Source organism: Pseudomonas sp. GW456-E7 (genome assembly GCF_059424105.1).
Map to the genome: position 1 here is coordinate 1 of NZ_JBWKZB010000052.1, position 43,455 is coordinate 43,455.

The window sequence follows — 43,455 nt, forward strand, 5'->3', positions numbered from 1 at the left end:
CGAATGCGGTGTGTCAGTCACCTTTTATGTCGACTGACACACCGCATTCGCGAGCAAGCCCGCTCCCACAGGTTTAGACAGCGGCAGGGCGCAGGGAGTAGGTTTTCAACTGATCGGCGAAGTCGCGCAGGGATTGAATCCCGCTGGCTTCGGCTTCGTGCACCCAGTCCTTGATGGCCGCCAGCATGTCGTGGCCATTTGAGCTGGTCTTGACCCAGATCTGCTGCAGGGCCAGGCGTTTCTCGTAGATTACCTTCAGTGCCTGACTGTGCTCGAGCATGTTCTGGATGCGTACATGGTGTTTGTCATCCAGCAGGCTGGTCTCTCGCGAAAGCAAGCGTTTGGCCCGGTGGAACTGGTGGCGGACCGAGTGATCGACCTTTTCCAACTCTTGCTTGACCAGCGGGCCGATCACCAATTTGCGGTACTGGGCCATGATCTGGAAGCGGTTGTTGAGGATCGCCATGGCGGTGTCCATGTCCAGGTTGCCCTTGCCTTCGACGCGATGGGCAATCGGCGCAACCCGTTGAACCTTGGCCAGGCGCAGGAAGCTGAAGACTTTGATCCACGCCCAGCCCAGGTCGAATTCCCACTTCTTCACCGACAGTTTTGCCGAATTAGGGTAGGTGTGATGGTTGTTATGCAGTTCTTCGCCGCCAATCAGGATGCCCCAAGGCACCAGGTTGGTGGCCGCATCGCGGCATTCGAAGTTGCGGTAGCCGATGGCATGGCCCAGGCCATTGACCACGCCGGCGGCCCACACAGGGATCCACATCATCTGGATGGCCCAGATGGTGATGCCGATGGTGCCGAACAGCATCAGGTCGATAGCGGCCATGATCGCCACGCCCAACAGCGGGAAGCGGCTGTAGAGGTTGCGCTCGATCCAGTCTTCGGGGCAGTTCTTGCCGTAGATGCGCAGCGTCTCGGGGTTTTCCGCTTCGGCGCGGTACAGCTCGGCGCCTTTGCGCAGCACCGTGGACAGCCCCTTGATGACCGGGCTGTGCGGGTCATCGACGGTTTCGCATTTGGCGTGATGCTTGCGGTGGATGGCCGTCCACTCGCGGGTGTTCTGCGCCGTGGTCAGCCACAGCCAGAAACGGAAGAAATGCTTGAGGCCCCCATTCAGCTCCAGGGAGCGATGGGCCGAGTAACGATGCAGATAGACCGTGACGGCGATGATCGTGACGTGGGTCATCAGCAGGGTGACTGCCACCAGTGACCAGGCCGACAAGCCAAGTAAACCTTCGTACCACATAGGCTGTAGGGCCCTCGATAAAGAAAAAAACAGCCGTTGCATTATCACTAAGCCCACACAGAAAACCAGTCGCCCTTTCAGATAAGAGTGGCTGGATGTGTCTTTAAACTATAATTCCAACCTTTTTGTATGGACATGGATCGCCGGATGCCTGCCACCTATCGCGATGCCTTGCGTGCAGCGCTGCTTTATCTGTTGCTTTCCGTCGTTTGGCTGCTAGTCAGTGGCTATTTATTGAACAGTTTATTCGATAGCTCCGCCGAGCGACTGCGATGGCAACTGATCAACGGTTACGTTTGGGTGCTATTCAGCGCCGGACTGATCCTCATTGCCCGGGTGCGGCTTCTGCGGGGTATCGACGCCAAACTGCGTGAGCGCGATGCCGACCGCATGCGCTTGCGACAGGCGGCGGCAGTGTTCGACTGCACGCGCGAAGGGGTGCTGGTCACCAATCGGGAAGGCGCGATCGTCCATGTGAACCGGGCCTTTATGGAGATCACCGGTTATGCCCTTGAGGAGGTGCTGGGGCAGCGGCCCAATATGTTCAAGTCGGGGCGCCATCCAGCGCAATTCTATCAAGCGATGTTCGCCACGCTTGCAAGCGCCGGGGAGTGGAGCGGGGAAATCTGGAACCGACGCAAAAGCGGCGAGATTTACCCGCAATGGCAGACAATCCGCCTGATTCATGATGACGACGGCCAGCCGAGCCAGTATGTGGCGGTGTTTTCCGATATCAGCGCAATCAAGAACTCCGAACACGAGTTGATGCACCTGGCGCACCACGACCCGCTGACCGACCTGCCGAACCGTCTGCTGTTCACCGACCGCGCCGAACAGGCCCTGGCCTCGGCACAGGTGCACAAGCGTGGTTGCGCGCTGCTGATGATCGATCTCGATCACTTCAAGATGATCAACGACAGCCTTGGGCATACCATCGGCGATCAGTTGCTCAAGGCGGTGGCCGGGCGCCTGGCCGCCATGTTCGGCCCGGGCATCACGCTGGCGCGCTTGGGTGGGGATGAGTTCGCGGTACTCGCCGAAAGCTGTCCGCAACTGGTTCAGGCCGCTGCGTTGGCCCAGCGGATTATCGATGGCCTCAAAGAGCCGTTCCTCATAGATGGGCACCAGTTGTTCATCAACACCAGCATCGGCATCAGCCTGTTCCCCAGCGATGCCTTGAGCGTCGAGCAACTGCTGCGTAATGCCGACTCTGCGCTGTTCAAGGCCAAAAGCACGGGGCGCAATGACTATGCCCTGTACACCGAAGAGCTGACGGCCCACGTGCAGCAACGGGTCGAGATCGCTTTCGAATTGCGCCGCGCCCTGGACCAGCAGGAACTGCAGGTTTATTACCAGCCGGTTCACGACCTGAAGACCAGCCGCCTGATGGGTGTCGAGGCGCTGGTGCGTTGGCAGCACCCGCAGCGGGGGCTGGTGTCACCGGCGGAATTCATTCCAGTCGCCGAACGAACCGGTCTGATCGCCGAAATCGATGCCTGGGTCATGGCACAGGCGTGCCGGCAGATGTGTCAGTGGCAGCAGGACGGGGTGGTGCTGTCGTTTGTGGCGGTCAACGTTTCATCGCGCCTGTTCGCCCGTCGCGAGCTGTATCAGCAGGTGGCGCAGGTACTGCGCGAAACCGGGCTGGAACCGGACTGTCTGGAACTGGAAGTGACCGAAAGCGCGGTGATGGACGATCCGGAAGTCGCGCTGGAGCAGATGCATCGCCTGCGCGAGTTGGGTGTGCGCCTGGCCATCGATGACTTCGGCACGGGTTACTCATCGCTGTTGCGGCTCAAGCGCCTGCCGGTGCAAAAACTGAAAATCGACCAGGGCTTCGTCGCCGGATTGCCGTGGGACGAGGATGATGCGGCGATCTCGCGGGTGATCATCGCTCTGGCCCAAAGCATGGGCATGCAGGTTCATGCCGAAGGGATCGAGCAGGTCGAACAGGCGGCTTTCCTCCTCGAGCAGGGCTGTGATCTGGGGCAGGGCTACTGGTTTGGGCGGCCGGTGCCGGCGGTGCGGCTGGATTGGACATGTGCGCCGGTGATCGGATAGGTGCCCAGTTCAGTTGATGCCCAAACCCTGTGGGAGCGAGCTTGCTCGCGATAGCGGAATATCAGCCGACATTTCTGGCGACTGACACTCCCTCATCGCGAGCAAGCCCGCTCCCACAGGTTTTTGGTGCGCTTGAAAGAGGGTGATTCGCCTCAAGCCCTTGTCCCTTCAATTAATGTTTTCTGGTTATATAAACATTCTTAAATAGTCTTTTTAAGAATATCCAGACCTCACTAGTATTGCTCCCAAGCCGCAAGCAGTGCCGACACTGCGAGGCAATCTCTCAGTTGAAGGAGCAGCAATATGAGCGCATCCCTGCGTAGCGTCGACGGTCAAGACGAAGCCACCATCCTGCGTGAAATCCAGAGCGCCCTGCGCGACCTGCGGTTTGGTGCCGTGGAAATCACTGTGCACAACGCGCAGGTGGTGCAGATCGAACGCAAAGAAAAATTCCGTTTGCAGCAGCCAGGCAACAAACCGGGCTGAAGTGGATCGCAGCCCCCTGTAGGAGCTGCCGAAGGCTGCGATCTTTGAACCGGCAACGCGATTCCAGAAGTCCATAAAAAAAGCCAACAAACCAAGAATTCCAGGAGCTTTCACCATGTCGTCGATTCGTCATTTCGCTTTGGCCGCCCTGGCCAGCGCCCTTTTTGCCGGTTCCGCAGTTGCCAAGGACTACGAGCTGCTCAACGTGTCGTACGACCCGACCCGCGAGCTGTACCAGGACTACAACGCCGAATTCGTCAAGTTCTGGCAAAAGGAACATGCCGGCGACACCGTGAAAATCCAGCAATCCCATGGTGGCTCGGGCAAGCAAGGCCGGGCGGTGATCGATGGCCTGCGCGCCGACGTGGTGACCCTGGCCCTGGCCGGTGACATCGACGAAATCGCCAAGCTCGGCAAGACCCTGCCGGCTGACTGGCAAAAGCGCCTGCCGGATGCAAGCACGCCTTACACCTCGACCATCGTGTTCCTGGTGCGCAAGGGCAACCCTAAAGGCATCAAGGACTGGGGTGACCTGGTCAAGAATGACGTTTCGGTGATCACGCCGAACCCGAAAACCTCCGGCGGTGCGCGCTGGAACTTCCTCGCGGCCTGGGCCTATGGCCTCAAAGCCAATGGCGGCGACGAAGCCAAGGCCAAGGAATACGTGCAAACCCTGTTCAAGCACGTGCCCGTGCTGGACACCGGCGCCCGTGGCTCGACCATTACCTTCGTCAACAACGGTCAGGGCGACGTGTTGCTGGCCTGGGAAAACGAAGCCTTCCTGGCCCTGAAAGAAGAGGGCGGCGCCGACAAGTTCGACATCGTCGTGCCTTCGCTGTCGATCCTCGCCGAGCCACCGGTGGCGGTGGTCGACAAGAATGCCGAGAAAAAGGGCAACGAGCAGATCGCCGAAGCCTACCTCAAGCATCTGTACAGCCCGGCCGGCCAGGAAATCGCGGCGAAGAATTTCTATCGCCCGCGTGACAAGGACGTGGCCGCCAAGTACGCCCAGCAGTTCCCGAAACTGGAACTGGTGAGCATCGACAAGGACTTCGGCGGCTGGAAAACCGCACAGCCGAAATTCTTCAATGACGGTGGGGTGTTCGACCAGATCTACCAGGCGCAGTAATCTTAAATTGCCACTACGAGCCCCAATGCAAGTCAGCTAAGGTGCTTAACATGTGGGAGCGGGCTTGCTCGCGAAGACGGTGTATCAGGCGGCATTAACGTTGACTGACACACTGCTTTCGCGAGCAAGCCCGCTCCCACATGAGTGGGTTTAGCAGATCGCTTTTTAACCAAGGACTTTTATGTCGCGTCGTATCTCCCCCGTCATACCCGGCTTCGGGCTGACGCTGGGCTACACCTTGGTGTACCTCAGCCTGATTGTGCTCATACCACTGGCGGCGATGTTCGTGCATGCCGCTCAACTCACCTGGGATCAGTTCTGGGCAATCATCTCGGCGCCACGGGTGCTGGCGGCGCTGAAGCTCAGCTTCGGCACTGCCCTGTGTGCGGCAATCATCAACGGCATCATCGGCACGCTGCTGGCCTGGGTATTGGTGCGCTATACCTTCCCTGGACGAAAAGTGATCGATGCAATGATCGACTTGCCGTTCGCATTGCCCACGGCGGTGGCCGGTATTGCACTGACAGCGCTGTACACCCCTACCGGCCTGGTCGGTCAGTTTGCAGCGGATCTGGGTTTCAAGATCGCCTACACCCCCCTGGGCATCACCCTTGCCCTCACTTTTGTGACACTTCCATTCGTAGTACGTACCGTACAGCCAGTATTGGCAGATATTCCTCGTGAAGTCGAAGAAGCGGCGGCGTGCCTGGGTGCAAAACCGTTGCAGGTTTTCCGCCATATCCTGCTGCCGGCACTGCTGCCGGCATGGCTGACCGGTTTCGCTTTGGCCTTTGCCCGCGGGGTCGGCGAGTACGGTTCGGTGATTTTCATCGCCGGTAACATGCCGATGAAAACCGAGATTCTGCCGCTGCTGATCATGGTCAAACTCGACCAATACGATTACACCGGCGCTACCTCCATTGGTGTACTGATGCTGGTGGTTTCCTTCGTCCTGTTGCTGCTGATCAACTTGTTGCAGCGACGCATCGAAACCCCATAAGGAGGCGCACCCATGTCCCAATCGTCTATTGCTGCCGCTTCCTCGAACGCTGCCCGCCGTGGCAGCGCGACTTCGCGGCGAATCCTGATCGGCCTTGGCTGGCTGATTTTTGCGCTGTTCCTGCTGCTGCCGCTGTTCATCGTGGTGTCCCAGGGACTGAAGCTCGGCCTCGGTGCGTTCTTCACCGCGATCTTTGAGCCGGACGCGCTGTCGGCACTGAAACTCACGGTCATCGCCGTACTGATTTCGGTGCCGTTGAACCTGGTGTTCGGCGTCAGCGCCGCCTGGTGCGTGAGCAAGTACTCGTTCCGTGGCAAGAGCATGCTGGTGACGCTGATCGACCTGCCGTTCTCGGTGTCGCCGGTGATCGCCGGTCTGGTCTATGTGCTGATGTTCGGCGCCCAGGGCCTGTTTGGCCCATGGCTGCAGGATCACGACATCCAGATCGTCTTCGCCCTGCCGGGCATCGTGTTGGCGACGATTTTCGTCACCGTGCCGTTCGTGGCCCGTGAACTGATCCCGCTGATGCAGGAACAAGGCACTCAGGAAGAGGAAGCCGCGCGCCTGCTCGGCGCCAACGGCTGGCAGATGTTCTGGCACGTCACCGTACCCAACATCAAATGGGGCCTGATCTACGGCGTGGTGTTGTGCACCGCCCGGGCCATGGGGGAATTCGGTGCGGTGTCGGTGGTGTCCGGGCACATTCGCGGGGTGACCAACACCCTGCCGTTGCACGTCGAGATCCTCTACAACGAATACAACCACGTGGCCGCGTTCGCCGTGGCGAGCCTGTTGCTGATCCTGGCGCTCTTCATCCTGCTGCTCAAGCAGTGGAGCGAAAACCGTATTAACCGCCTGCGCGCCAGCGCCGCGGAGGAATAATTCATGTCGATCGAAGTGCGTAACGTCAGCAAGAATTTCAACGCGTTCAAGGCGCTGGACAACATCAGCCTGGACATCCAGAGCGGCGAACTCGTCGCGTTGCTCGGCCCGTCGGGCTGCGGCAAGACCACGCTGCTGCGGATCATCGCCGGCCTGGAAACCCCGGACAAGGGCAACATCGTGTTCCACGGTGAAGACGTTTCCGGCCACGACGTGCGTGATCGCAACGTCGGTTTCGTGTTCCAGCACTACGCCCTGTTCCGCCACATGACGGTGTTCGACAACGTCGCGTTCGGCCTGCGCATGAAGCCGAAAAACCAGCGCCCGAGTGAAAGCCAGATCGCAACCAAGGTTCACGAACTGTTGAACATGGTGCAACTGGACTGGTTGTCGGATCGCTATCCGGAGCAACTCTCCGGCGGCCAGCGCCAGCGCCAGCGCATTGCCTTGGCCCGGGCGCTGGCGGTGGAGCCGAAAGTGCTGCTGCTCGACGAGCCTTTCGGCGCCCTCGACGCCAAGGTTCGCAAGGAGCTGCGCCGCTGGCTGGCGCGTCTGCACGAAGACATCAACCTGACCTCGGTGTTCGTGACCCACGACCAGGAAGAAGCGATGGAAGTCGCCGACCGTATCGTGGTGATGAACAAGGGTGTGATCGAGCAGATCGGCTCACCGGGTGACGTCTACGAAAACCCGGCCAGTGACTTCGTCTATCACTTCCTCGGTGATTCGAACCGCCTGCACCTGGGCGAAGACAACCACGTGCTGTTCCGCCCGCACGAAGTGTCGCTGTCGCGCCATGAACTGGAAGATCACCACGCGGCCGAAGTGCGCGATATTCGTCCGCTGGGCGCGACAACGCGGGTGACGCTGAAGGTCGAAGGGCAGAGCGATCTGATCGAGGCCGAAGTGGTCAAGGATCACGACAGCCTGATCGGATTGGCGAAGGGCGAGACGCTGTTCTTCAAGCCGAAGGTCTGGCAGAAGGTTGCCAACATCTAAAGCAAAAGCATCGCGAGCAAGCTCGCTCCCACAGGGATTTGGGTTGGCCACAACTATTGTGTTCGACCCTGATCCACTGTGGGAGCGAGCTTGCTCGCGATTGCTATCTAGACAGCTGCACGCTTCGGATTGACCCGCACTTCACCCGCCCGCGCCTCAATCTGCTCTTTGAGCTCATGCCGCATCCCCAGCATGAACGCCAGTTCCGCCACCACGAACAACGGCCCGACAATCAACCCGGTCACGTCGTCGACAAAGGCCGGTTTGCGCCCTTCGTAGTGATGGCCGACAAACTGGATCGCCCAACCGATCACGAACATCGTCACGCCGCTGCCCAGCCAGACCAGCGTGCTTTGCTGTGCCAGCGCATGACCGGCCCACACGCACAGCCCGAGCAAGACGGTCATCAACACGCCCAGGCGCAATTCCAGGCGCAGATAAAACCACGCCGATGCCAGCGACACGAGCACCGCCGGTGACAGCCACACGCCACCCAGCGACCACTCCGGCCGGGACAGCAACACCGCGACGGCGACCACGATCAGCGGAATACCGATAAAGTGCGATGCAATATTGCGCGGGTCACGGTGGTAGGCGGCGTATTGACTGAGGTGGTCGACGAGGCTTTTCATTGTTGTTCTCCTGTGGGGTGATTGATCATGCCCCGGGGTCACTTCCCGCTCTGTCAGCCAGGCGACAATCTCTAGGAGTTTTCATGGATATGCAGGTCTGGCGCCCACGCCTGATGAGCGGTCAGTGGTTCAGCCATTTGCCTGTTTCCCTACAGGATAGCCTGCTGTCGGCGGCCAGGCTGCGGCGCCTGTCGCCGGGCCAGCGGCTGTTCAAGCGCGGCGATCCGCCCTGCGGCCTGTACGCGGTGCTTGAAGGCGCGGTACGCGTCGGTGCCGTGAGCGAGCAGGGCAAGGAAGCCTTGCTGAGCCTGGTGGAGCCGCCGCACTGGTTCGGCGAGATCTGCCTGTTCGATGGCCAGCCACGCACCCACGATGCCTACGGCGTGGGCCAGTGCACACTGCTGCATATTCCCCAGAACACCGTTCTGGCGTTGCTCGACGAGCATCCGCAGCACTGGCGGCAACTGGCATTGTTGATGAGCCAGAAACTGCGCATGACCTTCATCAACCTTGAACAATTGAGCCTGTTGCCAGCCCCGGCGCGGCTGGCGCACCGCTTGCTGATGATCGCCGAAGGCTATGGCGAGACCGCCCCGCCGCGGCGCGTCCTGCAACTGCCCCAGGAGCAGCTTGCCGCCATGTTGTCGCTGTCGCGCCAGACCACCAACCAGATCCTCAAGGAGTTGCAGGGGCAGGGGGTTATCGGGCTGAGTTACGGCGAAATCGAAATCCTCGATGCCGAGCGGTTGCGGGAACTGGCGACAATCTGACGGTGAACACTGAATCATTGTGGGAGCGGGCTTGCTCGCGAAGGCGCCAGGTCAGGTATATCAATTTCAACTGACACACCGCTTTCGCGAGCAAGCCCGCTCCCACAGTGGACCTGTATAAAATCACAAGGTTGTGGTCACCGAAAAACCTGTGGGAGCGGGCTTGCCCGCGATGGGGCCAGACCAGCCAACTCACCTTCCGGATCAATCAGCGCAACCCATCCCGAAACTGCCCCGGCGTCATCCCGGTCCAGCGCTTGAATGCGCGACTGAAGCTGCTGGTATCGGCAAACCCGAGCAGATAACTGATTTCGCTCAGCGACACCTGCGGGTCCCGCAGGTGCAGCAGCGCGAGGTTTTCGCGGCTTTCGTTGAGCAGCGTATCGAACCGGCAGCCCTCATCCGCCAGGTGCCGTTGCAGGCTGCGCAGGCTCAGGTGCAGGGCCTTGGCGATGTGTTCGGCGCTGGGTTCGCCTTCGGGCAGTTGTTCTTCAATGGCGTCGCGGACCTTGCGCTCCCACGTCAGCGGCTTGAGTTGCGCCAGGGTGCGCTTGAGCACGGTTTCGTTGTGTTCGGCCAATTCCGGGTTGGCGTCATCCAGGTGGCTGTCGAAGTCGATGAGGGCGAACTCCAGCCGATCCTCGTCGGCGCCGAAGTGCACGGGCGAGCGAAAGACTTTATGCCATTGGTGCGCGTCTGCCGGCTCCGGGCGGCGCAGGTAGGTCGCCAGTGGTGCGTATTCACGGCCCAGGCGATTGCGGCAGGTGCGCACGTAAATCGCCATGAACGCATCGATGGCTTCGAAGGCCGGGGCCGGGTTGCCGGCAGGGATTTTCAGACGGAAATGGTAGCGATCCTCGGCGCGGGTCAGTTCCAGTTCGAGGGCATCGCTGACCACCTGGTGATAGCGCACGATGCGCTCGAACACTTCCCGCAGACTGCCGCTGGCCACCAGCGCATAACCCAGCGCATGGAAGGTGGTCGGGCTGACGAAGCGCGAAACCCGTAAACCGATCGCCGGGTCACCGCTGGCCTGCACTGCCAGATTCCACAGGTGTGTGGTGCCCGACAGGGGATAACGCGCGTTCGGGTCGTCCATCAGTTGCGGGTCGAGCCCCGATTGCTGGCACAGGGCGGTGCTGTCAATGCCCAGGGCATCGAGCTGCTTGCGCAGGGCGCGGGTCCAGCTGGCGAGGGAGGTCGGTTCAGTCATGCTGATTGGCGCTTCCAGTCAACAGGTTGGCGTTCACGGCTACCGCATTGCGAGGTTCCGCAAGGCAGGATGCAACCATCAATAACCAGAGGATGGAAGCATGGACCGTACTTCTGCAAGCCCCCAACGACTGAATGCAGCCCAACGTTCAGCCCATATCCGTGAAGTGGTGCTGGCCAGAGGTGTCGAATTGCGTGAGAAATACCCGATTCTCAAGCATCAGGACGCCCTCGGCGCAGGCATTCTGACCTTCGCCATCGCCGGTATGGTCGGTTCGGCGGCGCTCTACATGAGCGGGCACATGGCCTGGTGGGCGTGCCTGTTGCTCAACGCTTTTTTCGCTTCGCTGACCCATGAGCTGGAACACGATCTGATCCACAGCATGTACTTCCGCAAGCAGAAGGTGCCGCACAACCTGATGATGGGATTGGTGTGGCTGGCGCGGCCGAGCACCATCAACCCCTGGATTCGCCGCCATCTGCACCTCAATCACCACAAGGTGTCGGGCTCTGAGACCGACACGGAAGAGCGCGCCATCACCAATGGCGAACCCTGGGGTTTTGCGCGGCTGTTGATGATCGGCGACAACATCATGTCCTCGGTCATCCGCATGCTGCGCGCCAAAACCTGGGCAATGAAGTTCAGCATCATCAAACGCACGCTAAAGGTCTATGCACCGCTGGCGCTGATGCACTGGGGCGCGTGGTACGTGTTTCTCGGTTTCCATGCAGCGAATGGTGTTGCGCACCTGATGGGGGCACCGATCGAGTGGTCGGCGACGACGTTGTGGGTGATGCAGGTGATCGACATCGCGGCCGTCGTGATCATCGGCCCGAACGTGTTGCGCACCTTCTGCCTGCACTTCATCAGCTCGAACATGCATTACTACGGTGACGTGGAGCCGGGCAACGTGATGCAGCAGTGCCAGGTGCTCAATGCCCCGTGGCTGTGGCCGCTGCAGGCGTTCTGCTTCAACTTCGGCAGCAGCCACGGGATCCATCACTTTGTGGTGAAGGAGCCGTTCTACATCCGCCAGTTGACCGTGCCGGTGGGGCACAAGGTGATGCGCGAGATGGGGGTGCGGTTCAATGATTTCGGTACGTTTGCGCGGGCTAACCGGTTTGAGCGCAGGGAAGAAGTGGCTGCGGAAAAGGTGCGTACGGCTCAAGTCTAGTCGTCGTTTGAAAGGGCCTCTTCGCGGGCAAGCCCGCTCCCACAGGTTTCTGCGATGAACGCAAAATTTGCGTTCGGCACAAATCACTGTGGGAGCGGGCTTGCTCGCGAAAGCGTTGTATCAGGCAGCATCAATCCGGCTGAAACGGCCATTCACTCAAGATCACCCCAGTCTCATCCACATACTTCTCGTACCTGGCTCGATGCTTATTAGAATTTTTTTAGCTTTAAAACACTAATTTCAGCGGCGGCGGTGGTGGAGCAAACGATTATTTTGAGTGATAAGAGGTTCAGCTTCTATAAGGAATTAATGGCGAACGCGATAACAGTATGCGGCATCGCATTTTTGCCTTTCGATCAGAATTGTTTTCATAAAGCCTTTAATAGAAAATCCTGAGCCGTGGATGCCAGTAATTTTGAATCTTCCACCAGGACCTATGATTGTTTTAATAGGGTCTCCTGTTTTTTGCACTGTAATTTCTGCAGAGCCATCGTTGAGTACCTCAAAATCTGGAATTGTAAGGTTTTGCTGTGTGGAATAATGGTCACTTGTAGTGCTTTCGATCTTAGAGTCGGAAAATAAAAAGCACAGATTTTTGGAACATCCAGACCTTGAAATTGAAAAAAATTGGAATTCGGTGTGTGGTGCAGCATTGAAAATTCCACCCGCGGTTGGAAAAAATGGGATAGACATACTTTGCCCGGGTTGTAATGTAGTATCCGGATGGTTATAAATCCGAGCCGTGATTGCACGGCTTGGTGATTCATTTTTGAATTCGGAACTTTCAGAAAGTGGTTTTGTATCCTCTGCAGCATAAATTATGGGTGATAAAAGGATGGATAATAAGGTTGTCAAGGTTGCAACTTTCATAATATTTGCTCGCAGTGGTTAGTTAGCTACTCCTGTATTTAATGTCGCTTTGTTTGGTTTATCTACTGACAGAAATGACAGGTTTTCCGGAATGCTCATTGTATTTTCGAAGTGCTATTTATTTTTTGATACCATTTCCGAATATGGCCACTGAGACGACTCGTCTTACAGGCAATATCAATCCGGCTGAAACGGCAACTCACTCAAGATCACCCCAGTCTCATCCACATACCGCTGCCAATGCTCGATCAAGGCACTGAGCCGCTGCGGCTGGCTCGACGCCAGGTCATGAATCTCCCCCGGATCACTGCCCAGGTCATACAGCTGCCAGGTCGCCGGTCCAACGGGCCCGGGGATGTACACCGCCTTCCACTGCCCCTGGCGAATCGCCCGCCGACCGAACAATTCCCACCCGGTCACGGTGTGCTCGTCATGCACGTGCGCCGTCTCGCCCGACAGGAACCCCAGCCACGACTTCCCGCGAACTGGCGCCACGGGTTTGCCGTGCCATTGCTTGCCCGGATGGCGCACACCGGCCAGGTCGAGAATGGTCGGCGTGATGTCCATCACCGTGCCGAACCCATGGCTGATCTGGCCCTTGAGCGGCAGCTGCGGGTAATGCACCAGCGCCGGCACGCGAATCCCGCCTTCGGTGGTGAAGGCCTTGAACAGTCGCGACGGCGCGGTCGCCACTTGCGCCCAGTTCGGCCCGTACCAGACGTAGGAGTTGGCGCGGCCGATGTTGTCCAGGCTGTTGTCGTAGTGCTGGTTGAGATAGGTCAGCAACTGCGGGCCGAATTTCGGAAAGGCCTCCAGCAACGCCCCTTCGGCGCCGTTATCGGACATGAACAGGATGAAGGTGTTGTCCAGTTGTCCCTGCTGGCGCAAGTAATCGACGACACGCCCGATGTTCCAGTCCATGCGCTCGACCATCGCCGCATAAACCTCCATGGCCCGCGCGGAAATCTGCCGCTGTTCATCACTCAACGCATCCCACTGTGCGCTCAGCTGGATCAGGGGATGCGGCTCGACATCGGCCTCGATCAATCCCAGCTTCTTGAGTTTTTCCAGGCGTTCCAGGCGCAACACTTCAGGGCCGGCGTCATAGCGCCCGCGGTATTTTTCCACCACCTCGGCCGGTGCCTGCAGCGGCCAGTGCGGTGCGGAAAACGGCAGATAGGCGAAGAACGGTCGGGTCTGGTCGCGCTCCTTGAGGTATTGCAGCAGCTTGTCACCGAAGGCGTCGGAGGAATAAAAATCCTTCGGCAGTTCATCGATGAATTGGTCGTCTTCGATGTACAGCGCCGGGGTGGATTTCAGCAGCCGTGGCGTCGTTTCATCGTAGGTCGGCTCGAAGCCGTAATGGTTGGCCGCGCCGGGCAACAGCGAAAACGAACGCTCGAAACCCCGGGCGTGGGGTGCCAATTCGGCGGTCAGGCCCAGGTGCCATTTGCCGCTCATCAACGTCTGGTAACCCGCCTCGCGCAGCAGCTCGGGCAGGGCGACCACGCGGTCGTTCAAGTGCCCTTCGTAGCCTGGCTTACCGATCAGGTCCGGGGTCAGGGCTTCGGCCATGGTGCCGATGCCGGCGATGTGGTGATCGGTACCGGTGAGCAGCATCGAACGGGTCGGCGAGCAGGTCGGTGCGGTGTGGAAATCGGTCAGGCGCAGGCCATTGTTGGCCAGGGCATCGAGGTTCGGTGTATTGATTTCACCACCGAAGGCGCCGAGGTCGGAGAAGCCCAGGTCATCGGCCAGGATCACTAAAAAGTTGGGACGTTGCGGCATCAAGCATTTCCTTTTTCAGTAGGCAATGAAGGACAGCGGCAGATCGCGGACCTGCACCGGCACGGGGGGCTGGTAGTGACCGTCGCTGGTGAGTTCGTGAAGCAGTTCTTCGCGCAATTGGTGGAAGTCGAAACTGCTGCGCTGGCGCGGATGGGGCAGGGCAATGTCGACCACTTGCTTGATCCGCCCCGGACGCGGCTCCATCACCACCACGCGGTCGGCGAGGAAGATCGCTTCCTCGACATCGTGGGTGACCAGCACTGTGGTGATTTTTGCCCGCGCGCGGATCGCCAGCAGTTCGTCCTGCATCTGCTGGCGGGTCAGTGCGTCGAGAGCACCGAAGGGCTCGTCCAGCAACAGAATCCGTGGGCTGGCCACCAGGCCGCGGGCGATGGCCACGCGCTGCGCCATGCCGCCGGAGAGCTGGTGCGGATAGGCCCGGGCGAAGTCGCCGAGGCCCACCAGCTCGATGAAGTCATGGATACGCCGGTGCTTTTGCGCGGCGCTCAATGGCTCGTTGACCAGGCCCAGGCCGATGTTGTCGGCCACGCTCAGCCACGGGAACAAACGGTGTTCCTGAAAGACGATGCCGCGCTCGCCACCGATGCCGCTGACGGCTTTTCCGTCCACGGTGATTTGCCCGCGAAATTGCGTATCCAGGCCCACCAACAGCCGCAGTAAAGTGGATTTGCCGCAACCGCTGGAGCCGACGATGGCGACGAATTCGCCCTCGGCGATGTCCAGGTTGAATTCGCGAATGGCCTCCAGTTCGAAGCCGTCGACGTCGAAGGTCTTGCCCACGTGATTGAAGCTGACAATCGGTGCGTTCATGCGTGTCTCCAGCGAGTGGCGCGGATTTCCAGGCGTTGGCCAATGAGGTTGAGCAGGGCGCCGGTCAGGCCCACCAGCAGCATGCCGGCCATGATCAGGTCCATGCGCAGCAGTTGCTGGGCGCCGATCATCTGGCTGCCGATGCCGCCGTTGGACGGCATGAAATATTCGGCGCCTATGGTGCCGAGCCAGGCGTAGATCAGGCTCAGCCTGAGCCCTGCGAAAATCCCTGGCGCCGCTCCCGGCAATATCAGCCGGCGCAGACGCTGGGGCAGGTTCAGGCGCAACACCTGCGCGGCCTCGTTGAGTTGTGGCGAGAGATTGGCGACGCTGCGTTGGGTGGCGATGAACAGCGGGAAAAACGCGGCGAGGGCGACGAACACCCACTTGGCCAATTCCCCCAGGCCGAACCACGCGGTGAGCAGCGGCACCCAGGCGAAAATGGCGATCTGGCGGAGGGCGGCGAGGGTCGGGCCGAGCACGCGTTCACTGCTGCGCGACAGTCCCAGCAGCAGGCCCAGGGCAAAGCCGAGCCCGCCACCGAGCAGTAACCCGCCAAGGGTTCGGCCCAGACTCAGGGCCATGCCGCCAATCAGCGTGCCGTCGAGCAGGCCATGCCAGGTGGTGTGCAGGACGGCCAGCGGGCTGACCAGAATGTTCGGGTCAATCCACTGCTGATCCGAGCTCAGTTGCCACAACGCCAGCAGCGCCAGTGGCAGCAGCCACGGTTGCAGCCGTTGCCAGCCTTGATAACGCGGCCCGCGACGGATTTCGGCGGTGGCCGGGTGCGGCCAGTGCACCAGCTTCCTGTCCAGCAGGCCGATGCCGCGGTCCATCGCCACGCCGATCAAGCCGATCACCACAATGCACACGAAGACGATGTCGAGCATGAACAACTGGCGTGCCCAGACCATCAGGTAGCCGATGCCTTCGCTGGACGCGAGCAGTTCGACAGCGAGCAGCGAGGTCCATCCGGCGGCCAGCGCAAGGCGCACACCGGCCATGAAGGCCGGCAGTGCGGCAGGCAGCACAAGACGGCGGATCAACAGGTGCCTGGGCAGGCGCAACACGGCGGCGGCTTCGCGCAGCCTGGGTTGCGCGTCGCGCACGCCGACCAGTGTGTGCAGGGTCACCGGCACCACGATGGCCTTGATCAGCACCACCAGTTTCAGCACTTCACCGATGCCGAAAAACACCATGAACAAGGGAATCCAGGCCAGGGTCGGGACTTGCGCCAACCCGGCGAAGGTGGGAAACACCAGGCGCTCCAGTCGACGGCTGAAACCCAGCGCTGCACCCAAAACAGCACCAGCGCTGATCCCGGCCAGCAGCCCCCAGAACAAACGTTGCAGGCTGATCCACAAATGGCTCCACAGCTCGCCTTGGGACAATTCCACCGCGCTGGTCCAGACCAGCGATGGCGCCGGCAGGATTTGCTCACTCATCCAGTGATTGCGGCTGGCGAGCCACCAGAGTGCAAAAAGGCTGAAGGGCAGCAGCCAGGGCAAGAGCCGCTGGCTCAGTGTCGGCCAATGCCGTCGACCATCAAGCCGGGGTGAGGCCAGCGGCAGGCTCAGAAGGGAAACACGGGCCATGGGTGACCTCCGTTGTCGGGTTGCAATGCAAGCCTGTTTTTTGTGGGAGCGAGCTTGCTCGCGATGAGGGTGTGTCAGGCGACTTATGTGCTGGATGACATACCGCTATCGCGAGCAAGCTCGCTCCCACAGGGGGTTAAGATGTATGCGAAATTGATCTATAAAAATTCAAATCAATGCTATTGAGAGATAAGCGAGACCATTTAAGGCCTCGATCAGCCGCCGCATCCAATGCATTCGAAGAATATTTTCGATGCTGCCAAGGCATACCCGGCGGAGAGGTCCGCCGGTGTTGATATAGATCCATATGATCTAAAAATGTGAATTTATAGTATTTAAATGTTGGTTCTGATTCGGCCTACCTTCGGCTCCTCAACGCCCGTTGCCCCAAGGAGCCGCACCCATGAACCTTCCCTTCAAACGTGTCATCAGCCTGTTCGCCGCACCGGCCCTGGCGGGTCTGCTGGCCTTCACGGCCAACGCCGGTGAGCTCAAGGAAATCCGCATTGCCGTGCCGGACCTGAGTGCCGGTACCCAGCACAGCGGTGGCGGTGTAGTGGATGTGTTGCGCGATCAACAGATCTTCGAAAAGGCCTTTGCCGATCAAGGCATCAAGATTCAGTGGAGCTTCTTCAAGGGCGCAGGCCCGGTGATCAACGAAGCGTTCGCCAACGGTCAGGTGGACCTGGCCTACCTCGGCGACCTGGCAGCGATCATCGGCAAGTCCAATGGTCTGGATACGCGATTGCTCAGCGCCTCGGCGCGCGGGGTCAAGCACTACCTCGGCGTGGTACCGGGTTCGGGGATCAAGACCCTGCAAGACCTCAAGGGCAAACGCGTGGCGATCTTCCGTGGCACGGCCAGCCAGTTGTCCTTCGATGCGGCGCTGGCCAGTCAGGGGTTGAGCGAGAAGGATGTGAAAGTCATCAACCTCGACTTCAACGCGGCGGTGGCGGCGCTGGCGGCGAAGCAGATCGATGCCTCGTGGGGTGGTTCCGGGCTTACCGCATTACAGGCCAAGGGATTGGCCGAGCTGCCTCTGACCACCAAGGACCTTGGCGGCGCCGGTAGTGTGCAGGCCGTGTTGGTGGGGACCGGGAAGTTCGTCGACGAGCACCCCGAGGCGGTCGCCACACTGCTCAAGGCTCAACAGCAAGCGGTGGCGTGGCTGACCCAGGATAGCAACAAGGACGCTTACGTTCAGTTGGTGTCGGGGCTGGCGAGTTACCCACCGGTGATTCTCAGCCAGGATCTGAAGGATCAGAAATTGAGCGAGGTATTCCCTTCGACACTTGATCCGGTGTTCCTTGGCAAATTGCAGGATGCGGTGGACCTGGCGTCGCAGCAGAAGCTGATTCGCAAGCCGTTCAAGGTGACGGATTGGGTGGCGCCGGAGTTGGCTGCGGCAAAACTTTGAATTTTCAGTGAGCTCACTGGCCCCATCGCGAGCAAGCTCGCTCCCACACTGGATTTTTGTCGTACACAAATTTTGTGCCCGATAGAGATCCCCTGTGGGAGCGAGCTTGCTCGCGATAGGGCCATCAAACCGCAACGCTGATCTGCTGCCTGTCCACCGCCACCAACGTCTCGATCATCGCCCGCGCCGCTGGCGACAACCGGAACCCGGTGCGGCTGACAATCCCGCACCGCGCATTCATGCTCTCGATGTTCTGCGGCAAATTACGCCAGTGCAGCAGCACCAGCGAACCCTGGGCAATGTCCTCGATGAACGCCTCTTGCGTGCCCACGCCGATGGCATTCGATTGCAGCACCACCTTCACCAGCGCCGGAAAATGTTCGGTCTCGAGGGTCGGCGAAAAATCTACCCGCCCACTGAGGTTCGCCAGCAGTTTGCGAATGCCTGGCGGGATCTTCGTGGTCGCCAGCGGGTAATCGAACATGTCGTTGGTCGACAGGCTCTCCTTGGCCAGCAGCGGATGTCCGGGGCGGCAGAAAAACACACCGCGCTTGGGCGTCAGCGCCTGGGTCTGGAAGTTCGGGTCGGACTCGAAATGGCGGATGTCGGCGATGAAGAATTCGATCTCCTCACGGCTCAGGGCGCGGCTGAGTTTTTCCCAGTTATCCACCTCGAAACAGGTGCGCACTTTCGGGTGCGCATTGATGAATTGCGCCACCGCATCCGGCACCAGTTTTACCGCCGGCGCCGGGCCACAACCGAAGCGCAGTTCCCCGGCATCGAGCTTGGTCATCTGCGTCACTTCCGAGCTGAGCAGCGCCGCACCCTGCACCAGGCTACGGGCATGTTGCAGCACCACCAGGCCTTCGGGGGTGGGGCGCAAATCCTTGTTGCCACGGTCCACCAGGACGCAGCCGAACTCGTGCTCCAGCCCCTGAATGCTGCGGCTGAAGGCCGGTTGGGTAATGCCCATGGCCTCGGCCGCGCGCACGAAACTGCGGTGTTCGTCGAGGGCGATGAAGTAACGCAACTGGCGAAGATCCATATGCTTTCCCGGCATCCTAAAAATAGCTCGAAGGCATTTGCGACGAGGGTTGACTGAGGTTTTAAATGCAACCTCTTATTCCGTCAACGAAGCATGTTGATATCTATTAGATCTAAATAGAATATAGATAGAGCAGTGTTTCGCGGCCGGTTCAACCGCAAGCAGTCTGATGAGGGTCTACCCATGAGCAATGCCGCTTTCGCAGTACAACCCGCTGTTCACGCGCTTGAAATCCATCCGGTGGCCGGTCGCATTGGTGCCGAAATCCGTGGCGTACAGCTTTCCGGCGAGCTGGATGCCGCCACCGTTGAAGCCATTCAACAGGCGCTGCTGCAATACAAAGTGATCTTCTTCCGCGAGCAGACCCAACTCGACGATCAGCGCCAGGAGGCGTTCGCCCACCTGCTCGGCGAACCGGTGGCGCACCCGACCGTGCCGGTGCGTGAAGGCACGCGTTTTCTGCTGGAACTGGACGGTGCCGAGGGCCAGCGTGCGAGCTCCTGGCACACCGACGTGACCTTCGTCGAGGCCTACCCCAAAGCCTCGATCCTGCGCTCGGTGGTGGCCCCGGCTTTCGGTGGCGACACCCTGTGGGCCAACACCGCCACCGCCTACAACGGGCTGTCGGCGGAGCTGCGTGAGCTGGCCGACAAACTGGTCGCCGTGCACAGCAACGAATACGACTACGCCGGGACCCGGCCGGACGTTTCGGCGGAGAAGCTGGAACGCTATCGCAAGGTCTTCACCTCGACGGTCTACGAGACCGAACACCCGGTGGTGCGCGTGCACCCGATCAGCGGCGAGAAGAGCCTGTTGCTGGGGCATTTCGTCAAACGCATCAAGGGCTATTCCCAGGCCGATTCGGCGCACCTGTTCGGGTTGCTGCAAAGCCATGTGATCCGCCAGGAAAACATCGTGCGCTGGCGCTGGAAGGCCGGTGACGTGGCGATCTGGGACAACCGCTCCACCCAGCATTACGCGGTGGATGACTACGGGACCCAGGACCGGATCGTGCGTCGTGTGACGCTCAAGGGTGAAGTGCCGGTGGGTGTGAACGGGCAGGTTAGCCAGACGGTGAAAGGGCCGGATATCGACGGCGTCTGAGCCGACGCTATCGCGAGCAAGCTCGCTCCCACAGGGGGTCTTCGGTGTTCACAGGATCAGTGTGGGAGCGAGCTTGCTCGCGATGGCGGCCTGGCAAGCAATAAAGCATTTCTTCTGATCGGGAACCCCGCCTTATGAGTCCGTTGCACTTTGCTCAAACCTCCTCACCCCAACGGCTCAAACGCCTGCCCCTGGCTCTGCTACTGGCAGGCAGTGCCAGCTGGACCCAAGGCTATGCGGCCGAAAGCGCCACCCCTGAAACCACCCTGGCAAAAACCGCCACGGCCGACAATACCCAACTGGCAACCGTGACGGTCACGACTCGCCGCCGCGAAGAAAGCTCGCAGGACGTACCAACCCCGATGAGCGTGGTCAGCGGCCAGACCCTGGAAGCCCAGCGGGTCTATCGCATCCAGGATTTGCAGCAACTGGTGCCCAGCGTCAACGTCGCCTACATGCATGCGCGCCAGTCCAGCGTGTCGATTCGTGGCCTGGGCAACAACCCGGCCAGCGACGGCCTGGAAGGCAGTGTCGGCCTGTACCTCGATAACGTATACCTCGGCCGGCCAGGCATGGCTGTATTCGACCTGATGGACATCGAGCAGCTCGAAGTGCTGCGCGGTCCGCAAGGCACCTTGTTCGGCAAGAACACCACCGCCGGCGTGATCAACATCAGCACCCGCGCGCCAACTTTCACCCCGGAACGCAGCATCGAGTCTTCGGTGGGCGAGGATGGCTACTTCCAGACCAAGGGCACGATTTCCGGCCCGTTGAATGACCAGCTCGCCGGGCGCTTTTCTGCGTATCGCACCCGCAGCGACGGCGATATCAAGAATGAGTTCGACGGCCACGATTTGAACGGCGGCTCGCGCGATGGCTTCCGTGGCCAGTTGCTGTTCAAGCCGAACGAATCGTTCAACCTGCGCTGGATCGGCGACTACAACGAAGAAGATTCCAGCGCCGGCACCCGCGTATTGTTCAGCACCGGGCCGACCATCAATGGCACCAACCTTTACCAGACCCGGGCCAATGCCGCAGGCGCGACACTGGTCGACGGCACCCACCGCAAGGTCAACCTGAACAACGACCAGCATGTCACCGTGCATCAGGGCGGCACGTCGGTGGAGGCCAACTGGACGCTGCCGAGCGACTTCACCCTGACGTCCATCAGCGCCTATCGCTGGTGGAATTTTACCCCGCGCAATGATGACGGCCTGAACGCAACCGTCTTCTACAACGCCGGGGTTTCGGTGGAGGACAAGCAGTACTCCCAGGAGTTTCGCCTGGCGTCGCCTACCGGCGGGTTCTTCGATTACGTGCTGGGCGCCTATTACTTCGGCTCCGACCTGGACAACAAATCCTTCACCTTTTACGGGCCGCAAGCGGACATCTGGAGTGGCACGCCCACCGGTGCGCTGAACAACATCGACAGTGTCGGCAACGGTCATATCGAAACCAACAGCTTCGCGCTGTTCGCACAGGGCACCTGGCACCTGACCGAACGCCTGGATTTCACTGCCGGCCTGCGCGGCACCTATGAAGAGAAAAACGCCTGGGTGACCCGCAATGCACCCGCCGGTGGTGCCGCAGTCACCGGTGCGGCGGCCGCGGCACGACGTGCTCGTGCGGGGGCCTACGATTCCGGCGATCTGAACCAGTACAGCTCCAGTCCTTCGGGCCTGTTGAACCTCAGCTACCACCTCACCGACGACCTGCTCACCTACGCCACGTTGTCCCACGGCGAAAAATCCGGTGGGGTCAACCTGGCCGTCGGTATGGCGCCGGTGGCCGGTGCCGACTCGCTGCTGATCGGCACCGAGCGCGCCAACAACGCCGAACTCGGCTTCAAGAGCACCCTGTGGGACCGTCGCCTGCAACTCAACGCCAACCTGTTCTGGACCCAGGTCAACGGCTATCAGACCAACGCCTACGACGACATCAATCGCGTGCAGTACCTGACCAATGCCGGTTCCGTGCGCTCCCGTGGCGTGGAGTTCGAAAGCACCCTGATCCCGCTGCGCGGCCTGACGCTGAACATCAACGGTTCGTACAACGACGTCAGCTACCTCTCCTACAAGGATGCACCGTGCCCGCCGGAAGTCAGCCTGAGGCCGGGTGCTCCAGCCTCCTGCGACCTGACCGGGCATCAAGTGGTCGGCGCCTCGAAATGGATCGGCAATGCCAACGGCGAATACAAGTGGAACCTGAGCAACGGCTTCGAGGAGTACGTCACCGCCAGCTATGCGTTCCGCTCCAAAGCGGTGGGCACAGTGGAAGACTCCGACTTCGGGCAGATCCCGAGTTATGCGGTGGTCAACCTGTCCACCGGTCTGCGCGGCGACTTCAACCAGGGGCAGTGGGACGTTTCGTTGTGGCTGAAAAACGCCTTCGACAAAACCTACTACACGACGCTGTGGACGGCCGCCAATGGTGGTTATGAAGGCCTGCTCGGTACGCCACGCACGCTCGGCGTGACCGGCCGATACGACTTCTGACGGCGAAAAAGCATGCTTCGAATGAATACTTTCAATGCCCGAAAAGCATCGGATTTTTTCCACTGCGCCGGAGCTCTTGAACGACGGGCTCTGGCGGTGGGTTGAGGTTTTTTTATTCGTATTGGTTCTAAATATAAGTTTAAACATTACTTTAAGAGCTAAGCATTCAAGCCAATGATTGCTCTACCGGGACGTCGTCGGGGGATGTTCAGTACGACGTTCCGGTTATCCGCAAAGAGACCGCAGGGAGTTAAACAATGGGCAATGTCCAGATCGCCGCCGGTGCACATGAGGTGCTTTGGCGCCAGGCACCCGGTGGCGAATTGGTCGACCTCGGCCGACCGCACCGGGTGCCCTTGGGGCAGTTGCGTTTGCAGCGAACCCCCAAAGGCGTCCTTCGCCGGCGTGAAGCAATCGTGCTGGGCGTGCTGGCGTTGCTGGTGCATGGTGCGGTGATCTATTGGGTCAATCAGCAACCGACCCCGGTGCTGCCGATCGTGCCGCCAGAAGTCCCGCCCATGACCATCGAGTTCTCGCGTCCGGCGCCTCCGGTGGTCGAGCCGCCGCCACCACAACCTGTGCAACCCGTGATTGAGCCGCCACCGCCTGTGGAGGATGAACTGGCGGTGAAGCCGCCTCCACCGAAGCCGGTTCCCAAGCCCAAACCGGTCGCCAAACCGCTACCGAAACCGGCGCCAAAGGCCGTTGAACAGCCACCCGCGCCAGCGAAGCCGGCAGCACCTGTCGCGGCTCCGGCGCCACCTGCACCACCGGCCCCTGCGCCCGTAACACCGGCCTCCGCCACCGCCGGCTACTTGAAAAACCCGGCGCCGGAATACCCGTCGCTGGCCCAGCGTCGCGGCTGGGAAGGCACGGTGTTGTTGCGCGTGCATGTGTTGGCCAGCGGCAAGCCCGGCGAGATTCAGATCCAGAAAAGCAGTGGTCGCGATGCGCTGGACGACGCCGCGCTGAACGCGGTGAAGCGCTGGAGTTTTGTGCCGGCCAAGCAAGGTGATGTCGCCCAGGATGGCTGGGTCAGCGTGCCCATCGATTTCAAGATTCATTAAACAGAAACCAATTTCGCGCGAAACGTTTACACGAGGAATACATCATGACGTTACTGGCCTCTCCACTTGAATCCATCGAAAGCGCGGTGATCTGGCTGCTGGTGGTTTTTTCCGTCGCGACCTGGGGCCTGGCATTGCTCAAGGGCGTGCAGTTCGGTCGCCTGAAGGCACAGGATCGAAAGTTTCATCAGCAGTTCTGGGCCGCTTCGAGTCTCGACTCGGCGGCCGAACTGAGCGAAACCCGACCTGGTGCGGCAGCCCGGGTGGCGCAGGCCGGTTATGCGGCCATCCAGGTGGGCGAGACGCCACAGGCGGCGGACTTGAGCCAGGCGATCAACCATCAGGATCGTCTGGAGCGAGCCTTGCGCCAGCAGATCGTGCGCGAGCGCCGGTCGCTGGAAACCGGGTTGGCCGTGCTCGCGAGTATTGGCAGCACCTCGCCGTTCATTGGCTTGTTCGGCACGGTGTGGGGAATCATGGAAGCGTTGAAAGGCATCAGCGCGGCAGGCTCGGCAAGCCTTGAAACGGTTGCCGGGCCGATTGGCGCGGCACTGGTCGCCACGGGTGTGGGGATCGCCGTCGCGGTGCCGGCGGTGCTGGTTTACAACTACTTTTTGCGTCGCTTGAAACTGACGGCGGCGGATCTGGATGACTTCGCCCACGACTTCTACAGCCTGGCGCAGAAGAGTTCGTTCCGCGTGCTGATTCACCCGACGGCACACAAGGTGGCAGCCCAGGGCAACGCGCAGAAAGTGAAGGAGGCGTCCTGATATGGCCTTCTCCACGCAAGACACCGATGAGGTGCTCAGCGAGATCAACGTGACGCCGCTGGTGGATGTGATGCTGGTGTTGCTGGTGGTGTTCATCGTCACCGCACCGCTGCTGACCAACGCCATTCCGATCAACCTGCCCAAGACCGAGGCGGTGGCGCCGGTGGAGCAGAAGGACCCGTTGGTGGTGAGCATCGACGGTGCCGGCAAACTGTTCATCAACAAGGACGAGATACAGCCGGACTTGCTGGAGTTCAGTCTCAAGTCGGCGAAGGCCAAGGACCCCGAGGTGCGCGTGCAGTTGCAGGCGGACGATGGGGTGAATTACGGCGAGGTGGCGCGGGCCATGGCATCGATTGAACGGGCAGGGATTACCAAGCTGTCGGTGATCACTGCGCGTTAACAGATTTTCGTTTTCCGGGGCCGTCTCCTTGGCAGGGTGCGGCCCCTTTTTTTGCTTCAACTTTCGCGAACACACTGTTCCCTGTGGGAGCGAGCTTGCTCGCGATGGCGGTGGATCAATCGACATCGATGGTGAATGTCCGGGCCCTATCGCGAGCAAGCTCGCTCCCACAGGTTGCATGTTTAATATTCGATATAGATCTTAATAAATAGCTTCTTATTCCTTAACGAATATAACTCTCCTCCCTATACTCGACCGGGAACAGACACGCAGCAGGAGAGCTCCCCCATGCGCAACGAATCAATTCGCTACCTGATTGTGCCGGGCTGGCAAGGATCGCCAGAAGATCATTGGCAAAGCCACTGGCAGAACAGCCTGCCGAACAGCGCACGGGTGGAGCAGGCCGACTGGCTGACGCCGCGCCGTGAAGACTGGGTCGCGGCGCTGGCCGAGGCGATTGCCGCCGACAGCACGCCGGTCATCCTGATCGCCCACAGCCTGGGTTGCATCACCGTCGCCCATTGGGCGGCCACCGCGCCTGTGCAATTCCTGCGTCAGGTGCGCGGTGCCCTGCTGGTCGCACCGGCGGATGTCGAGCGCCCGGCCTGTGCACCGGCCTTGCGCAACTTCGCGCCGATCCCGACGGACCTGCTGCCGTTCCCCAGCCAGGTCGTCAGCTCCGACAACGACAGCGCCGTCAGTGCGCCGCGAGCCCTGGAGCTGGCGCGCAACTGGGGTGCCGAGGCGGGGATTCTGGCGGGGGCGGGGCATATCAACGTGAAGTCCGGTCACCAGCGTTGGGAGCAGGGTTTTGCCTATCTCTATCGCCTGCAAAACCGCATGGAACACCACGCCCTGCGCCGCGCTTGAACACTTTCTTTATTTAACGCCCCCGTCTCCCGGCGGTTTTGGGCGGGAGTCTGCCATGAGCTTTGAAACCTTCGGTCAGCCACTGCTGACCTTTCCCGACGCCGAAAAAAGTCCCCTGAGCATCCGCGCCAAGGCGCTGGTGTTTGTCGACCCGCGTTCGCGGCAATTACGTGAAGACCTTGAGCAACTGGCCACGCGTTCAGTCTCGGTGCTGATCCGTGGCGAAACCGGCACCGGCAAGGAGTTGCTGGCCCGACATATCCACCGCGCCAGTGATCGCGGCGGGTTGTTCGTATCGGTCAACTGCGGCGCCATCAGCCCGACCTACGCCGACGCCGAGTTGTTCGGTTATGCGGCGGGCAGCTACAGCGGATCGGCGAGCAGTCGTGCCGGCTGGTTCGGTTCGGCCAACGGCGGCACGCTGTACCTGGACGAAATCGGTGACCTGCCGCTGCCGATCCAGATCAAGCTGCTCGCCGCCCTGGAAAACCACGAAGTCACCCGCGTCGGCGCGCAGCAACCGAGCCCGGTGGATGTGCGGCTGGTGGCGGCCACCAGCATCGATCTGGCCCAGGCAGTGGCCGCCGGGAAATTCCATGAGCGGCTCTATCACTACCTCAGCGAAGGCCCGCTCGAACTGCCGGCACTGCGCGAGCGTACGGGGGACATTCTGCCGCTGGCCGAATACTTCCTCGGCATCTACAGCCAGCGCCTCGACCTGCCGGTTCCGCTGATCAGTGAAGCCGCACAGCTTGTACTGGAACGCCACCGATGGCCGGGCAATACCCGGGAGCTGGAAAACGTCATTCACTTTGCGCTGCTGGTGAGTACGGGCGACGAGATTTTGCCGGAGCATTTGAACCTGCCTGATCCGCTGACGCAGATCGACAGTCAGATCAAGCAGATTCTCGCCAATGGATCAGCCGCCGAACAAGCAGCCCTGAAAAGCCTCCTGCAAGACGCCCGGCTTTTGTAGGAGCTGCCGAAGGCTGCGATCTTTTGATCCTCGCAAATTCGGGCCGCCAAAGATCAAGAGCAAAAGATCGCAGCCTGCAGCAGCTCCTACAGGGTTGTATGAACAAAATGGAATATGAAGCTGAATAAACGTTATTGTTCGGGAATAAAAAATCCCGGTATTGTCCGCTTCACGCCAGCGATAGCACTTCACTGGCACTCTCATCTTCAAGCCGTCGCCACAAGCGACTGTGATTTTCGATAAGGACACTGCATGAAAAAGGTTCTGTTGTTCACCGCACTGGCGGCTGCCCTGACCGCGGGCCTGGCCCAGGCTGGCGAAAAACTGGTGGTTGCCGCGACCCCGGTTCCACACGCCGAGATTCTCGAGCTGATCAAGCCAACCCTCGCCAAAGAAGGCGTGGACCTGGAAATCAAAGTCTTCACCGACTACGTTCAGCCGAACGTGCAGGTCGACCAGAAGCGCCTGGACGCCAACTACTTCCAGACCCTGCCGTACCTCAAGAGCTTCAACGAAGGCAAAGGCACTCACCTGGAAACCGTGATCGGTGTGCACGTCGAACCGTTCGGCGGCTACTCGAAGAAAGTCAAAACCCTGGCTGAGCTCAAAGACGGCGCGACCATTGCCATTCCGAACGAAGGCAGCAACAGCGGCCGTGCCCTGATCCTGCTGCAGAAGGCTGGCCTGATCGAGTTGAAAGACCCGAAAAACGCCCTGGCCACCCCGAAAGACATCGCCAAGAACCCGCACAACTTCAAATTCAAGGAGCTTGAGTCGGCCATGCTGCCGCGTGTGCTGGATCAGGTCGACCTGGACATGATCAACACCAACTACGCGCTGGAAGCGGGTCTGAACCCGGCTAAAGACGCGCTGGTGATCGAAGGTGCCGACTCGCCTTACGTGAACTTCCTGGTGGCCCGTCCGGACAACAAGGACAGCGTTGCCATCCAGAAACTGGCCAAGGCCCTGACCAGCCCGGAAGTGAAGGCTTTCATCGAGAAGAAGTACAGCGGCGCGGTATTGCCAGCGTTCTGATTCGCGAAGCAAACCCCTTCAAGGTTTCAAACGCCGACGGCTGATTTAGCGTCGGCGTTTTTTATTGGGCGATGAATGCGCCTTTGTGGCGAGGGAGCTTTTGTGGCGAGGGGGCTTGCCCCCGTTCGAATGCGCAGCATTCGCCCAAGGGAGCGCGGGAGATCTGTTTGGGGCCGCTTCGCAGCCCAACGGGGGCAAGCCCCCTCGCCACAAGATCAAAAGCGCTCAGGCCGGCCTGGCCTTCAACGCCCTGCGCAACGCCATCAAGAGTTTCAGAATGTCCTGCGGATCCAGCCGTTGCGGCGGTGGTTCGTCTGCCATGTTCTCGTCCTTGTGAGGTGTTGGCCGGGAGTCTGGCCAAAAGTGGTTCGTCCTTGGAGTTGTGTTTCGAAAAAAAGATCCTTCCTACGGCGCAAGGGAAAATAGACGTCTTCCCTCATCCCGGCAAATCACGCGCCGTTCAATCCGGCCAATACCATGCCGGCTCATCCAGCATGCGCTGGCCCACGATCCCGGTCTGGCCAAGATTTTTCTCCAGCACGATGCAGTTGCAGTCCGGGTCCTCCTGCAACGCCGAAATCAAGCGCCGGGCATGGGACACCACCCACACCTGGCACTGTGCCGAGGCACGGATGATCAAGCGTGCCAGCGCCGGCAGCAGATCCGGATGCAGGCTGGTTTCCGGCTCGTTCAGCACCATCAGTGTCGGCGGCCGTGGCGTCAGCAGTGCCGCGACCAGCAGCAGGTAACGCAAGGTTCCGTCCGAAAGCTCGGCGGCTGACAGCGGCCGCAACAGACCTTCCTGAAAGAATTCGATGGCGAAGCGTCCACCGGGCAGAGGGTCGATATTCAACCGAGCGCCGGGGAAGGCGTCGCTGATCGCCGCCCGCAAGGCGTCGGGATCGCCGATTTCGATGATCGTCTGCAAGGCCGCCGCCAGGTCGCGTCCGTCGTGATGCAGCACCGGCGTGCGAGTGCCCAATTGCGGTTGACGCGCCGGGGCGTCGGCATCGCTGCGAAAATGATCGTAAAAGCGCCAGCGGCGGATGAACTCGCGCATCTCCAGCACTTCCGGTGAACCACGCAGGCTGCCGACCTGATCGAACAGGCTGTCGAACGTCGGCGTGTGCTGCGCCAGCACATCCCACTTGCGCTCGGCGCGGGCGCGGATCATCGGGCCGTCACGATCGACCAGCAGACTGGCCGGGCGGTAGAACGCGCCTGCCCACAGGCATTCGCGTTTGATCTGCGGGTCGAGGCTGAAATAGGACGGTGTCGGCGTGCTGCGTCCGGGCAGCATGAAATGGCCGTTGGAATCGGGAAGGCCGAGGCTGATCGAGTAGCCGAAATCCTCTCCCGCAAACCCCAGGCGCAGGCGCTTGACGCCTTGGCGCACGGTGGGTTCGATGGCGACTTCGCCGGTGCGCATGCGCCGGGAGAGGGTTTCCGGGCCGGCCCAGAAGGTCGAATCCAGCCCGCCTTCACGGGCCAGGGCATTGACCACGCCGCCGTGGGCGGTTTCCGCCAGCAGGCGCAGCGCACGGTACAGGTTGGACTTGCCGCTGCCGTTGGGGCCGGTGATCAGATTCAGTCGGCCCAGCGGGATCACCAGTTTGTTGATCGAGCGGTAGTTGGCTACCGCGAGCGTGTTGAGCATGTGGGTTCCTGTGGCGGGGTCGAGCGAGGCCCATTGTCCGGTACGGGCAGGTGTCTGGCGCAAGTGTTTTGGACGTAAGGCAGGGTGAATTTTTTCTTCATAAGACGCTCGTGCAAGGTTCCTGTCCTGTTCTAAGCTCTCTGTCGTGCTGTAAATGAAAAAGGCCAAGGAGTTTGCATGGTGGTTCCCGGATTCAAAGTAGTCATGGCCTTGAGTGTCGTCACCCTGCTGACGGCTTGCGACGAGAAAAAACCCGTGCAGGAATTCCTGCCACGGGTGTTCGTGCAAGTCGTCAAGCCGGCGGACTACGCGGCCCCGGTTACCCTCACCGGCGATATTCAGGCGCGGGTACAGACGGAGCTGTCTTTCCGTGTGGGTGGCAAGATCATCCAGCGTTCGGTTGATGTCGGCGATCGAGTGACCGCCAAGCAAGTGTTGGCCCGGCTCGATCCCAAGGACTTGCAGAGCAACGTCGACTCGGCCCAGGCGCAAGTGGCTGCCGAACAGGCGCGGGTGAAGCAGAACGCGGCGGCATTCGTACGCCAGCAAAAACTCCTGCCCAAGGGTTATACCAGCCAGAGTGAATATGACTCGGCCCAGGCCGCCTTGAACAGCAGCCAGAGCGCCTTGAGCGCTGCCCAGGCGCAGTTGGCCAATGCCAAGGATCAGTTGAGCTATACGGCGCTGATCGCCGATGCACCGGGGATCATTACCGAGCGTCAGGCGGAAGTCGGCCAGGTGGTTCAGGCGACGATGCCGATCTTCAGCCTGGCCCGTGACGGCGACCGCGATGCGGTGTTCAACGTTTATGAATCGCTGCTGGCCGAGAAGCCGAGCGATGACACCATTGTCCTGAGCCTGCTCGACAACCCGGCGATCAAAACCACCGGCACCGTGCGCGAAATCACCCCGGCGGTGTCAGCGCAATCCGGTACCGTGCAGGTCAAGGTCGGCCTCAACAGTCTGCCCGACGGCATGCAATTGGGCTCGGTGGTGAGTGCCACAGCCAGGGGGTCGGGCAAGTCGGTCATCGAGTTGCCGTGGTCGGCGCTGACCAAAAACATCAGTGAACCCGCTGTCTGGATTGTCGACGACAAGGGCAAGGCCCAGTTGCATTCGGTCACTGTCGGCCGCTACCTGACCGGCAAGGTCATCATCAGCGGCGGGTTGAAAGACGGCGACAAAGTCATCATCGCGGGTGGTCAACTCTTGCACCCCGACATGGACGTCGAGATTGCCGAAAACACTTACAAGGATCTGACGTGGGGAGCCAAGCCATGAAGCCTTTATGGGCGTTGTCCATCGGGCTGGTGCTGAGCGCCTGTTCCAAAAGCGAACCACCGCCGGAACCGGTACGGCCGGTGCTGTCGATCAAGGTCCAGACCTTGAACGAAGAGGACCTGGGCCGCTTCGCCGGCAGCATCCAGGCGCGCTATCAAAGCGATACCGGCTTCCGCGTGGGCGGGCGGATCGCCAGCCGTAACGTCGATGTCGGCACCGAGGTGGAGAAGGGGACGCTGCTCGCCACCCTCGATCCTTCCGATCAGCAGAACCAATTGCGCTCGGCCCAGGGCGACCTGGCGAAAATCCAGGCGCAACTGATCAATGCCAAGGCCAGTGCCCAGCGTCAACAGGCCCTGTTCGATCGCGGGGTCGGCGCGCAAGCGCAACTCGACGCGGCCAACACGGACCTGAAAACCACCCAGGCTTCCCTCGATCAGGCTCGGGCGGCCGTCAACCAGAGCAAAGACCAATTGGGCTACACCGAGCTGCGCGCCGACCATAAAGCCGTGGTCACCGCGTGGAGCGCCGAGGCCGGACAAGTGGTGACGGCGGGTCAACAAGTGGTGACCCTGGCCCAACCGGACATCAAGGAAGCGGTGATCGACCTGCCCGATACCCTCGTTGACCAGTTGCCCAGCGATGTGGTGTTTCAGGTCGCTGCGCAACTCGATCCGAGCATCAACACCACCGCCGTCATCCGTGAAATCGAACCCCAGGCTCAAAGCGCGACACGCACCCGTCGCGCCCGGCTGACCCTGGCCGAAACGCCACAGGGCTTCCGCTTGGGCACGGCCATCAGCGTCACCCTGAGTTCGGCGATCAAGCCGCGCATCGAGTTGCCAGTCACCGCGCTGCAGGAGGTCGATGGCAAGCCGCGCATCTGGGTGATCGATGCACAGAGTAAAACCGTCTCCCCCCGCGACATCACCGTGATCAGCCGCACCGACAGCACCGTGGTGCTGGCCGGCGGCGTGAAGAACGGCGAGCGGGTGGTCAGTGCCGGTGTCAACAGCCTCAAGCCGGGGCAGAAAGTGAAATTCGACGAGGACAGTCAATGAAAGGGCCTTTCAACCTCTCGGAATGGGCCCTCAAGCATCAGTCGTTCATCTGGTATCTGATGTTCGTCGCGTTGCTGATGGGTGTGTTCTCGTATTTCAACCTGGGGCGCGAAGAAGACCCGTCGTTCACCATCAAAACCATGGTGATCCAAAGCAAATGGCCGGGGGCGACCCAGGAGGAAACCCTCAAGCAGATCACCGACAGGATCGAGAAAAAGCTCGAAGAGCTCGACTCCCTCGACTACGTGAAAAGCTATACGCGCCCCGGCGAATCGACGGTGTACGTGTACCTGCGCGACACCACCAGTGCCAAGGACATCCCGGAAATCTGGTACCAGGTGCGCAAGAAGATCAACGACATCAGATACCAGTTCCCGCAGGGCATACAGGGGCCGTCGTTCAACGATGAGTTCGGTGACGTCTTCGGGTCGATCTACGCCTTCACCGCCGACGGCCTGACCCTGCGTCAGTTGCGCGACTACGTGGAACAGGCGCGCATGGAGATTCGCGGTGTGCCGGGGCTGGGCAAGATCGAAATGGTCGGCCAACAGGACGAAGTGCTGTACCTGAACTTCTCCACGCGCAAACTCGCCGCGCTGGGCATCGATGAGCGTCAGGTGGTGCAGAGCCTGCAATCCCAGAACGCCGTGACCCCGGCGGGTGTGATCGAGGCCGGGCCGGAGCGGATTTCGGTACGCACGTCTGGGAAGTTCGCTTCGGAGAAAGACCTGGCCGAGGTCAACCTCAAGCTCAACGACCGCTACTATCGCCTGGCCGACATTGCCGAAATCCGCCGCGGTTACGTCGACCCGGCCTCGCCGGAATTCCGCTTCAACGGCAAACCGGCCATCGGCCTGGCGATTGCCATGCAAAAGGGTGGCAACGTCCAGGCATTCGGCAAGGCCTTGCACGCCCGTATAGACGAGTTGACCGCCGACCTGCCGGTGGGCGTCGGCATTTACAACGTGTCCGACCAGGCCGTGGTGGTCGAGGAGGCCGTCGGCGGCTTTACCAGCGCGCTGTTCGAGGCGGTGGTGATCGTGCTGCTGGTCAGCTTCGTCAGCCTTGGTGTGCGCGCCGGGCTGGTGGTGGCCTGCTCGATCCCGCTGGTACTGGCGATGGTGTTTGTATTCATGGAGTACAGCGGCATCACCATGCAGCGGATTTCCCTCGGTGCACTGATCATCGCCCTCGGTCTGCTGGTGGACGATGCGATGATCACCGTAGAGATGATGGTCACGCGCCTGGAATTGGGCGAGACCAAGGAGCAGGCGGCGACCTTCGCCTACACATCCACGGCGTTCCCGATGCTCACCGGTACGCTGGTGACGGTGGCGGGCTTCGTGCCGATCGGTTTGAACGCCAGCTCGGCCGGTGAATACACCTACACCCTGTTTGCGGTGATTGCCTGCGCGATGCTGGTGTCGTGGGTGGTGGCGGTTCTGTTTGCGCCGGTGATCGGCGTGCACATTCTCAGCACCAAAGTGAAACCCCATGAAGGCGAACCTGGGCGCATCGGCAAGGCGTTCAACGGCGGGCTGCTGTGGTGCATGCGCAATCGCTGGTGGGCCATCGGCATTACGGTGCTGTGTTTTGTGCTGGCGTTGTTTTGCATGCGCTTCGTGCAGAACCAGTTCTTCCCGTCTTCGGACCGGCCGGAAATCCTGGTGGACCTGAACCTGCCGCAAAACGCCTCGATCGACGAAACCCGCCGGGCTGTCGATCGTCTCGAGGCCACGCTCAAGGACGACCCGGACATCGAGCGTTGGAGCACTTACATCGGGCAGGGCGCCATTCGCTTCTATCTGCCACTGGACCAGCAACTGCAGAACCCCTTCTACGCGCAGTTGGTGATCGTCAGCAAAGGCCACACCCGTGAGGCCATGATGCAGAAGCTTCGCGAGCGCTTGCGCAACGACTTCGTCGGCATCGGCAGTTATGTCCAGGCACTGGAAATGGGTCCGCCGGTAGGGCGTCCGATCCAGTACCGGATCAGCGGCAAGGACATCGACCAGGTGCGCCGACATGCCATCGACCTGGCCACGGAGCTGGACAAGAACCCGCATGTGGGCGAGATCATCTACGACTGGAACGAACCGGGCAAAGTGCTGCGCATCGACATCGCCCAGGACAAGGCGCGGCAGTTGGGGCTGTCTTCCGAGGATGTGGCCAACCTGATGAACGGCATCGTCAGCGGCCAGTCGGTGACCCAGGTCGATGACGACATTTACCTGATCAACGTGGTCGGTCGTGCGGTGGATTCCGAGCGCGGAACGCCGGAAACCCTGCAGAACCTGCAAATCGTCACGCCGAACGGCACGTCGATTCCGCTGCTGGCGTTCGCCACGGTGCGCTACGAACTGGAGCAACCGCTGGTGTGGCGTCGCGATCGCCTGCCGACCATCACCATCAAGGCGGCGATCCGCGATGAGATCCAGCCGACCGACCTGGTGAAAATCCTCAAGCCGTCCATCGACGCGTTCGCTGCCAAACTGCCGGCGGGCTACAAGGTCGCCACCGGTGGTACGGTGGAGGAAAGCGGCAAGGCCCAGGGCCCGATTGCCAAGGTTGTGCCGCTGATGCTGTTCCTGATGGCGACCTTCCTGATGATCCAGCTGCACAGCGTACAGAAGCTGTTCCTGGTGGCCAGCGTCGCGCCGCTGGGGCTGATCGGCGTGGTGATCGCGCTGGTGCCGACGGGTACGCCCATGGGCTTCGTGGCGATCCTCGGGATTCTCGCGTTGATCGGTATCATCATCCGTAACTCGGTGATCCTGGTGACCCAGATCGAGGAGTACGAGCAGAAGGGCTATGCGCCGTGGGATGCGGTGGTACAGGCCACAGAGCATCGACGTCGGCCGATCCTGCTGACCGCGGCGGCGGCGAGCATGGGGATGATCCCGATTGCCCGGGAAGTGTTCTGGGGGCCGATGGCCTACGCGATGATCGGCGGGATCGTCATCGCCACCTTGCTGACGCTGCTGTTTTTGCCGGCGCTGTATGTGGCCTGGTACAAGATTCGCGAGCCGAAGAAAGAGGCTGTTTAAAAAGCGAGCGCTTCGCGCTCATCGCGAGCAAGCTCGCTCCCACAGGTGTACGCGGTCAACTGTGGGAGCGAGCTTGCTCGCGATGGCGTCGGGACTGACTACACAGCTTTACGCCACACACTCGCCAACCAAGGCTGCTGCTCCCGCGGCAGCCCTGCCGGCCGGTAGTAATGCTCAAGCTCCTCAAACCCCGCCTCGGTCAACAATTGCTGCCAGGCCGCCAGGTCGTGATACGACCCATAACGCGGCCCGTTCCAGCCTTCCTGATTCTCGCCACGGGGATTGGAACTGAACAACACCCCGCCCGGTTTCAACGTTCCCCACAACTGCTTCAACACCCGCGGCAACTCCTGACGCGGAACATGAAACAGCACCGCGTTGGCAAAAATTCCGTCGAAGCGCTCGGCCGGCAGATCAAGCTTCAGGAAGTCTTGCTGCCATACCTCGCACCCGCTGTCCTCGCGGGCCATCTGCGCGAATTTTTCCGAACCGTCGAGGCCGACGGCCTTGTGGCCTATACGGGTGAACGCCTGCAAATCACGCCCCGGCCCGCAGCCGAAATCGAGAATGTCGAAAGGCGCATCGCCCTGAATATGCCGCAACAGGGCATCGATGTTCTGGCTGACGTCGTGATCTCGCGTCCCTTCACGGAAACTTTCGGCCACCGCGTTGTAGTGGCCCAGGGTCGTGGTGGTGATCTGTTCGAGGTCGATGGGTGTTTGTTTCATGGTCGGCTGCGCAGGCAATTTGGATTCACCGAATATACGCCATGGCGCCGGGGGCTGCTGCGCAGCCCATCGCGAGCAAGCTCGCTCCCACAGATATCCACGGTCAACTGTGGGAGCGAGCTTGCTCGCGATGGGGTGGCATAGACAACCGATGATTAAAGTCAGACTCAGCCCTTTTTCATCCCCAAACACTCGATGGAGTGATCCACCATCGCCTTGGCAATCTCCAGCAAATGCCAGATCGAGTACACCATCGCCCGGTCGGCCCCCTTGAGCTGGTCGCCACACTGATACGCCGTCACCGAAGCACAACGCAGGAGATCGGCGACATAGAGTTGGGTGTCTTCGAAGCTCACGTCCTTGCTGACGTTGTAGAAGCGCATTTCATCGGGTGCTGCGGGTTGCTTGCCGGTGAGGTGGAAATCGATGGCGCGGTAGAGCGCTGAGCGATCCCTGAGCGGGTCTTCGGTGGAGGTTTCGGGGGGATCGGGAACGGATTTTTCCATGAGTGTTACTCCTATTGCTGCATGGGAGCCATCACTTATCGCCTACTAAACGATTGGGTGGCGGCTGTACGCAGGTTAGTAGGCCGGTCAATAGGAAAACCGGTGCACCCGAAGGTACCCCACGCACAGCCACCATATTCTGCATGCGGCAAAATTTGCCGGACATGAGCATGGAATCGCTATGCGCCTATTGTTCCGGGCTACTAAACCCGATCACTGATGAGCAGTGACGGACCGAGACTAGCCACCGAATTTGGCAGGCGCAAGCGAGCGAAATGATCTAGGAAATGTCCTGCAAAGGAAAGGGAACGAGCCTGCAAAATCGCTGATTTCCCTGTACGAAAACTTACCTCCGAAGACCAATGATGACCTGTGGCAAGGGCGCTTTTGTGGCGAGGGGGCTTGCCCCCGTTCGACTGCGCAGCAGTCGTAAAACCAGCGGCCTCGTTTTTTCTGACACACCTTATGGAATGGTTTTAGGGCCGCTTCGCGCCCCAACGGGGGCAAGCCCCCTCGCCACAAAGAGTGTTCACAACATGCCTACCGCTTGTTGAGGCCCCGAGCCAACCGATCCCCACCCAACTGAATCACCGCCACCAACGCCACCAGCAACACAATCACCGTCAACATGATCTGGCTATCAAACCGCTGATACCCGTACCGATACGCTATATCCCCCAACCCGCCCGCACCAATCGCCCCGGCCATGGCCGACGAGTTGATCATCGTCACCAGGGTAATGGTGAACCCGCCGACAATCCCCGGCAGTGCTTCCGGCAACAACACATGCCAGACGATGTGCCAGCGCCGGCAACCCATGGCTTGCGCCGCTTCGATCAACCCATGATCGACCTCGCGCAAACTGACCTCGGCAATGCGCGCAAAGAACGGCGTGGCTGCGATGGTCAACGGCACCACGGCCGCCCAGACGCCGTAAGTGGTGCCGACGATGAGCCGGGTGAACGGAATCAACGCCACCATCAAAATCAGGAAAGGAACCGAGCGAAACAGGTTCACGAACGCACCCAAAACGCGGTTCAGCGCCGGGGCTTCGTAGATGCCGCCCTTGGAGCTGGTGACCAGGATCACCGCCAGCGGAATGCCTGCCAACAGCGCGATCAGCGACGACACGCCAACCATCAGGAACGTGTCGATAAAACCCTGCAGCAAGCGATCAAACCACATAGCCCAATACCTCCACCTGTTGCGCCCAATGGCTGGCGCGTTGACGCAATTCTTCGGCACCGAGGGGGGAGCCCGAAACCGCCAACAGCAGCTGTCCAAGGGCATGGCCCTGGATCCGTTCCACGCCGCCTTGCAGCAATCGCACGCGGCCACCGAGGGCGCTGAACAGTGCCGCCAGGTCCGGTTCGTCGCGCTGGTTGCCGGTGAACTGCAAGCGCAGGACAACGGCTGCATCCGGGGCGTTCGATTGCGGCTGCAAACGGCTTTGCAACTCTTCCGGCAGTGCGTGTTGCAACGGCGCCAGCAACGTCTTGCTGACCTCATGTTGTGGATTGCCGAAGACTTCCCACACCGGGCCTTGCTCGACGATCCGCCCGTGTTCGAGGACGACTACGCGATCACAGATCTCGCGGATCACCGCCATCTCGTGGGTGATCAGCACGATGGTCAGGCCCAGGCGTTGATTGATCTCGCGCAGCAGGCCGAGGATCGATTGCGTGGTCTCCGGGTCCAGTGCCGAGGTGGCTTCGTCGCACAGCAGGATTTGCGGGTCATGCACCAGCGCCCGGGCAATGCCCACGCGCTGTTTCTGCCCACCGGACAACTGCGCCGGGTAAGCCTTGTGTTTGGCCTGCAAACCGACCAGTTCCAGCAGCTCACGGACCTTTTGCTCGCGTTGTTCCCTGGGCACGCCGGCGACTTTCAGCGGCAACTCGACGTTCTGCCAAACGGTCTTGGCCGACATCAAATTGAAGTGCTGGAAGATCATGCCGATGCGCCGACGCAGCGCCACCAGGCGGTCTTCGTCGAATTCGCCGATATCGACCTGATCGATCAGTACCCGACCGCTGCTCGGTTGCTCCAGGCGATTGATGGTGCGAATCAGCGACGACTTGCCGGCGCCGCTGCGACCAATGATGCCGAACACTTCGCCGCGCTGGATCGCCAGGTCGATGCCGTGCAACGCGGCCACCGGTCCTTGTTGGCCGTTGTAGGTTTTGCCCAGGCCGATGAAGCGCACGTGGGCATGGTTGAGTTCGGGATGCAGCTCGGTGCGCTCGGCGCTTTGCGGCTCTGGATTCTCCAGTCGCCGTTGGATGGCGGCGGTCATGCTCAGCTTTCCCAACCGGCTTGGTAGAGCTTGCCGTGAGCCTTATCCAGTGCGGCGCGCACTGCGGGTGAGTGCTGGTAGATGTCGACGAACTTGATCAGGCGCGGGTCGGTTTTGCTCTTCGGCTGGATCACGAACTGAATCACGTACTCCTTGTGATCGAGGCCGTCGAACAGCAGCGCGGAGCCCGCGTCGAAGGTTTTCGACAAGCGAATGTAGGCCGGATAGCCCTGCACCAGATCGGCATCGTCATAGGCGCGTACCAGTTGCACGGCTTCGACCTGGAGGATCTTGATGTTCTTCGGGTTGGCGATGATGTCTTCTTCGGTGGCTTTGTAGCCGACACCAGGCTTGAGGGTGATCAGGCCGGCCTTGGCCAGCAGTTGCAAGCCTCGACCGCTGTTGATCGGGTCGTTGGCGATGGCCACGCTGGCGCCTTGCGGCAGTTCGTCGAAGCTTTTGTATTTCTTCGAGTAGAGGCCGACGTTGTTGATGATCCCCGGCGCGAACGGCACCAGGTCGAAACCCGAGGCGGCCTTGGCGTTTTCCAGGAAGGGGATGTGCTGGAAGTAGTTCACGTCGATGTCGCCGGCGGCGAGGCTGACGTTCGGCGCGATCCAGTCGGTGAACTCCACCAGCTCGACTTTCAGGCCTTGCTTGGAAGCCTCTTCGACGGCGGCTTCAAGGGGAATGGCGAAGGCGGCGGTGGTGCCGATTTTCAGCGGCGCGTCGGCGGCGAAAACCGCAGAGCTGAACAGGCCGAGGGCCAAGGCCAGTGCTTTGACTGGGTGAGAGAGGTATTTCTTTTTCATGATGGGTTATCCAGTCAGTGCATTAAGTTTGTGGTGTCTGTTCGGGCCTCATCGCGAGCAAGCTCGCTCCCACATTTGGAATGCATTCCCCTGTGGGAGCGAGCCTGCTCGCGAAGCTTTTTAGCGGCGGTAAGCCGAGCCCGTATGTTGCTCAGGCAGATGCGCCTCCTGCTGAAACAGCTTTTCGCGCAAGGTGCCACTGTCATAAGCCGTCTTGTACGACCCCCGCCGTTGCAACTCGGGGATCACCAGCTCGATGAAATCCTCATAGCTTTCCGGGGTGACGATGCGGGTCAGGTTGAAGCCATCCAGCCCGGTTTCGGCGATCCACGACTCCAGCTCATCCGCCACTTGCTGCGGTGAGCCGACCACGGTGATGTAACGGCCACCGAGGGCGTGTTGCTCCAGCAATTTGCGCCGGGTCCAGTCGTTGTTTTGCAGGTGTTTGGTGGCGGACTGGATCGCGTTGCTCTTCACGTACTGGATCGGCTCGTCGATTTCATATTGGGAAAAATCGATCCCGGTGGACGCCGAGAAATGCGCCACGCCGGCCTCGGCACTGGCGTAGCTCAGGTACTCGGCGTGCTTGGCCCAGGCCAGTTCTTCGGTGGCGCCGACGATCACGTTCAGGCCCATGAACACCTTGATGTCCTCGGGATTGCGCCCGGCTTCGACGGCACTGGCACGGACCTTGTCCACCTGCACCTTGGTCGATGGCTTGTTCTGGCCACTGATGAACACGCACTCGGCATGCCGCCCGGCGAACAGCAAACCGCGATCCGAACTGCCGGCCTGGAACAGCACCGGTGTGCGCTGGGGCGAGGGTTCGCAGAGGTGATAACCCTCGACCTGATAGAACTCGCCCTTGTGCTCGACCTTGTGCACTTTCTCAGGCTGCGCATAGATCCGCTGCTGTGGATCGTTCAGCACCGCGCCGTTTTCCCAGCTGCCTTCCAGGAGCTTGTAGAGCACCTCCAGGTACTCGTCGGCCTGGTCGTAGCGACGGTCATGCTCGACCTGTTCGCTCAGGCCCATGGCCTTGGCGGCACTGTCGAGGTAGCCGGTGACGATGTTCCAGCCGACCCGGCCACGGCTGAGGTGATCCAGCGTCGACAGGCGTCGGGCGAACAGGTACGGCGCTTCGTAGGTGAGGTTGGCGGTCAGGCCGAAACCGAGGTTGTTCGTCACCGCGGCCATGGCCGACACCAGCAACAGCGGGTCGTTGACCGGCAGCTGGATCGACTCTTTCAACGGCACGTCCACCGAGTTCTGGTAGACGTCGTAGACCCCGACGATGTCGGCGATGAACAGGCCGTCGAACAGCCCGCGCTCGAGCAATTGCGCCAGTTCGGTCCAGTATTCGATCGTGTTGTAGCGGGTGGACGTGTCGCGCGGGTGCGTCCACAAACCGTGGTTGATGTGCCCGATGCAGTTCATGTTGAAGGCATTGAGCAGGATCTTCTTTTTAGCCATTCAGATGGTCCCCCGCAGTGGCGGGTTTTCATCGTTGAGGTAGTAGTTGCCCACGGCGTGGTACTTCCAGCGCACCGGATCGTGCAGGGTGTGCACCCGGGCATTGCGCCAGTGACGGTCGAGGCCGTGTTCGATCAAGGTCGCCTGACTGCCGGCCAGTTCGAACAGCGTGTTGCCGGCGGCCAGGGAGATTTCGGTGCTCAGGGCACGGGCTTCGGCGACGGCAATCGACGCGGCTGCGACGGTCTCGGCCTGGGTGTCGGCCTGGGCCTTGTCGAGGTATTCACCGGCACGCTCCAGCAGTGCCTCGGCAGCGTGCAGGCGAATGCTCAGGTGGCCGAAGCTCTTGAGGGTCAGCGGATCGTCCGTGGCTTTTTCGTGGGTGGCGTCGATCCATGGCCGGGTTTTGCTGCGCACGAAGTGCAGCGCGTCTTCATACGCGGCGCGGGCGATGCCGGTGTCGATGGCGGCATGGAGAATCTGCGCCAGCGGGCCGACCGGGGTCGGGCGCTCGAAAGCGCTTTGAAAGGGGATGACATCTTCGGCCGCGACGTAGACATCTTCGAACACCACCGAACCGCTGCCGGTGGTGCGCTGGCCGAAGCCGCTCCAGTCGTCAATTACGGTGAGGCCCTTGCTGTTGCGCGGGACGAATGCCAGTTGCTGCACGCCGTTTTCATCCACCACCGAGGTGGGAATGCGCTGGGCGTAAATCGCACCGGTGGCGTAGAACTTGCGGCCATTGATGCGATAGCCGCTGCCATCGCGGGTCAGGCTGGTGATGCGATCGTGGGCGGTTTTGGTGCCGAGTTCGGCGAGAGCGTTGCCGAAGCGCTGGCCGGCCAGCACTTCGGCATAAAGACGTTTTTTCTGCTCATGGCTGCCGTTCACGCGCAGCACTTCGAGGGCATAAAAATGGTTCTGCGGGATTTGCCCCAGCGAGCCGTCGGCCTGGGCGATCAGGGCGATGACCTTGGCCAGGGTGACGTTGGAAACACCGGCGCCGCCATATTCCTTTGGCACGCTGATTCCCCACAGGCCCGAGCGGGAAAACACTTCCAGTTCCGGGTGTGGCAAGCGGCGCTCGCGGTCGCGCAGGGCGCTGTCACGTTTGAAATCTTCGGCCAGATCGCTGGCGACAATCAGGGCTTGCTCATCGCTGGTGATGACCGCGACGTGTTGAGAAATGCTCATGTGCTTCTCCAGATGTCTGGTCGTTAAATCCAGGAATGACGATTAGGCAGCGTGCCGTTGAGGCGATAGGCGCCGATGGCGTGGTATTTCCAGCGCACCGGATCGTGCAGCGTGTGCACCCGGGCATTGCGCCAGTGGCGGTCGAGGTTGAATTCGGCGAGGGTGGCGCGGCTGCCGGCCAGTTCGAACAGCTTTTCGCTGGCCTGCAACGAAATTTCGGTGGTCAGCACTTTGGCTTCGGCCACGGCAATCGAGGCGCGGGCGGCGGACTCGGCAGAGAGCGGTGCGGCGCTGACTTCATCGAGCACCTGCCCGGCCTTGCGCAGCAGCGCTTCGGCGGCGTGCAGTTCGATTTTCAGCTTGCCGATATCGGCGATCACGTACAGGTCATCGCTGGCCCGCTCGACCTTGGCGTCGATCCACGGCCGGGCGCGGGTTTTCACGAAGTCGATGGCGTCGTCGATGGCGCCCCGGGCGATACCGGCGTCGATGGCCGCCTGAATCAGTTGGGAGACGGCGCCCTGGATGTTCGGCGTGTCGTTGATCCGCCAGTTATCCACCACCAGTTCGAGATCGACCTGCACGTTGTTGAGCAAAATCGTGCCGCTGGCGGTGGTGCGCTGACCAAAGCCGGACCAGTCATCGACGATGCGCAATCCCGGCGTGCCGCGACGGATGAACGCCAGCACTTGTTTGCCGTCGTCGTTCAATGCCTTGACCGCCACCCAATGGGCGAACAGTGCACCGGTGGAATAGAACTTCTGGCCGTTGAGGACGCCGTCAGCGGTGATGCGCGCTTTCAGTTCCAGAGTATTTTTGGTGCCGCGTTCCGGCCCGGCATTGCCGATGCGCCAGCCATCCAGGACGCTTTTGAACAGTTGCCTTTTCTGCGCTTCGGTGGCGCTGCCGAGGATCAGGTTAAGAATGCCGAACTGGTTTTGCGGGATCTGCCCAAGCGCCGGGTCGGCGGCGGAAATGATCGCGAAGACCTCGGCCAGGGTGACGAACGAAACCTGTGGGCCACCGTACTCGCGAGGGATGGAAATGCTGCCCAGTCCGCTGCGGGTGAACTGTTCGATTTCAGACCATGGGAGCTTGCGCAACTGGTCACGCTTGGCCGCTTGCAGGCGCGCGACGTGCGCCAGTTCGTGGGCTGCCTTGATGGCTTGGGCGTCGTTGCGCAAGATTTGTGCGGGCAACAACAACGGGGCGATGTCCAGGTCACTCTGGACGATTGCATCTGCCAGACTGGACATCAGTGCCACTCCTTGGCTGCTCGCAATGCCCTGGCGATCTGCACTGGGGTGATTGTGTTCCGGACCATACCTACCTCACATCTTATGGAAGCGCCGCTTGTGGCCGCGCATGAAAACAAGAATGTCCGGTGGTCCGGTGTATATACCCTAAACGTGTATAAATATTTTATGAACTAACTTTTAGGAATATAGATAGAAGGGTGGCAATGGCGCTGTCGCCAAGATCGCAGCCTTCGGCAGCTCCTACAGGGTTTATGCCTTAACCCTGTAGGAG

General features: G+C 60.6%; 37 protein-coding genes. 20 read left to right on the plus strand and 17 right to left on the minus strand.

The window, feature by feature from the left end:
* Positions 1-73: 73 nt before the first annotated feature.
* Positions 74-1,258, minus strand: a complete 1,185-nt coding sequence (gene desA, locus AC07YV_RS25240; RefSeq protein ID WP_102701903.1) for a delta-9 fatty acid desaturase DesA — start codon at positions 1,256-1,258, stop codon at positions 74-76.
* A 147-nt stretch (positions 1,259-1,405) separates the two neighbouring features.
* On the opposite strand from desA, the gene dibA reads away from it, so the two are divergent.
* From dibA to AC07YV_RS25270, 6 genes are all read left to right on the plus strand, one after another.
* Entirely contained in the window at positions 1,406-3,319 is a 1,914-nt protein-coding gene (dibA, locus tag AC07YV_RS25245; protein WP_102701902.1) for a phosphodiesterase DibA, read from the plus strand.
* 303 nt (positions 3,320-3,622) lie between these two features.
* Complete coding sequence (oscA, locus tag AC07YV_RS25250; protein WP_007975618.1) at positions 3,623-3,805, plus strand: sulfur starvation response protein OscA; 183 nt, start codon at positions 3,623-3,625, stop codon at positions 3,803-3,805.
* A 115-nt stretch (positions 3,806-3,920) separates the two neighbouring features.
* Positions 3,921-4,934, plus strand: a complete 1,014-nt coding sequence (locus tag AC07YV_RS25255; protein WP_102701901.1) for a sulfate ABC transporter substrate-binding protein — start codon at positions 3,921-3,923, stop codon at positions 4,932-4,934.
* Positions 4,935-5,115: 181 nt separating this feature from the next.
* A complete protein-coding gene (cysT, locus tag AC07YV_RS25260) occupies positions 5,116-5,934 on the plus strand; it encodes a sulfate ABC transporter permease subunit CysT (RefSeq protein WP_007972956.1) in 819 nt (272 codons plus the stop codon).
* A 12-nt stretch (positions 5,935-5,946) separates the two neighbouring features.
* The gene (gene cysW / locus AC07YV_RS25265) at positions 5,947-6,816 is read left to right on the plus strand and encodes a sulfate ABC transporter permease subunit CysW (RefSeq protein ID WP_007972954.1); all 870 of its coding nucleotides are present in this window, start codon (positions 5,947-5,949) and stop codon (positions 6,814-6,816) included.
* A 3-nt stretch (positions 6,817-6,819) separates the two neighbouring features.
* Positions 6,820-7,815, plus strand: a complete 996-nt coding sequence (locus AC07YV_RS25270) for a sulfate/molybdate ABC transporter ATP-binding protein (RefSeq protein WP_102701900.1) — start codon at positions 6,820-6,822, stop codon at positions 7,813-7,815.
* Between the two features lie 107 nt (positions 7,816-7,922).
* On the opposite strand, the gene AC07YV_RS25275 is transcribed toward AC07YV_RS25270, so the two are convergent.
* Positions 7,923-8,447: an Mpo1 family 2-hydroxy fatty acid dioxygenase gene (locus AC07YV_RS25275; RefSeq protein WP_102701899.1), complete on the minus strand. Its 525-nt coding sequence runs from the start codon at positions 8,445-8,447 to the stop codon at positions 7,923-7,925.
* 83 nt (positions 8,448-8,530) lie between these two features.
* Here AC07YV_RS25275 and AC07YV_RS25280 point away from each other — a divergent pair, with 83 nt between their 5' ends.
* Positions 8,531-9,217, plus strand: a complete 687-nt coding sequence (locus tag AC07YV_RS25280) for a Crp/Fnr family transcriptional regulator (RefSeq protein WP_102701898.1) — start codon at positions 8,531-8,533, stop codon at positions 9,215-9,217.
* A gap of 208 nt (positions 9,218-9,425) precedes the next feature.
* On the opposite strand, the gene AC07YV_RS25285 is transcribed toward AC07YV_RS25280, so the two are convergent.
* Positions 9,426-10,430, minus strand: a complete 1,005-nt coding sequence (locus AC07YV_RS25285) for an AraC family transcriptional regulator (RefSeq protein WP_102701897.1) — start codon at positions 10,428-10,430, stop codon at positions 9,426-9,428.
* Positions 10,431-10,530: 100 nt separating this feature from the next.
* Here AC07YV_RS25285 and AC07YV_RS25290 point away from each other — a divergent pair, with 100 nt between their 5' ends.
* The gene (locus AC07YV_RS25290) at positions 10,531-11,604 is read left to right on the plus strand and encodes a fatty acid desaturase (protein WP_102701896.1); all 1,074 of its coding nucleotides are present in this window, start codon (positions 10,531-10,533) and stop codon (positions 11,602-11,604) included.
* 306 nt (positions 11,605-11,910) lie between these two features.
* Here the strand turns inward: AC07YV_RS25290 and AC07YV_RS25295 are convergent, their stop codons facing one another.
* From AC07YV_RS25295 to AC07YV_RS25310, 4 genes are all read right to left on the minus strand, one after another.
* Positions 11,911-12,474 carry a hypothetical protein gene (locus AC07YV_RS25295; protein ID WP_146025405.1) on the minus strand — a complete coding sequence of 188 codons (564 nt, stop codon included), beginning with the start codon at positions 12,472-12,474 and terminating at the stop codon, positions 11,911-11,913.
* Between the two features lie 177 nt (positions 12,475-12,651).
* Complete coding sequence (locus AC07YV_RS25300) at positions 12,652-14,262, minus strand: arylsulfatase (RefSeq protein WP_102701895.1); 1,611 nt, start codon at positions 14,260-14,262, stop codon at positions 12,652-12,654.
* A 15-nt stretch (positions 14,263-14,277) separates the two neighbouring features.
* Complete coding sequence (locus AC07YV_RS25305; RefSeq protein ID WP_007972942.1) at positions 14,278-15,093, minus strand: ABC transporter ATP-binding protein; 816 nt, start codon at positions 15,091-15,093, stop codon at positions 14,278-14,280.
* Positions 15,090-16,688 (minus strand): ABC transporter permease, encoded by a 1,599-nt coding sequence (locus AC07YV_RS25310; RefSeq protein ID WP_102701894.1) that lies wholly within the window; start codon positions 16,686-16,688, stop codon positions 15,090-15,092. Before AC07YV_RS25310 ends, AC07YV_RS25305 begins: the two co-directional genes overlap by 4 nt.
* 403 nt (positions 16,689-17,091) lie before the next feature.
* On the opposite strand from AC07YV_RS25310, the gene AC07YV_RS25315 reads away from it, so the two are divergent.
* Positions 17,092-18,105, plus strand: coding sequence for an ABC transporter substrate-binding protein (locus AC07YV_RS25315; protein WP_102701893.1), 1,014 nt, complete (start codon positions 17,092-17,094; stop codon positions 18,103-18,105).
* A 124-nt stretch (positions 18,106-18,229) separates the two neighbouring features.
* Here the strand turns inward: AC07YV_RS25315 and AC07YV_RS25320 are convergent, their stop codons facing one another.
* A complete protein-coding gene (locus tag AC07YV_RS25320; protein WP_102701892.1) occupies positions 18,230-19,150 on the minus strand; it encodes a LysR family transcriptional regulator in 921 nt (306 codons plus the stop codon).
* Positions 19,151-19,333: 183 nt separating this feature from the next.
* Here AC07YV_RS25320 and AC07YV_RS25325 point away from each other — a divergent pair, with 183 nt between their 5' ends.
* The 8 genes from AC07YV_RS25325 (at position 19,334) to AC07YV_RS25360 (ending at position 27,870) form a co-directional block, all read left to right on the plus strand.
* Positions 19,334-20,254: a TauD/TfdA dioxygenase family protein gene (locus AC07YV_RS25325; protein ID WP_102701891.1), complete on the plus strand. Its 921-nt coding sequence runs from the start codon at positions 19,334-19,336 to the stop codon at positions 20,252-20,254.
* Between the two features lie 134 nt (positions 20,255-20,388).
* Positions 20,389-22,749: a TonB-dependent receptor gene (locus tag AC07YV_RS25330; RefSeq protein ID WP_102701890.1), complete on the plus strand. Its 2,361-nt coding sequence runs from the start codon at positions 20,389-20,391 to the stop codon at positions 22,747-22,749.
* A gap of 257 nt (positions 22,750-23,006) precedes the next feature.
* Positions 23,007-23,816: an energy transducer TonB gene (locus AC07YV_RS25335; protein WP_102701889.1), complete on the plus strand. Its 810-nt coding sequence runs from the start codon at positions 23,007-23,009 to the stop codon at positions 23,814-23,816.
* Positions 23,817-23,860: 44 nt separating this feature from the next.
* Entirely contained in the window at positions 23,861-24,586 is a 726-nt protein-coding gene (locus AC07YV_RS25340; protein WP_007972931.1) for a MotA/TolQ/ExbB proton channel family protein, read from the plus strand.
* Between the two features lies 1 nt (position 24,587).
* The gene (locus tag AC07YV_RS25345; RefSeq protein ID WP_102701888.1) at positions 24,588-24,989 is read left to right on the plus strand and encodes an ExbD/TolR family protein; all 402 of its coding nucleotides are present in this window, start codon (positions 24,588-24,590) and stop codon (positions 24,987-24,989) included.
* A 288-nt stretch (positions 24,990-25,277) separates the two neighbouring features.
* On the plus strand, positions 25,278-25,859 hold the full coding sequence (locus AC07YV_RS25350; RefSeq protein ID WP_007972928.1) for an alpha/beta hydrolase: 582 nt from the start codon (positions 25,278-25,280) through the stop codon (positions 25,857-25,859).
* A gap of 55 nt (positions 25,860-25,914) precedes the next feature.
* Entirely contained in the window at positions 25,915-26,835 is a 921-nt protein-coding gene (locus tag AC07YV_RS25355) for a sigma 54-interacting transcriptional regulator (protein ID WP_102701887.1), read from the plus strand.
* Between the two features lie 252 nt (positions 26,836-27,087).
* On the plus strand, positions 27,088-27,870 hold the full coding sequence (locus AC07YV_RS25360) for a MetQ/NlpA family ABC transporter substrate-binding protein (RefSeq protein ID WP_007972924.1): 783 nt from the start codon (positions 27,088-27,090) through the stop codon (positions 27,868-27,870).
* Positions 27,871-28,330: 460 nt separating this feature from the next.
* On the opposite strand, the gene AC07YV_RS25365 is transcribed toward AC07YV_RS25360, so the two are convergent.
* The gene (locus AC07YV_RS25365; RefSeq protein ID WP_102701886.1) at positions 28,331-29,527 is read right to left on the minus strand and encodes an AAA family ATPase; all 1,197 of its coding nucleotides are present in this window, start codon (positions 29,525-29,527) and stop codon (positions 28,331-28,333) included.
* A gap of 177 nt (positions 29,528-29,704) precedes the next feature.
* Between AC07YV_RS25365 and AC07YV_RS25370 the strand changes: the two genes are divergently transcribed.
* Genes AC07YV_RS25370 through AC07YV_RS25380 form a run of 3 tightly spaced genes read left to right on the plus strand, consistent with a single transcriptional unit; the run spans position 29,705 to position 34,916 of the window.
* Positions 29,705-30,808 carry an efflux RND transporter periplasmic adaptor subunit gene (locus AC07YV_RS25370; RefSeq protein ID WP_102701885.1) on the plus strand — a complete coding sequence of 368 codons (1,104 nt, stop codon included), beginning with the start codon at positions 29,705-29,707 and terminating at the stop codon, positions 30,806-30,808.
* A complete protein-coding gene (locus tag AC07YV_RS25375) occupies positions 30,805-31,869 on the plus strand; it encodes an efflux RND transporter periplasmic adaptor subunit (RefSeq protein ID WP_102701884.1) in 1,065 nt (354 codons plus the stop codon). Before AC07YV_RS25370 ends, AC07YV_RS25375 begins: the two co-directional genes overlap by 4 nt.
* Positions 31,866-34,916, plus strand: a complete 3,051-nt coding sequence (locus AC07YV_RS25380; protein WP_102701883.1) for an efflux RND transporter permease subunit — start codon at positions 31,866-31,868, stop codon at positions 34,914-34,916. The genes AC07YV_RS25375 and AC07YV_RS25380 overlap by 4 nt, the downstream gene beginning before the upstream one ends.
* A 98-nt stretch (positions 34,917-35,014) precedes the next feature.
* Here the strand turns inward: AC07YV_RS25380 and AC07YV_RS25385 are convergent, their stop codons facing one another.
* The 8 genes from AC07YV_RS25385 to AC07YV_RS25420 all read right to left on the minus strand — a co-directional run bounded on the left by AC07YV_RS25385 (position 35,015) and on the right by AC07YV_RS25420 (position 43,181).
* Positions 35,015-35,644, minus strand: a complete 630-nt coding sequence (locus AC07YV_RS25385) for a class I SAM-dependent methyltransferase (RefSeq protein ID WP_102701882.1) — start codon at positions 35,642-35,644, stop codon at positions 35,015-35,017.
* A gap of 167 nt (positions 35,645-35,811) precedes the next feature.
* On the minus strand, positions 35,812-36,150 hold the full coding sequence (locus tag AC07YV_RS25390) for a DUF6124 family protein (protein WP_102701881.1): 339 nt from the start codon (positions 36,148-36,150) through the stop codon (positions 35,812-35,814).
* Between the two features lie 540 nt (positions 36,151-36,690).
* On the minus strand, positions 36,691-37,335 hold the full coding sequence (locus AC07YV_RS25395) for a methionine ABC transporter permease (RefSeq protein ID WP_102701880.1): 645 nt from the start codon (positions 37,333-37,335) through the stop codon (positions 36,691-36,693).
* Entirely contained in the window at positions 37,325-38,446 is a 1,122-nt protein-coding gene (locus AC07YV_RS25400; protein ID WP_102701879.1) for a methionine ABC transporter ATP-binding protein, read from the minus strand. Before AC07YV_RS25400 ends, AC07YV_RS25395 begins: the two co-directional genes overlap by 11 nt.
* A 2-nt stretch (positions 38,447-38,448) precedes the next feature.
* Complete coding sequence (locus AC07YV_RS25405; RefSeq protein WP_102701878.1) at positions 38,449-39,258, minus strand: MetQ/NlpA family ABC transporter substrate-binding protein; 810 nt, start codon at positions 39,256-39,258, stop codon at positions 38,449-38,451.
* Positions 39,259-39,378: 120 nt separating this feature from the next.
* Positions 39,379-40,731, minus strand: a complete 1,353-nt coding sequence (locus tag AC07YV_RS25410; protein ID WP_102701877.1) for an LLM class flavin-dependent oxidoreductase — start codon at positions 40,729-40,731, stop codon at positions 39,379-39,381.
* Complete coding sequence (locus AC07YV_RS25415; protein ID WP_102701876.1) at positions 40,732-41,925, minus strand: SfnB family sulfur acquisition oxidoreductase; 1,194 nt, start codon at positions 41,923-41,925, stop codon at positions 40,732-40,734.
* 23 nt (positions 41,926-41,948) lie between these two features.
* A complete protein-coding gene (locus AC07YV_RS25420) occupies positions 41,949-43,181 on the minus strand; it encodes an SfnB family sulfur acquisition oxidoreductase (RefSeq protein WP_102701875.1) in 1,233 nt (410 codons plus the stop codon).
* Positions 43,182-43,455: the final 274 nt, after the last annotated feature.

Coding starts and splice junctions, on each gene's coding strand:
- desA (WP_102701903.1), bottom strand. CDS start 1,258: ATGTGGTACGAAGGTTTACTTGGCTTGTCGGCCTGGTCACTGGTGGCA.
- dibA (WP_102701902.1), top strand. CDS start 1,406: ATGCCTGCCACCTATCGCGATGCCTTGCGTGCAGCGCTGCTTTATCTG.
- oscA (WP_007975618.1), top strand. CDS start 3,623: ATGAGCGCATCCCTGCGTAGCGTCGACGGTCAAGACGAAGCCACCATC.
- AC07YV_RS25255 (WP_102701901.1), top strand. CDS start 3,921: ATGTCGTCGATTCGTCATTTCGCTTTGGCCGCCCTGGCCAGCGCCCTT.
- cysT (WP_007972956.1), top strand. CDS start 5,116: ATGTCGCGTCGTATCTCCCCCGTCATACCCGGCTTCGGGCTGACGCTG.
- cysW (WP_007972954.1), top strand. CDS start 5,947: ATGTCCCAATCGTCTATTGCTGCCGCTTCCTCGAACGCTGCCCGCCGT.
- AC07YV_RS25270 (WP_102701900.1), top strand. CDS start 6,820: ATGTCGATCGAAGTGCGTAACGTCAGCAAGAATTTCAACGCGTTCAAG.
- AC07YV_RS25275 (WP_102701899.1), bottom strand. CDS start 8,447: ATGAAAAGCCTCGTCGACCACCTCAGTCAATACGCCGCCTACCACCGT.
- AC07YV_RS25280 (WP_102701898.1), top strand. CDS start 8,531: ATGGATATGCAGGTCTGGCGCCCACGCCTGATGAGCGGTCAGTGGTTC.
- AC07YV_RS25285 (WP_102701897.1), bottom strand. CDS start 10,430: ATGACTGAACCGACCTCCCTCGCCAGCTGGACCCGCGCCCTGCGCAAG.
- AC07YV_RS25290 (WP_102701896.1), top strand. CDS start 10,531: ATGGACCGTACTTCTGCAAGCCCCCAACGACTGAATGCAGCCCAACGT.
- AC07YV_RS25295 (WP_146025405.1), bottom strand. CDS start 12,474: ATGAAAGTTGCAACCTTGACAACCTTATTATCCATCCTTTTATCACCC.
- AC07YV_RS25300 (WP_102701895.1), bottom strand. CDS start 14,262: ATGCCGCAACGTCCCAACTTTTTAGTGATCCTGGCCGATGACCTGGGC.
- AC07YV_RS25305 (WP_007972942.1), bottom strand. CDS start 15,093: ATGAACGCACCGATTGTCAGCTTCAATCACGTGGGCAAGACCTTCGAC.
- AC07YV_RS25310 (WP_102701894.1), bottom strand. CDS start 16,688: ATGGCCCGTGTTTCCCTTCTGAGCCTGCCGCTGGCCTCACCCCGGCTT.
- AC07YV_RS25315 (WP_102701893.1), top strand. CDS start 17,092: ATGAACCTTCCCTTCAAACGTGTCATCAGCCTGTTCGCCGCACCGGCC.
- AC07YV_RS25320 (WP_102701892.1), bottom strand. CDS start 19,150: ATGGATCTTCGCCAGTTGCGTTACTTCATCGCCCTCGACGAACACCGC.
- AC07YV_RS25325 (WP_102701891.1), top strand. CDS start 19,334: ATGAGCAATGCCGCTTTCGCAGTACAACCCGCTGTTCACGCGCTTGAA.
- AC07YV_RS25330 (WP_102701890.1), top strand. CDS start 20,389: ATGAGTCCGTTGCACTTTGCTCAAACCTCCTCACCCCAACGGCTCAAA.
- AC07YV_RS25335 (WP_102701889.1), top strand. CDS start 23,007: ATGGGCAATGTCCAGATCGCCGCCGGTGCACATGAGGTGCTTTGGCGC.
- AC07YV_RS25340 (WP_007972931.1), top strand. CDS start 23,861: ATGACGTTACTGGCCTCTCCACTTGAATCCATCGAAAGCGCGGTGATC.
- AC07YV_RS25345 (WP_102701888.1), top strand. CDS start 24,588: ATGGCCTTCTCCACGCAAGACACCGATGAGGTGCTCAGCGAGATCAAC.
- AC07YV_RS25350 (WP_007972928.1), top strand. CDS start 25,278: ATGCGCAACGAATCAATTCGCTACCTGATTGTGCCGGGCTGGCAAGGA.
- AC07YV_RS25355 (WP_102701887.1), top strand. CDS start 25,915: ATGAGCTTTGAAACCTTCGGTCAGCCACTGCTGACCTTTCCCGACGCC.
- AC07YV_RS25360 (WP_007972924.1), top strand. CDS start 27,088: ATGAAAAAGGTTCTGTTGTTCACCGCACTGGCGGCTGCCCTGACCGCG.
- AC07YV_RS25365 (WP_102701886.1), bottom strand. CDS start 29,527: ATGCTCAACACGCTCGCGGTAGCCAACTACCGCTCGATCAACAAACTG.
- AC07YV_RS25370 (WP_102701885.1), top strand. CDS start 29,705: ATGGTGGTTCCCGGATTCAAAGTAGTCATGGCCTTGAGTGTCGTCACC.
- AC07YV_RS25375 (WP_102701884.1), top strand. CDS start 30,805: ATGAAGCCTTTATGGGCGTTGTCCATCGGGCTGGTGCTGAGCGCCTGT.
- AC07YV_RS25380 (WP_102701883.1), top strand. CDS start 31,866: ATGAAAGGGCCTTTCAACCTCTCGGAATGGGCCCTCAAGCATCAGTCG.
- AC07YV_RS25385 (WP_102701882.1), bottom strand. CDS start 35,644: ATGAAACAAACACCCATCGACCTCGAACAGATCACCACCACGACCCTG.
- AC07YV_RS25390 (WP_102701881.1), bottom strand. CDS start 36,150: ATGGAAAAATCCGTTCCCGATCCCCCCGAAACCTCCACCGAAGACCCG.
- AC07YV_RS25395 (WP_102701880.1), bottom strand. CDS start 37,335: ATGTGGTTTGATCGCTTGCTGCAGGGTTTTATCGACACGTTCCTGATG.
- AC07YV_RS25400 (WP_102701879.1), bottom strand. CDS start 38,446: ATGACCGCCGCCATCCAACGGCGACTGGAGAATCCAGAGCCGCAAAGC.
- AC07YV_RS25405 (WP_102701878.1), bottom strand. CDS start 39,258: ATGAAAAAGAAATACCTCTCTCACCCAGTCAAAGCACTGGCCTTGGCC.
- AC07YV_RS25410 (WP_102701877.1), bottom strand. CDS start 40,731: ATGGCTAAAAAGAAGATCCTGCTCAATGCCTTCAACATGAACTGCATC.
- AC07YV_RS25415 (WP_102701876.1), bottom strand. CDS start 41,925: ATGAGCATTTCTCAACACGTCGCGGTCATCACCAGCGATGAGCAAGCC.
- AC07YV_RS25420 (WP_102701875.1), bottom strand. CDS start 43,181: ATGTCCAGTCTGGCAGATGCAATCGTCCAGAGTGACCTGGACATCGCC.